53 protein-coding genes (1 of these 53 only partly in view) are annotated in these 55,710 nt (G+C 63.9%); 29 read left to right on the forward strand and 24 right to left on the reverse strand.

Features of this window, described 5'->3' with window-relative positions:
* Positions 1 to 341: 341 nt before the first annotated feature.
* On the reverse strand, positions 342 to 1,649 hold the full coding sequence (locus B6V73_RS20505; protein ID WP_240504153.1) for a PRC-barrel domain-containing protein: 1,308 nt from the start codon (positions 1,647 to 1,649) through the stop codon (positions 342 to 344).
* Between the two features lie 368 nt (positions 1,650 to 2,017).
* On the opposite strand from B6V73_RS20505, the gene B6V73_RS15240 reads away from it, so the two are divergent.
* The 4 genes from B6V73_RS15240 (at position 2,018) to B6V73_RS15255 (ending at position 6,686) form a co-directional block, all read left to right on the forward strand.
* A complete protein-coding gene (locus tag B6V73_RS15240) occupies positions 2,018 to 4,519 on the forward strand; it encodes an FAD-dependent oxidoreductase (RefSeq protein ID WP_088725662.1) in 2,502 nt (833 codons plus the stop codon).
* A 276-nt stretch (positions 4,520 to 4,795) separates the two neighbouring features.
* On the forward strand, positions 4,796 to 5,140 hold the full coding sequence (locus tag B6V73_RS15245) for a carboxymuconolactone decarboxylase family protein (RefSeq protein WP_075774118.1): 345 nt from the start codon (positions 4,796 to 4,798) through the stop codon (positions 5,138 to 5,140).
* Between the two features lie 93 nt (positions 5,141 to 5,233).
* Entirely contained in the window at positions 5,234 to 5,746 is a 513-nt protein-coding gene (locus B6V73_RS15250; RefSeq protein ID WP_088725663.1) for a calcium-binding protein, read from the forward strand.
* A 199-nt stretch (positions 5,747 to 5,945) separates the two neighbouring features.
* Positions 5,946 to 6,686 (forward strand): glycoside hydrolase family 25 protein, encoded by a 741-nt coding sequence (locus tag B6V73_RS15255; protein WP_240504157.1) that lies wholly within the window; start codon positions 5,946 to 5,948, stop codon positions 6,684 to 6,686.
* Positions 6,687 to 6,766: 80 nt separating this feature from the next.
* Here B6V73_RS15255 and B6V73_RS15260 read toward each other — a convergent pair whose 3' ends face one another.
* The 3 genes from B6V73_RS15260 to B6V73_RS15270 all read right to left on the reverse strand — a co-directional run bounded on the left by B6V73_RS15260 (position 6,767) and on the right by B6V73_RS15270 (position 12,385).
* A complete protein-coding gene (locus B6V73_RS15260; protein ID WP_088725665.1) occupies positions 6,767 to 7,495 on the reverse strand; it encodes a hypothetical protein in 729 nt (242 codons plus the stop codon).
* Positions 7,496 to 7,637: 142 nt separating this feature from the next.
* Positions 7,638 to 10,967 carry a carbamoyl-phosphate synthase large subunit gene (gene carB, locus B6V73_RS15265; RefSeq protein WP_088725666.1) on the reverse strand — a complete coding sequence of 1,110 codons (3,330 nt, stop codon included), beginning with the start codon at positions 10,965 to 10,967 and terminating at the stop codon, positions 7,638 to 7,640.
* A gap of 179 nt (positions 10,968 to 11,146) precedes the next feature.
* On the reverse strand, positions 11,147 to 12,385 hold the full coding sequence (locus B6V73_RS15270) for a cyclopropane-fatty-acyl-phospholipid synthase family protein (protein WP_075774122.1): 1,239 nt from the start codon (positions 12,383 to 12,385) through the stop codon (positions 11,147 to 11,149).
* A gap of 241 nt (positions 12,386 to 12,626) precedes the next feature.
* On the opposite strand from B6V73_RS15270, the gene aspS reads away from it, so the two are divergent.
* Positions 12,627 to 14,405 (forward strand): aspartate--tRNA ligase, encoded by a 1,779-nt coding sequence (gene aspS, locus B6V73_RS15275; protein ID WP_075774123.1) that lies wholly within the window; start codon positions 12,627 to 12,629, stop codon positions 14,403 to 14,405.
* Positions 14,406 to 14,543: 138 nt separating this feature from the next.
* Here aspS and B6V73_RS15280 read toward each other — a convergent pair whose 3' ends face one another.
* Together B6V73_RS15280 and B6V73_RS15285 are read right to left on the reverse strand one after the other, a co-directional pair.
* On the reverse strand, positions 14,544 to 15,020 hold the full coding sequence (locus tag B6V73_RS15280) for a hemerythrin domain-containing protein (RefSeq protein WP_088725667.1): 477 nt from the start codon (positions 15,018 to 15,020) through the stop codon (positions 14,544 to 14,546).
* Positions 15,021 to 15,088: 68 nt separating this feature from the next.
* A complete protein-coding gene (locus B6V73_RS15285) occupies positions 15,089 to 15,802 on the reverse strand; it encodes a response regulator (protein WP_088725668.1) in 714 nt (237 codons plus the stop codon).
* A gap of 168 nt (positions 15,803 to 15,970) precedes the next feature.
* Between B6V73_RS15285 and mce the strand changes: the two genes are divergently transcribed.
* Genes mce through B6V73_RS15300 form a run of 3 tightly spaced genes read left to right on the forward strand, consistent with a single transcriptional unit; the run spans position 15,971 to position 17,377 of the window.
* The gene (gene mce, locus B6V73_RS15290; protein ID WP_075774126.1) at positions 15,971 to 16,375 is read left to right on the forward strand and encodes a methylmalonyl-CoA epimerase; all 405 of its coding nucleotides are present in this window, start codon (positions 15,971 to 15,973) and stop codon (positions 16,373 to 16,375) included.
* The gene (locus B6V73_RS15295; protein ID WP_075774127.1) at positions 16,375 to 16,644 is read left to right on the forward strand and encodes a DUF1467 family protein; all 270 of its coding nucleotides are present in this window, start codon (positions 16,375 to 16,377) and stop codon (positions 16,642 to 16,644) included. The genes mce and B6V73_RS15295 overlap by 1 nt, the downstream gene beginning before the upstream one ends.
* A 55-nt stretch (positions 16,645 to 16,699) precedes the next feature.
* Positions 16,700 to 17,377 carry a DUF4396 domain-containing protein gene (locus B6V73_RS15300; RefSeq protein ID WP_075774128.1) on the forward strand — a complete coding sequence of 226 codons (678 nt, stop codon included), beginning with the start codon at positions 16,700 to 16,702 and terminating at the stop codon, positions 17,375 to 17,377.
* A gap of 21 nt (positions 17,378 to 17,398) precedes the next feature.
* Here B6V73_RS15300 and B6V73_RS15305 read toward each other — a convergent pair whose 3' ends face one another.
* Positions 17,399 to 18,094 carry an EI24 domain-containing protein gene (locus B6V73_RS15305; RefSeq protein WP_088719645.1) on the reverse strand — a complete coding sequence of 232 codons (696 nt, stop codon included), beginning with the start codon at positions 18,092 to 18,094 and terminating at the stop codon, positions 17,399 to 17,401.
* Positions 18,091 to 18,693 (reverse strand): nitroreductase, encoded by a 603-nt coding sequence (locus B6V73_RS15310; RefSeq protein WP_088725744.1) that lies wholly within the window; start codon positions 18,691 to 18,693, stop codon positions 18,091 to 18,093. Before B6V73_RS15310 ends, B6V73_RS15305 begins: the two co-directional genes overlap by 4 nt.
* Positions 18,694 to 18,801: 108 nt before the next feature.
* Here B6V73_RS15310 and B6V73_RS15315 point away from each other — a divergent pair, with 108 nt between their 5' ends.
* Entirely contained in the window at positions 18,802 to 19,050 is a 249-nt protein-coding gene (locus B6V73_RS15315) for a DUF167 domain-containing protein (protein WP_075774333.1), read from the forward strand.
* A 27-nt stretch (positions 19,051 to 19,077) separates the two neighbouring features.
* Here B6V73_RS15315 and B6V73_RS15320 read toward each other — a convergent pair whose 3' ends face one another.
* Positions 19,078 to 19,341, reverse strand: a complete 264-nt coding sequence (locus B6V73_RS15320; protein WP_088719646.1) for a hypothetical protein — start codon at positions 19,339 to 19,341, stop codon at positions 19,078 to 19,080.
* Positions 19,342 to 19,483: 142 nt separating this feature from the next.
* Between B6V73_RS15320 and B6V73_RS15325 the strand changes: the two genes are divergently transcribed.
* The 5 genes from B6V73_RS15325 to cysK all read left to right on the forward strand — a co-directional run bounded on the left by B6V73_RS15325 (position 19,484) and on the right by cysK (position 23,346).
* Positions 19,484 to 20,230 carry a M48 family metallopeptidase gene (locus B6V73_RS15325; protein ID WP_088719647.1) on the forward strand — a complete coding sequence of 249 codons (747 nt, stop codon included), beginning with the start codon at positions 19,484 to 19,486 and terminating at the stop codon, positions 20,228 to 20,230.
* Between the two features lie 96 nt (positions 20,231 to 20,326).
* Positions 20,327 to 21,655, forward strand: coding sequence for a DUF2254 domain-containing protein (locus B6V73_RS15330; protein ID WP_075774133.1), 1,329 nt, complete (start codon positions 20,327 to 20,329; stop codon positions 21,653 to 21,655).
* A gap of 77 nt (positions 21,656 to 21,732) precedes the next feature.
* Positions 21,733 to 22,026 carry a DUF6455 family protein gene (locus B6V73_RS15335; protein WP_088725669.1) on the forward strand — a complete coding sequence of 98 codons (294 nt, stop codon included), beginning with the start codon at positions 21,733 to 21,735 and terminating at the stop codon, positions 22,024 to 22,026.
* The gene (locus B6V73_RS15340; RefSeq protein WP_088719648.1) at positions 22,026 to 22,286 is read left to right on the forward strand and encodes a DUF6455 family protein; all 261 of its coding nucleotides are present in this window, start codon (positions 22,026 to 22,028) and stop codon (positions 22,284 to 22,286) included. Before B6V73_RS15335 ends, B6V73_RS15340 begins: the two co-directional genes overlap by 1 nt.
* A 94-nt stretch (positions 22,287 to 22,380) precedes the next feature.
* Positions 22,381 to 23,346, forward strand: a complete 966-nt coding sequence (gene cysK / locus B6V73_RS15345; RefSeq protein ID WP_088719649.1) for a cysteine synthase A — start codon at positions 22,381 to 22,383, stop codon at positions 23,344 to 23,346.
* Here the strand turns inward: cysK and B6V73_RS15350 are convergent.
* Positions 23,301 to 24,719, reverse strand: coding sequence for a serine hydrolase (locus tag B6V73_RS15350; RefSeq protein ID WP_088725670.1), 1,419 nt, complete (start codon positions 24,717 to 24,719; stop codon positions 23,301 to 23,303). The two genes, cysK and B6V73_RS15350, sit on opposite strands and share 46 nt — an antisense overlap.
* Before the next feature lie 145 nt (positions 24,720 to 24,864).
* A complete protein-coding gene (locus B6V73_RS15355) occupies positions 24,865 to 26,307 on the reverse strand; it encodes a PLP-dependent aminotransferase family protein (protein ID WP_088725671.1) in 1,443 nt (480 codons plus the stop codon).
* A 58-nt stretch (positions 26,308 to 26,365) separates the two neighbouring features.
* On the opposite strand from B6V73_RS15355, the gene B6V73_RS15360 reads away from it, so the two are divergent.
* The 5 genes from B6V73_RS15360 (at position 26,366) to ugpC (ending at position 31,680) form a co-directional block, all read left to right on the forward strand.
* The gene (locus B6V73_RS15360; protein WP_206185586.1) at positions 26,366 to 27,022 is read left to right on the forward strand and encodes a pyridoxamine 5'-phosphate oxidase family protein; all 657 of its coding nucleotides are present in this window, start codon (positions 26,366 to 26,368) and stop codon (positions 27,020 to 27,022) included.
* 462 nt (positions 27,023 to 27,484) lie between these two features.
* A complete protein-coding gene (gene ugpB, locus B6V73_RS15365) occupies positions 27,485 to 28,798 on the forward strand; it encodes a sn-glycerol-3-phosphate ABC transporter substrate-binding protein UgpB (protein WP_075774142.1) in 1,314 nt (437 codons plus the stop codon).
* 69 nt (positions 28,799 to 28,867) lie between these two features.
* On the forward strand, positions 28,868 to 29,749 hold the full coding sequence (gene ugpA, locus B6V73_RS15370) for a sn-glycerol-3-phosphate ABC transporter permease UgpA (RefSeq protein WP_088719653.1): 882 nt from the start codon (positions 28,868 to 28,870) through the stop codon (positions 29,747 to 29,749).
* 32 nt (positions 29,750 to 29,781) lie between these two features.
* The gene (ugpE, locus tag B6V73_RS15375) at positions 29,782 to 30,618 is read left to right on the forward strand and encodes a sn-glycerol-3-phosphate ABC transporter permease UgpE (protein WP_075774334.1); all 837 of its coding nucleotides are present in this window, start codon (positions 29,782 to 29,784) and stop codon (positions 30,616 to 30,618) included.
* 9 nt (positions 30,619 to 30,627) lie between these two features.
* Positions 30,628 to 31,680 carry a sn-glycerol-3-phosphate ABC transporter ATP-binding protein UgpC gene (gene ugpC, locus B6V73_RS15380; RefSeq protein ID WP_088725673.1) on the forward strand — a complete coding sequence of 351 codons (1,053 nt, stop codon included), beginning with the start codon at positions 30,628 to 30,630 and terminating at the stop codon, positions 31,678 to 31,680.
* 22 nt (positions 31,681 to 31,702) lie between these two features.
* Here the strand turns inward: ugpC and argE are convergent, their stop codons facing one another.
* The 4 genes from argE to cysD all read right to left on the reverse strand — a co-directional run bounded on the left by argE (position 31,703) and on the right by cysD (position 37,082).
* The gene (gene argE, locus B6V73_RS15385) at positions 31,703 to 32,857 is read right to left on the reverse strand and encodes an acetylornithine deacetylase (protein WP_088719655.1); all 1,155 of its coding nucleotides are present in this window, start codon (positions 32,855 to 32,857) and stop codon (positions 31,703 to 31,705) included.
* A 4-nt stretch (positions 32,858 to 32,861) separates the two neighbouring features.
* A complete protein-coding gene (locus B6V73_RS15390) occupies positions 32,862 to 34,046 on the reverse strand; it encodes a M24 family metallopeptidase (RefSeq protein WP_075774146.1) in 1,185 nt (394 codons plus the stop codon).
* 134 nt (positions 34,047 to 34,180) lie between these two features.
* Positions 34,181 to 36,088, reverse strand: coding sequence for a sulfate adenylyltransferase subunit CysN (gene cysN, locus B6V73_RS15395; protein WP_088725674.1), 1,908 nt, complete (start codon positions 36,086 to 36,088; stop codon positions 34,181 to 34,183).
* A gap of 58 nt (positions 36,089 to 36,146) precedes the next feature.
* Complete coding sequence (gene cysD / locus B6V73_RS15400; protein ID WP_276206801.1) at positions 36,147 to 37,082, reverse strand: sulfate adenylyltransferase subunit CysD; 936 nt, start codon at positions 37,080 to 37,082, stop codon at positions 36,147 to 36,149.
* 83 nt (positions 37,083 to 37,165) lie between these two features.
* Here cysD and B6V73_RS15405 point away from each other — a divergent pair, with 83 nt between their 5' ends.
* Positions 37,166 to 38,143: a helix-turn-helix transcriptional regulator gene (locus B6V73_RS15405; protein ID WP_143597915.1), complete on the forward strand. Its 978-nt coding sequence runs from the start codon at positions 37,166 to 37,168 to the stop codon at positions 38,141 to 38,143.
* Here B6V73_RS15405 and B6V73_RS15410 read toward each other — a convergent pair.
* From B6V73_RS15410 to hemN, 5 genes are all read right to left on the reverse strand, one after another.
* Entirely contained in the window at positions 38,140 to 38,889 is a 750-nt protein-coding gene (locus B6V73_RS15410; RefSeq protein ID WP_075774149.1) for a sulfite exporter TauE/SafE family protein, read from the reverse strand. The genes B6V73_RS15405 and B6V73_RS15410 overlap by 4 nt on opposite strands.
* 12 nt (positions 38,890 to 38,901) lie before the next feature.
* The gene (locus B6V73_RS15415; protein ID WP_088725677.1) at positions 38,902 to 39,894 is read right to left on the reverse strand and encodes an MDR family oxidoreductase; all 993 of its coding nucleotides are present in this window, start codon (positions 39,892 to 39,894) and stop codon (positions 38,902 to 38,904) included.
* Between the two features lie 11 nt (positions 39,895 to 39,905).
* Positions 39,906 to 40,535 (reverse strand): TetR/AcrR family transcriptional regulator, encoded by a 630-nt coding sequence (locus B6V73_RS15420; RefSeq protein ID WP_088725678.1) that lies wholly within the window; start codon positions 40,533 to 40,535, stop codon positions 39,906 to 39,908.
* Positions 40,536 to 40,566: 31 nt separating this feature from the next.
* On the reverse strand, positions 40,567 to 40,740 hold the full coding sequence (locus tag B6V73_RS15425; RefSeq protein ID WP_206185587.1) for a DUF2256 domain-containing protein: 174 nt from the start codon (positions 40,738 to 40,740) through the stop codon (positions 40,567 to 40,569).
* A gap of 98 nt (positions 40,741 to 40,838) precedes the next feature.
* On the reverse strand, positions 40,839 to 42,194 hold the full coding sequence (gene hemN, locus B6V73_RS15430; protein ID WP_088725679.1) for an oxygen-independent coproporphyrinogen III oxidase: 1,356 nt from the start codon (positions 42,192 to 42,194) through the stop codon (positions 40,839 to 40,841).
* Positions 42,195 to 42,254: 60 nt separating this feature from the next.
* Between hemN and B6V73_RS15435 the strand changes: the two genes are divergently transcribed.
* On the forward strand, positions 42,255 to 43,001 hold the full coding sequence (locus tag B6V73_RS15435; protein ID WP_075774153.1) for a Crp/Fnr family transcriptional regulator: 747 nt from the start codon (positions 42,255 to 42,257) through the stop codon (positions 42,999 to 43,001).
* Between the two features lie 12 nt (positions 43,002 to 43,013).
* On the opposite strand, the gene B6V73_RS15440 is transcribed toward B6V73_RS15435, so the two are convergent.
* Both B6V73_RS15440 and B6V73_RS15445 read right to left on the reverse strand, forming a co-directional pair.
* Positions 43,014 to 43,424, reverse strand: coding sequence for a hypothetical protein (locus B6V73_RS15440; RefSeq protein ID WP_088722399.1), 411 nt, complete (start codon positions 43,422 to 43,424; stop codon positions 43,014 to 43,016).
* Positions 43,425 to 43,804: 380 nt separating this feature from the next.
* Positions 43,805 to 44,644, reverse strand: coding sequence for a universal stress protein (locus B6V73_RS15445; RefSeq protein WP_075774155.1), 840 nt, complete (start codon positions 44,642 to 44,644; stop codon positions 43,805 to 43,807).
* A gap of 263 nt (positions 44,645 to 44,907) precedes the next feature.
* On the opposite strand from B6V73_RS15445, the gene ccoN reads away from it, so the two are divergent.
* The 8 genes from ccoN (at position 44,908) to ccoS (ending at position 53,276) form a co-directional block, all read left to right on the forward strand.
* The gene (gene ccoN, locus B6V73_RS15450) at positions 44,908 to 46,512 is read left to right on the forward strand and encodes a cytochrome-c oxidase, cbb3-type subunit I (RefSeq protein WP_075774156.1); all 1,605 of its coding nucleotides are present in this window, start codon (positions 44,908 to 44,910) and stop codon (positions 46,510 to 46,512) included.
* 11 nt (positions 46,513 to 46,523) lie between these two features.
* Positions 46,524 to 47,252 carry a cytochrome-c oxidase, cbb3-type subunit II gene (ccoO, locus tag B6V73_RS15455; RefSeq protein ID WP_088725680.1) on the forward strand — a complete coding sequence of 243 codons (729 nt, stop codon included), beginning with the start codon at positions 46,524 to 46,526 and terminating at the stop codon, positions 47,250 to 47,252.
* Between the two features lie 13 nt (positions 47,253 to 47,265).
* Positions 47,266 to 47,466 (forward strand): cbb3-type cytochrome c oxidase subunit 3, encoded by a 201-nt coding sequence (locus tag B6V73_RS15460; protein WP_075774158.1) that lies wholly within the window; start codon positions 47,266 to 47,268, stop codon positions 47,464 to 47,466.
* 31 nt (positions 47,467 to 47,497) lie between these two features.
* Positions 47,498 to 48,382, forward strand: a complete 885-nt coding sequence (gene ccoP / locus B6V73_RS15465; RefSeq protein ID WP_088722400.1) for a cytochrome-c oxidase, cbb3-type subunit III — start codon at positions 47,498 to 47,500, stop codon at positions 48,380 to 48,382.
* A 580-nt stretch (positions 48,383 to 48,962) separates the two neighbouring features.
* Positions 48,963 to 50,411, forward strand: a complete 1,449-nt coding sequence (ccoG, locus tag B6V73_RS15470) for a cytochrome c oxidase accessory protein CcoG (RefSeq protein WP_088725681.1) — start codon at positions 48,963 to 48,965, stop codon at positions 50,409 to 50,411.
* Complete coding sequence (locus B6V73_RS15475; protein ID WP_346426031.1) at positions 50,408 to 50,872, forward strand: FixH family protein; 465 nt, start codon at positions 50,408 to 50,410, stop codon at positions 50,870 to 50,872. Before ccoG ends, B6V73_RS15475 begins: the two co-directional genes overlap by 4 nt.
* Positions 50,873 to 50,876: 4 nt before the next feature.
* On the forward strand, positions 50,877 to 53,102 hold the full coding sequence (locus B6V73_RS15480) for a cation-translocating P-type ATPase (RefSeq protein WP_088725682.1): 2,226 nt from the start codon (positions 50,877 to 50,879) through the stop codon (positions 53,100 to 53,102).
* 12 nt (positions 53,103 to 53,114) lie between these two features.
* Positions 53,115 to 53,276, forward strand: a complete 162-nt coding sequence (ccoS, locus tag B6V73_RS15485) for a cbb3-type cytochrome oxidase assembly protein CcoS (RefSeq protein WP_075774163.1) — start codon at positions 53,115 to 53,117, stop codon at positions 53,274 to 53,276.
* Positions 53,277 to 53,467: 191 nt separating this feature from the next.
* Here ccoS and B6V73_RS15490 read toward each other — a convergent pair whose 3' ends face one another.
* Positions 53,468 to 55,273 (reverse strand): D-alanyl-D-alanine carboxypeptidase family protein, encoded by a 1,806-nt coding sequence (locus B6V73_RS15490; protein ID WP_088725747.1) that lies wholly within the window; start codon positions 55,271 to 55,273, stop codon positions 53,468 to 53,470.
* A gap of 270 nt (positions 55,274 to 55,543) precedes the next feature.
* Positions 55,544 to 55,710 carry the end of an HAD family hydrolase gene (locus B6V73_RS15495; protein WP_088725683.1) on the reverse strand. It continues 532 nt past the right edge of the window, so the window shows 167 of its 699 coding nt (coding positions 533–699); its start codon lies off the right edge, out of view — the gene reads right to left on this strand; its stop codon occupies positions 55,544 to 55,546.

Genomic DNA, 55,710 nt, shown 5'->3' on the forward strand with positions numbered 1-55,710 from the left:
GTCTTTTCCGCCGCTTCGGCTGAAGCCGCAGATGAAACTGGTCGTGAGCCGACCTGCCCAACACGCTTTCGAGACATCGCCATAGCAAGTAGGCGACGATGAAATCGCCGCGTACTTGCTATGGCCAACGAGCTCTACGCTCGGTTCCTCTTGTCGCCGATGAGATACCTCATCAAAACTCCCACCACGCGGAATGCGTCAGTGCGATCCGGGGCCTCTTCATTTGTGGCAGGCGACCCCGAGGTCGAAATGTGCCCGAAATGACGAAAGGCCCCGGGACAGTCCCGGGGCCTTCGCTGGGAGCAGGGGCTGCCCCCGCTCTCCGTCACATCATCCGAAGATTACTTCGCTTCGTATTTCGGAAGCTTCTTCAGTTGCTCTTCGGTCAGACCCGTATGCACAGTGATCGAAGTGTCGTTCTTCAGAACGGTCAGCTCGCTGGCCTTGATCTCGACCGGCTTGGCGCCGATGCCGAGGAAGCCTCCCACGTCGATCACGACGCCCGAGACTTTACCGTCCTTGCCCTGAACCAGTTCGGACACGTCGCCGACCTTGTCGTCGTTCGGGCCATAGACCCCTTCACCACGCAGCGTGTCGGGATCGACCGAAGCCACGTCGACCTTCTGGCCGCTCTCCTTGTCGGCTTGCCCCATGGTGCCCACGGCGGCAGCGGTGCTGTCGACGGCGTCGTCGATCGCGCTCCCGGTTTCGTTCGCGGCTTCCTTGGTCGCTTCGCCAGCGTTGTCAGCAGCGTTCTCGACGGCTTGGCCGGTCGCGTTCGCGGCTTCCTTGGTGTTCTGAGCGGCGTCTTTCGCCATCTCTTGGGTCTTGTCGGCGGCGTTGTTCATCGCCTGCTCGGTGTCCTGCGCGGCGTTCTGAGCAGCGTCGGCAGTGTTCTCGGCAGCGTTGTCCATCGCTTCGCCTGCGTTATCGGCAGCTTTGGCAGTCTTGTCGGCAGCTTCGTTCGCAGCGGCGCCAGCGGCAGCGGCGGTCGCGGTGGCAGCGGCTTCCGCGTTGTCGCCAGCCTTATCCATCTTCTGCGACGCGTCGGCGTTTTCCATCTTGTCGCCGTCCATGTCCGAATCCTGCGACTGCGACGCATCGGCGTTCTGCATGTCTTCGCCGTTGTCGTTGCCGTTCATCTCGCCCTTCGTGTCCGAGCTGAACGCGGTCTGCATTTCGGCGTCGTATTTCGGGGCTTGGTCCAGCTGGTCCTTGCTGCCCTGAGCGACGACGAAATAGGAATTTTCGGTGTCGCCATCGGGAACCAGGTTCAGCGAATCCATCGAGATCGCGACGGTCTTCTCGCCGATGCCGAGGAATCCGCCAACGTCGACGAGTACGGCATCGATCTTACCATCGGTGCCGAGCACGACGTCGCTGACTTCGCCGACGTCATCCCAGTTGTCCTGCGCCTCGTTGACCGCGGTCTTGGCGTCGACCTTGTCCTTCGAGATGTACACGCGCTTGCCCATGAGGCCCGAGGCGTTGAAGGAATCCGGAATCGACTTCGTGAACATGTCGCCCGACATGCTGGCCGAAGCGTTCGCGTTGGCTTCCGCCTTGGCGTTGGCATTCGCTTTGTCTTCGGCATGTGCGGGCAGGGCAAGCATCAGGCCGATTGCGGTAGTGGTGATGAGCTTCTTCATATCTCGTCTCCCTTTCGAATTAGGCGAGGCGGGTCGGCTTTGCTTTCCGTCACCGCCGCCTCTGATGCACTGAAAACTGGTGAACCCGCGCACAGTTCCTGTGCATGCAAGGGAAAAATTTTTACTTTTTGCGGGAACTAAACACGAATTCGCGACTCGCATCACGACCATGTCATCGCTCGGTTCGGGGCCGTCCAACGAGGCTTGGGCTTTCATGAACGGGCTATGGCGGGCTGGCGCCGCGCGCCCAAAGCGTGGCGTGTGCGGTTTTGTCGTTTTTGTCGCGCGAATGTCGCCCGGATCGGATTGCGTTCGCGAATATGAGGGTCAATCTGCCCCTACGTCCGTATCGGCAAGGAGGCCCCGCGATGAAAACCCATGTGAAAGCTCTGGTCGTCGGTGGCGGCGCGGTCGGGTGCGGTGTCGCCTATCATCTCGCCAAGGCGGGCTGGGACACGCTGCTGATCGAGCGCGACGAACTGACCTCGGGCTCGACCTGGCACGCCGCGGGTCTGCTGCCGCTGTTCAACATGAGCTACGCGACGACCCACATCCACAAATACTCGGTCGATTTCTACAAGACGCTCGAAGCCGAGACCGGGCTGAATGCGGGTTTTGCGATCGTGGGCAACCTGCGCATGGCGCAGACGCAGGAACGGATGGACGAGTACAAGCTCTATTCTTCCGTGGCCGAGACCGCGGACGTCTATCACGAGTTCCTCACGCCTGCGCAGATGAAGGAGCGCTGGCCGCTTCTGAACACCGAAGACCTCGTGGGTGCGCTATTCCACCCGCAGGACGGCTATATCAATCCCGCCGACGTGACGCAGGCGATGGCCAAGGGCGCGCGCCAGCACGGTGCCGAGATCGCGCGCAAGCTGCAGGTCAACGCTTATCGCTGGACCGGTTCGGAATGGGTCGTGACGCTCGAGAAGATGGTCGAGAAGGGCGGCAACCTTGTCGGCTCCGGCGAAGAGATCGAGATCCGCGCCGAGCATGTCGTGACCTGCACCGGCAACCACGCGCAGCGCACCGCCCGCCTGCTGGGCATCAAGATCCCCGCCATTCCCGTCGAGCACCAGTTCATCGTGACCGATGCCGATCCGGCGCTCGTCAAATGGCGCGCCGAGGGCAACCCCGAGCACCCAGTGCTGCGAGATGCGGATGCGAAATGGTATGTCCGCGAAGAGCGCGGCGGCTGGATCTTGGGCCCCTATGAGCGCAACGCGCCCGCGCGCTTCCTCTACGACGTGCCGGAGAGTTTCCGCGCCGATCTGTTCCAGCTCGATCTGGAGCGTATCGAAGAAGAATACATGTCGATGATCCATCGCTTGCCGAGTTCCGAGGAAGTCGGCCTGAAGGACGATTTCAACGGCCCGATCTGCTACACCCCCGATGGCAACCCGCTGGTCGGCCCGGCGCCGGGCCTGCGCAACATGTGGCTGGCGGAAGGCTTCTCCTTCGGTATCACCGCCGCGGGCGGCACCGGCTATTACCTCGCGCAAATGATGGTCGAAGGCGAGGCCGAGATCGACATGGCCTCGCTCGACCCCAAGCGCTACGGCAGCTGGATGACCACCGAATACGCGGCGCGCAAGAACGAAGAGGCCTATGAGCACGTCTTCATCCTGCACCACCCCGATGAAGAGCGCGAAGCCTGCCGCCCGCTGCGCACCGCCCCCGCCTATGATCGCCAGATCGCGGCGGGCGCGCAGATGGGCCAAACCAATGGCTGGGAGCGTCCGAACTACTACGGGCCCAAGGATGCGCCTTCGAGCTTCGACCATGACAGCCGATCGTTCCGGCGCGGCGAATGGTGGCAATATGCCAAGGCCGAGGCCGAGGCGCTGCGCGACACCGCCGGCCTTATCGATGCCTCCGCCTTCACTAAACACATGGTGCGCGGCCCCGGCGCGACCGCCTTCCTCGATGCGTTCACCTGCAACAAGTTGCCGAAAGTGGGTCGGATCAACCTGACCTACGCCCTGACCGAAGCGGGCACGACCCGCACCGAATACACGATCGTGCGGCTGGCCGAGGATGAATACTACCTGATCTCGGCGGGCGCCTGGACCGATTACGACGGCGACTTCCTGCGCAAATCGATCGAGGATTTCCGCGCGGCGGGCGGCGACTATGTCGATTGCCACGACGTGACCACCCAATGGGGCGTCTTCGCGCTCGCAGGCCCCAATGCCCGCAAGATCCTGCAGGAGGTCGTCAGGGACGCCTATCCGGAGACGGTTCTTTCGAACAAGCGCTTCCCGTGGCTTTCGATGCGCAATATCGAGCTGGGCATGTGTCCGGTCCGTGCCGTGCGCGTGGCCTATACCGGCGAGTTGGGGTGGGAACTGCATCACCCGGTCGAATTCGGCCGCTACCTCTGGGATCTGCTGGTCGAAGCGGGCGAGAAGCACGGGATGAAGCTCGTCGGCGCGCGCGCCCAGAACTGGCTGCGTCAGGAGAAGAGCTACCGCGCTTTCGGCAACGAGCTGGGCCGCGACGCGACCCCGCAGGAAGCCGGTCTCGACCGCTTCATCGACCTCGAGAAGGAGTTTACCGGTAAACAGGCGATGCTCGACACCGGCATCCGCTCGAAATGCGTGACGCTTCTGATCGACGGGCCGGACGATGCCGATCCATGGGGCAAGGAAGTCATCAAGCGGGACGGCGAGAAGGTCGGACGTCTGACCTCGGGCGGCTGGTCGGTGGCCTTCGGCAAGCAGATCGGCATGGGCTATGTGCGCCCCGATCTGGCCGAGCCGGGCACCAAGCTGAGCGTGCGCATCCTCGGTGCCGATTATCCGGCGGAAGTGACCGAGGATAGCCCGCACGATCCGACTAACGCACGCATCCGCGTCGACGGCTGAGCCTGTCTCTCGATGGAGATCGTAGAAGGGGGCGCTGCCCCCCTTTTCGCTGCGCGAATTTACCCCCGGGGATATTTGCGCCAAGGCGAAGAGGACGACGCTTTGCGCCTCTTCGGGCTTGAGAAATATCCCGGGGGAGGCGCGTGTCCCGCGCCGGGGGCGGAGCCCCCTCGCTATCAGCCGTTACCCGCTCACGCCAATGTATTGACGCAGGTCAAGGATTTCGCCCGCGCCCCGTGTCACGCCGCGAGGGACGAAATGCGAAGGAGACCTGCGATGAGCTACAAGGCGAAAATCGACGAGATGCGCAACGAGCTACGCGTGATGAACAAGACGATCCCCGACGCAGTCGGCGGCTTTGGTGTGCTGTCGAAAGCGGTGAAGGAGAACGGGCCGCTCGATGTGAAGACCAAGGAATTCATCGCCCTCGGCATGGCGGTCGTGCTGCGTTGCGAGCCCTGCATCATGTTCCATGTAGAGGCGTTGATGAAAGCGGGCGGCACGCGCGAGGAGCTGGGCGACGTGCTTGCCATGGCGATCCAGATGGGCGGTGGCCCGGGTGTGATGTATGCCGGTCACGCGCTGGCGTGCTGGGACGAGCTGGCCGCCGCGAAAGGCTGAGGCTTCTCCTCTGCGACATGTTGTCAGGCCCGCGCCGGAAAGGTGCGGGCCGTTTCGTTTCATTTTCGACATCACATTGTAAAGGACAGACAGATGAAACGGTTCGCCTCTCTTGCCGCGCCCCTCGCCGCGGCCCTCCTGCTCGGCGCCGCTCCGGGCTTCGCGCAGACTGCCCCGGTGCCGGGGCAAGATTTCCTCCTGCAATGGGATCTCGATGGCGATGGTGGCGTCACGCTGTCCGAAGCCCACGAGCGGCGCGGCGACATCTTCACGATGTTCGACGAGAACGAGGATGACGCCTATTCCGCAGCGGAGATCGCCATGATCGACGAACATAAGGCAGTGGAGCGCGCGGCCAGCAAGGGTCCGGGGCATCAGATGCCAGAAGGTATGGGGCAGGGGCCCGGCAAGCATCAGGGTCAGGGGCGCGCGATGCGCTCGGGGCACGATGTCCCGGCCGCCGAAGGGCTGCGGGCCTTTGATGCGAATGGTGACGGGGTAATCTCGCGCGTGGAGTTCGTGGGCGGTACTGATCGGTGGTTCGCGATGCGCGATCGCAACGGGGACGGCGTGCTGACCAGCGCCGATTTCGGCCCACGGACCTGACCCGGACCCTTTAGGCGAAGCCTCGCCGATGTCAAAAGACGCCCGCATCTCAGCGATGACAGGCGGGCGTTTGCATGAGAGGCTGGGAAAAAATCACGGGGGAGTGAGCATGGGGATTTCACGCAGGTTCTTCGTCTCGGGCGCGGCCTTGGCCTTGGCGGGCTGCGGCGGCGGGCCGGGCGGCAAACAGGCCACGCTGATGCGTCCGGCCGTGTTGTCCGCCTCGAACTACCGGGCGAGCGGCATCCCCGCGCGCTTCGGCGATACCGATCCGCATGACTGGGAAGGTCTGGCGCCGGCCCGGTTGCCGGTCCACGGGATCGACGCGGCGCGCTATCAGGGCGAGATCGACTGGCGCCGAGCGCGCGCAGCTGGCGTGTCCTTCGCGTGGCTCAAGGCGACCGAGGGCGGCGATCACTCCGATCCCGGTTTCCACATCAACGCGACCCGCGCGCGGGCAGCGGGCGTGCCGGTGGGGGCGTATCACTTCTATTATTTCTGCCGTTCCCCCGAAGAGCAGGCGGATTGGTATATCCGCAACGTGCCGCGCCGGCGGGGGGATCTGCCGCCTGTGCTGGATATCGAGTGGAACCATACCTCGCGCACCTGCCAGCGCCGCCCCGCGGCCCACGTCACCCGCTCCGAGATGCACCGCTTCCTCGCTGCTTTGACGCGTCATTACGGCACGAAACCGGTCATCTACACGACGATCGACTTCTGGCGCGACAACGACCTGTCGCGTTTCTCGGGCTACGAGATGTGGCTGCGCTCGGTCACCGCGCACCCGATGGAGCGCTACCCCGGCGCCGATTGGAGCTTCTGGCAATATAGCGGCACGGGCGTCGTGCCCGGCGTGCCCGGAACGGTGGACATGAACGCTTTCGCGGGGTCTCCGGGCGCGTGGCAAAGCTGGCTCGCCCGGCGGGCGCAGCGGGCGTGACGGGGGCTCCTCGCGGGCAGCGGGGATGAAAAAGGGCGACTTGGAGCCGCCCTTGTCATGAGTATAAGCCGTCCGACCGGTCAGGCAGCAGAGTTGCCTTGTCCAGGCAGATAGCGCAAAAGGTCGCGCTGCTCGAATGTCGCGCCTTTGTTCGGACCGAAGGTGAATTTCGCGCCGATGGAGATGAAGTCCGAAGCCCCGCCATAGCCCATGTCGAGGTGGCCGACAGTGCCGTTCAGCGTGAAGGCGTCGTTCACACGGTAATCCATCCCGAATGACACGCGGTTGGTGTTGAGGTACGAGACGTTGAAGTTGTCGAGGCTCGCGTTGAACTCGAGCCGGTCATTGAGCGTGTAGCGCCCGGAGACGCCGTAGAGATCGCCTTTCGCGCCCAGATCCTTGACGCGCGTGAAGTAGGCTTCGCCCCAGAAGGCCCCGATGCCGTGGCCCACTTCAATACCGTGGTAATTCGTATTCTCGCCGTCCAACGTGTCGCGCCCGAAGAAGACCCCGAGAGCGGTCGCTTCGTTCGGGTGATAGATCGTGTGCAGCGCGACATTGTTGGTATCCATGTCGAAACCGGCGCCGTTCCCGTAATTCGCATAGGCGAGATCACCCTGCACCGAGAAAGTCGGGCCGAAGCCGATCTCCGCGGAGCCTGTGACCGAACGCTTGGCGAACGTGTCATAGAAATCGTTGTTCACAAGATCGGAATAGCCCAGCTCGATCGAGCCGCCTTTCAGATCCGCCGAGTTCGAGACGGTCGGCGCGAGCGCGAGCAATGCTGCCGCGAGAAGAGAGACTTTCATGATGTGTCCTGGCTGATCAGAGCGATGGTTCGACACTCATAGTCAGGACGCGAATGTGAACAATATTCGGAATGTGAAAAATGAATGTCCTCCGAAGCTTGTGCTTCGGAGGACACATGTCTTTCGGAACTGGCGCGGTCGCTTACTGTAGCGAGCGGACGTGGACTTCGCCCTCTTTGCGGCTCTTGATCGCTGCGACGGCGGCGATCGAAGCGGCGGCGGTGGTGAAGTAGGGGATCTTGTCATAGAGCGCGACCGCGCGGATGTCGCGGCTGTCCGAGATCGCCTGACTGCCATCGGTGGTGTTGAAGACGAGGTCGATCTCGTCGTTCTTCAGCCGGTCGACGATGTTCGGGCGGCCCTCATAGACCTTCAGCACCTTCTCGCTTTCCACGCCATGCTCGGCGAGCCAAGCGGCGGTGCCGCCGGTCGCGACGATGGTGAAGCCCATCGAGATCAGCGTGGCGGCGGCGTCGGCCAGATCGTCGGTCTTGTTGGAATCCTTGATCGAGAAGAACACGCGACCGCTTTCAGGCAGCACGGTGCCCGCGCCGAGCTGGGCTTTCCAGAAGGCCGACGGGAAGTCGCGATCCCAGCCCATCACCTCGCCGGTGGAGCGCATTTCCGGGCCGAGAAGCGTGTCGACACCCGGGAAGCGGGCAAAGGGCAGCACGGCTTCCTTGACCGAGAACCACGGCGTTTGCGGATCGGCCAGCGTCAGCGGATCGGCGAAGGGCAGCGGCGTGTCGGGGCCGACGCCTTCGGGGTAGGGCGGGCGCGCCGGGAAGGCCGACAGCTTCTCGCCCGCCATCAGGCGCGCCGCGATCGAGGCGATGGCCGAGTCTGTGGCTTTCGCGACGAAGGGCACGGTGCGCGAGGCGCGCGGGTTCACTTCGAGCACATAGATCTCGCCGTCCTTGATCGCGAATTGCACGTTCATCAGGCCGACCACGTTGAGGCCCTTGGCCATCTTCTCGGTCTGCACCTTCAGCTCGGCCACGATCTCGGGGCTCAGCGAGTAGGGCGGCAGCGAGCAGGCGGAGTCGCCCGAGTGGACGCCGGCTTCCTCGATATGCTGCATGATGCCCGCAACATGGACGCTTTCGCCGTCGCAGAGCGCATCCACGTCCACCTCGATGGCGCCCGCCAGATAGCTGTCGAGCAGCACCGGGTTGTCGCCCGAGACCACCACCGCCTCTTTGATGTAGCGCTTGAGGTGGTCGAGGTCGCGCACGATTTCCATCGCGCGGCCGCCCAGCACATAGGAGGGACGGATCACCAGCGGATAGCCGACGCGGCCCGCAATCTCGAAGGCCTGCTCGTCGGAGCTGGCAATGCCGTTGACCGGTTGCTTCAGGCCCAGCCGGTTGAGCAGGTCCTGGAACCGCTCGCGGTCTTCGGCAAGGTCGATCGCGTCGGGCGTGGTGCCGAGGATCGGGATGCCTTCGGCCTCCAGCGCGTTTGCGAGTTTCAGGGGCGTCTGGCCGCCGAATTGCACGATCACGCCGTGCAGCGTGCCGTTGTCACGCTCCACCCGCAGGATTTCGAGGACGTGCTCCAGCGTGAGCGGCTCGAAATACAGGCGATCCGAGGTGTCGTAGTCGGTCGATACGGTCTCGGGGTTACAGTTGACCATGATGGTCTCGTAACCCGCGTCGGTCAGCGCGAAACAGGCGTGGCAGCAGCAATAGTCGAACTCGATCCCCTGGCCGATCCGGTTCGGACCGCCACCGAGGATGACCACTTTCTTGCGGTCGGAGGGACGCGCCTCGCATTCGACCTCGCCCATCGCGGGGGCCTCGTAAGTCGAGTACATGTAGGGCGTCTGCGCCTCGAATTCGGCGGCGCAGGTGTCGATGCGCTTGAAGACCGCGGTGACGCCAAGGTTGCGGCGGGCGCGGCGGACCTGCGCTTCGTCGCGGCCAGTCAGCTTGGCGAGACGCGCGTCCGTGAAGCCCATCATCTTGAGATTGCGAAGACCCTTTTCGTCGAGCGGCAGGCCCTTCTTGCGAATCTCGTTCTCGGCCTCGACGATTTCGCGGATGCGGGCGAGGAACCACGGATCGAACGCGGTCGCGTGCTGGATTTCCTCATTGCTCAACCCGTGGCGCATCGCCTGCGCGATCAGGCGCATCCGGTCGGGCGTCTGCTGCGAGATCGCCTTGATGACGGCGGCCTTCTCCGGCGCGCCGTCGATCTCGATCTCGTCGAAGCCGCTGAGGCCCGTCTCCATCGAGGCGAGCGCCTTCTGCACGGATTCGTGGAAGGTCCGGCCGATCGCCATCGCTTCACCCACCGATTTCATCGCCGTCGTCAGTTCCGGCTTGGAGCCTGCGAATTTCTCGAAGGCGAAGCGCGGGATCTTGGTGACGACATAGTCGATGGTCGGCTCGAAGCTGGCGGGCGTGACCTTGGTGATGTCGTTGTCGAGCTCGTCCAGCGTGTAGCCCACGGCGAGTTTCGCCGCGATCTTGGCGATCGGGAAGCCGGTGGCCTTGGAGGCTAGCGCCGAGGAACGCGATACGCGCGGGTTCATCTCGATCACGACCATGCGACCATCTTCGGGGTTGATCGCCCATTGCACGTTCGATCCGCCGGTCTCGACGCCGATCTCGCGCAGCACGGCGATCGAGCCGTTGCGCATGATCTGGTATTCCTTGTCGGTCAGCGTCAGCGCGGGCGCCACGGTGATCGAGTCACCGGTATGGACGCCCATCGGGTCGACGTTCTCGATGGCGCAGACGATGATGGCGTTGTCGGCGCGGTCGCGCACGACCTCCATCTCGAATTCCTTCCAGCCCAGCAGCGACTCGTCGACGAGGATCTGGGAGACGGGAGAGGCGTCGAGGCCCGAGCGGCAAATGCGCTCGTAGTCTTCGCGGTTATAGGCCACGCCGCCGCCGGTGCCGCCCAGCGTGAAGGCGGGGCGGATGATCGCGGGCAGGCCGATATGCTCCAGCTCGACCAGCGCCTGACGCACACCCTCGTTGACGTCATAGGTGCCGTTCTCACGCTTGGGCGAGGATACGATGGTCGCTTTCGGGTTCTCGAGGCCGATCCGGTCCATCGCCTCGCGGAAAAGCTTCCGGTCTTCGGCCATCTCGATCGCGTCACGGTTCGCACCGATCAGCTCGACGCCGAATTTCTCCAGCACGCCCATATCGGCCAGAGCAAGCGCCGTGTTGAGGCCGGTCTGTCCGCCCATCGTCGGCAGCACCGCGTCGGGGCGCTCAGCCTCGATGATCTTGGCCACGACTTCCGGCGTGATCGGTTCGATATAGGTGGCGTCGGCCAGACCCGGATCGGTCATGATCGTCGCGGGGTTGGAGTTGACGAGGATGACGCGGTAGCCTTCTTCGCGGAGGGCTTTGCAGGCCTGGGCACCCGAATAGTCGAACTCGCAGGCTTGCCCGATCACAATGGGCCCGGCGCCGATAATGAGGATTGACGTGATGTCTGTTCTCTTCGGCATGGGAATCCCCTCTGGTCGCTGCGCAAATTGAGGCGCTTTATACGCAAAGGGTCAGGCGTCGCAAGAGGGTCAGGACGCGATAGCCGGGTTGCGGGATGACGCGAAGGCGCGGGCCCAACCCCGCTAAGGCCGCGCGCGGGGAGGGCGCGACCCGATTTCGGCCCGGAGGGGATACCCGCCTATTCGGCAGCCAGCCTGTGTTCCTGTTCGTCGTCGTCCCGATAGAGGTAATCGCGGGTCAGCGGCACGTCGCCGACCTCATGGGCCAGCTGGTACTGGAACACCACCTGTCCGCCATGGCGGAAGGCCATCTCCGAGGCTACGAGGTAGAAGCGCCACATCCGGCAGAACCGCTCGTCATAGAGCGCGACCGCCTTGTCGATATTCGCCTCGAACCGATCGCACCAGTGGCGCAGCGTTTCCGCGTAATGCAGCCGCCACACTTCGAGATCGGTGGTGATGAGCCCTTCGTGTTCGACCGCGTTCGACGCTTCGGACATGGCGGGGCAATAGCCGCCGGGGAAGATGTATTTGGTGATGAAATCGGCCGTCGCGCCGCCGGGGCCTGAACGTCCGATGAAATGGATCAGCGAGATACCACCCGGTTTCAGCAACTCGCGGACCTTCGCGAAATATTCCCGGTAATGAGGCACGCCGACATGCTCGAACATGCCGACCGAGACGATGCGGTCGAACTTGTCGGTCACGTCGCGATAGTCTGTCAGACGGATGTCGATCTTGTCTTCGAGCCCGGCCTCCTTCACCCGCTTGCGGGCCAGCGCGTGCTGTTCGGTCGAGAGCGTCACGCCCACCACTTTCGCGCCGAAATCGCGCGCCAGCGTCATCGCCATGCCGCCCCAACCGCAGCCGATGTCAAGAATGGTCATCCCCGGTTCGATCAGCAGCTTCTTGGCGATATGGCGTTTTTTGGCCTCCTGCGCCTCCTCCAGCGTCATGTCGGGGCGCTCGAAATAGGCGCAGCTATATTGCCGATCCTCGTCGAGAAAGAGATCGTAAAGTTCGCCCGACAGGTCATAGTGATGCGCCACGTTGGTGCGGGCCTTGTTGACCGGATTGAACTGCGCGAAACGGCGACCGAAAAAGCGGCTCGCCTCGCGCGGCTTCTCGAACCATGGCATGCCCGAGCCGGTCTGGTTGCGGATTGCGAGCGCGAGAAATCCGCGCAGGTCGTCATCGGCAATCGTATAGTCGCCGTTCATGTAGCCTTCGCCGACACCGAGGTCGGGCCGCAGCACGATCTTCTTCGTCAGTTCCGGGTTGCTCATGGTAACGCGGACCGGATTCCCGGTGCCGTCGCCATAGCGTATGAGGGTTTCGTCAGGATAGACGAGTTCGAGTGTGCCCCTGCGGATCAGGTGGCGCAACATACGGTCGAGAAGCGAGTCCCAAGCTCTCATGCGGTCTCTCCGGATCGTGCCGGGGCTGGCAGGCTCCAGCGTGTGTCTTCACGACGGTAACCTTTGTGAAATTACCAAAGTTCCCGTTCTCACTGAAGTTAACCGAAAATTTACTCTTTTTCGAGCCACGCGCGCGTGATCGGCTCGAGACGTGCCTGTGTTCCTCCGCACAGCTTGACTTTTGCGCTCTCAACGGGTGTATCGGCGCGACTATACGCAATTCTCGATCCGGGAGCCTCCCATGCATGCCTTTCGCAGCCATACCTGCGCCGATCTGAGCGCCGCCAACGCCGGTGAGACCGTCCGCCTTGCGGGCTGGGTCCATCGCGTGCGCGATCACGGAGGCGTGCTCTTCATCGATTTGCGCGACCATTACGGGATGACGCAGGTTCTGTGCGACGGCGACAGCCCGGCGTTCAAGACGATGGAGAAAGTGCGCTCGGAATGGGTGATCCGCATCGACGGCACCGTGAAACTGCGCGACGAGAGCCTGATCAACCCGAAGATTCCGACCGGCGAGATCGAGGTCTATGTTCGCGACATCGAAATCCTGGGTGAGGCCGAGGAACTGCCGCTGCCGGTCTTCGGCGAGCTGGAATATCCCGAAGAGACCCGTCTGTCCTATCGCTTTCTCGACCTGCGCCGCGAGAGCCTGCATGACAAGATGATCCTGCGCTCGAATGTCGTGAAATCCATGCGCAAACGCATGTGGGACGCCGATTTCAACGAGTTCCAGACGCCGATCATCACCGCCTCCTCGCCCGAAGGCGCGCGCGACTTCCTCGTGCCCTCGCGTCTGCATCCGGGCAAGTTCTACGCGCTGCCGCAGGCGCCGCAGCAGTTCAAGCAGCTGATCATGGTCGGCGGCTTCGACAAGTATTTCCAGATCGCACCGTGCTTCCGTGACGAAGACCCGCGCGCCGACCGTTCGCCCACCGACTTCTACCAGCTGGACGTCGAGATGAGCTTCGTCGAGCAGGAAGACATCTTCAACGTGATGCAGCCGGTGATCCAGGGCGTGTTCGAGGAATTCGGCGACGACCGCACCGTCGATCCGAACTGGCCCCGCATCCCCTATGCCGAGGCGATGCTGAAATACGGCTCGGACAAGCCCGACCTGCGCAACCCGATCGAGATGCAGGTGGTCTCGGATCACTTCCGCGACTCGGGCTTCGCCATCTTCGCCAAGCTGCTGGAGCAGGACGGCACCGAGATCCGCGCGATCCCGGCCCCCACGGGCGGTTCGCGCAAATTCTGCGACCGGATGAACAAATTCGCGCAGGAGCAGGGCCTGCCGGGAATGGGCTACATCTTCTGGCGCAAGGGAGAGGATGGCTCGCTCGAAGGCGCAGGCCCGCTGGCGAAGAACATCGGCCCCGAGCGGACCGAGGCGATCCGCGCGCAGCTGGGTCTGGGCGAAGGCGATGCGGCCTTCTTCCTCGGCGGCGCGCCGTCGAGTTTCGAGGGCGTCGCCGGTCGTGCGCGCAACGTAATCGGCGAAGAGCTGGGCCTGACCGACAAGACCAAGTTCAAGTTCGCCTGGGTCGTCGACTTCCCGATGTACGAGGAAGATGACGAGGGCAAGATCGACTTCTCGCACAACCCGTTCTCGATGCCGCAGGGCGGCATGGAAGCGCTGGAAGGCGACCCGCTGCAGGTCAAAGGCTACCAGTATGACCTCGCCTGCAACGGTTACGAGATCCTTTCCGGCGCGATCCGGAACCACAAGCTCGAGACGATGTACAAGGCGTTCGAGATCGCGGGCTACCCGGCCTCCGAGGTCGAGAAGCGCTTCGGCGGTATGGTCAAGGCGTTCAAATACGGCGCCCCGCCGCACGGCGGTTGCGCCGCCGGCATCGACCGGATCGTGATGATCCTCGCCGATACCGCAAATATCCGCGAAGTCATCATGTTCCCGATGAACCAGCGCGCAGAAGACCTGATGATGGGCGCGCCGTCGGAGCCGATGAACGAACAGCTGCGCGAGCTGCGCCTGCGGGTTCTTCCTCAAGAAGACTGATCCCGGCGCTATCGTCCGAATCTAAAAGGCCCCGCTCGGAATCGAGCGGGGCCTTTTTCTATTCGCGTCGGAGGAAAGATGCAGCCGCAGCGGAATGTTTTGCGGCAGGTGCCGTGCCAGCCTCAGGTGGAAGCCCGATCAGCCTTCAGGGTCGTCGTTCCGCTTCTCGTCGACCAGCTTCATCTCCTTTTTCTTACGCGCGACGAATTTCTCGCCGTAATCCTCTATTTCGCTGTCGTCGATCACTTCCTTGGCGCGGCCGAAGATTTCGTCCTCTTCCTCGTCCATGTGGTGGTTGTAATCATGCTCCAGCTTGTGGAACTTGTTGAGCCAACCGGGGCTCGTCATGTCCATTTCGTTGAGCTCTTCGAGCAGATCGTCGAGCTCGGCATGTTCCTCGACCGAGTGGCGCGCGGAATCCTGGCCCCAGGTCTTGGTCATCAGCTTGGAATAGAAGGTTTCTTCCTCGGCGGCTGCGTGGGACTTGATGTCGTAATAGAACTCTTTCCACGCTTCGGTGCGCGCGGCGCTGTCGCCGGACGTATCGGCGATCTTCTTCATCAGGGCGCGGTGGTTTTCGTGATCTTGCTTGATGGCGTCGTAGATCGAGCTCATCTGGCGGTCCTCCGTTGCTTCAACTCGTTTTGGCAACGCGAAGTCTTGCGGGCGGTTCCTCGACCGCGTCAGAATGCCCCGGCCGCCGCGATCCGCTCGTCGAGCAATTCCGTGACCCGGGTCATGTCGTCGCGCGATGGGCCGCCGCGGCGGCCGAGCCTTTGCGCCGCGTCTCCAAGTGCCGCGTCATGCGCCGAGCGGGCGACGCTCGACAGGAAATGCGCCGCGTAGGGCAGGGCGGGGAGCGGCATGCCCGCCCCGACCGCGTGCAGGAGGTTCGATAGGCGTTGCAGGTCGTCACGCAGCGCGAGCGGGTCCGGTTCGACCACGAGATCGGCAAGCGGGCGCCACCCGAGCGGGCGCATCTCTTCGGGAAGGGCGGAGAGGATCGTGTCCTGAAATAGCGCAAGGCTCTCGATCGGTTTGTCGAGGAACCCGTTCGCCCCCGCGGCAAGAGCGGCCTCCTTCAGCGCGGTATCGCCCGAGGTGCCAAGGATCACCGGATGCGGGCCGCGCAACCCTCGGATTTCGGCGATGAGATCGCCGCCTGATCCGTCGGGCAGGCCCATATCCACGATCGCGATCGAAGGGCGGTAGGTCTTGAGGTGGCGGTCCGCCGAGGCGAGGCAATCGGCGCGACGGATTCGTGCGCCCGAGCGCAGACACAGGAGACGCACCGCTTCGGAGGCGAAGCGGCTGTCCTCCACCAACAGCACCGTCAGTCCGGTCAGCGGACGCTCCGGCGTCGGAGTGCGGGTCGGGTTCGGTATCGTGTCGCTCATGGCGGCCCCCAGTCGATATGGAAATCGTCGGATTCTCGAGATTCGGCAGGTCCTCTCCAGTAAGGGGCAAAGTGCCTAACTCCGTGTTAACGCGAACAGGGGCATCCAGGCTTGCGCGAACCGATGCGCCCCGCTACCCCTTGATCCATATCACCGGAGGAGACCCAGATGATCGGACGCCTGAACCATGTCGCCATTGCCGTGCCTGATCTCGAGGCGGCCTCGGCCAAGTATCGCGACACGCTGGGTGCCAATGTTGGCGCGCCGCAGGACGAGCCCGATCACGGCGTCACGGTCGTCTTCATCGAGCTGCCCAACACCAAGATCGAACTGCTCTACCCGCTGGGCGAGGACAGTCCGATCAACGGCTTTCTGGAAAAGAACCCCGCGGGCGGCATCCATCACATGTGTTTCGAGGTGGAGGACATCCTCGAGGCCCGCGACAAGCTCAAGGCGGACGGCGCGCGGGTTCTGGGCAGCGGTGAGCCGAAGATCGGTGCGCATGGCAAGCCCGTGCTGTTCCTGCACCCGAAAGATTTCAACGGCTGCCTGATCGAACTGGAGCAGGTCTGATGAGTCTCACGGGCGGCATCATTCTCTTCGCGGTGATCTGGTTCATGATCTTTTTCATGGTCCTGCCGGTTCGTCTGAAAACGCAAGGCGATGTGGACGAGGTCGTGCCGGGCACTCCCGCAGGCGCACCGCACGAGGCGCATCTGGGCGCGAAGGTGAAGATCACCACTGTTGTCACCATCGTGCTCTGGGCGGTCATCGCGGCAGTGCTGCTGTCGGGGATCATCACTTTGGAAGATATCGACTTCTTCGGGCAGTTGCGCCGCTGACCGCGCCGGGAACCGTATCTGATCAGCCGGGTTGGGGGGCTGAAAGGAGCCTCCCATGACACCAAACTGGTTTACCGTTCTGAGCTGGTTATCGCTTGCTGTAGGCGTGCTCTCGTTCATCTATCTTCTCGTGCAGGTGCGTCGAAACCCGCCTCACATGGCCATCATGGCGTGGGTCTGGCCGATTTGCGGGCTGTTTGGCGGACCACTAGTAATCTGGTTGCACAGTCGCTTTCCGGGCCATGGTAATGCGCCCTTCCCGGTCTCGGTCGCGAAGGGGACACTGCATTGCGGCGCGGGCTGCACCTTGGGTGACATTCTGGCCGAGAACCTCGCGCTCGCCGTTCCAGTGATTCTGGTCGCGTTCGGCTGGCCGGATTTCTGGGGGCACAAGATCTTTGCGGTCTGGGGGCTCGATTACGTCTTCGCCCTCGCGATCGGGATCGTGTTCCAGTATTTCTCGATCGCCCCGATGCGCGGGCTCGGGCTTGGCGAGGGACTCAAGGAGGCGGCGAAGGCCGATGTGGCTTCGCTCACCTCGTGGCAGATCGGCATGTACGGTATGATGGCGATCTTCCATTTCGCCGTGTTCAAAGGGCTCTGGGGCGCGGAGATCAACGCCGCCGACCCGGAATTCTGGTTCGCCATGCAGATCGCGATGATGGCCGGTTTCGTGACCGCCTACCCGGTGAACTGGCTGCTGATCCGCAAGGGCATCAAGGAAGAGATGTGAGCGGCGCCTCGGCGCCGCCCCTTATCCACGGCGACCGGTGATCGCGTGGAAGAGGTGGGTGAAGCCTGCGGCTCCCAGCACCGGCACGAACAGGTTCACCAGCGGGATCGACAGCGGCACCGCCATCAGCGCGCCCGCGGCCCAGATCGTGACCTTGTTGCGTTCGTAAAGTTCGAGCGCCGCCTCGCGTTCCATCCGCCGGAAAGCTGCCATCTGGAAGTATTCACGCCCCAGAAGGTAGCCGTTGAGCCCGAAGAACATCAGCGGCGCAAGCGGGATCACGAAGGGGTAGATCATCAGCGCGATGATGTTGGCCGCAAGGATCACGCCGAAGAAGCGCACGGTGTCGCGCATCCCTTCCGCGAAGGTGAGTTTGCGCACCGGCGGCAGCGTCGGGTAGTGGACGTCCTCCACCATCTCCGCCACGTCTTCGAGGAAGAAACCGGTGAAGGCGGAGGCCACGGGCACCATCAGGAAGACCGATGCAAAGAGGATCACCCCCGCCGAGACGATCGACAGCGCGGTGTCGATATGGCCGATCTCGCCGATGAAGGGCAGCGAAAAGCTGTCGGGGATCAGCCAGCCGATCAGCATCACCATCGCGACATAGATCGCGACCAGAAGGCCCAGCGATAGCGCCACGCCGAAGCCCACGACTTTCATCGCGCCAGGCCGCAGCAAGTCGGTCCAGGCTTTCAGATAGCTTGAAATGATCATTCCGAAATCCGCGTGGTGATCGCGTCGAGGTCGGGACGGGGGCGTTCGGGCGGCGTCACGCCTTCGGTACCCAAGTGGATGAAGCCCGCGACGCTTTCGCCGTCCTTGAGGCCCAGCATCTCGCGCCCGAAGGCCTCGTCATGCGCGGCCCAGCCGGTCAGCCAGTTCGCGCCCCAGCCCGCAGCGAGTGCCGCGTTCAGAAGCGAGAGGCAAACCGCGCCCGCCGAATAGAGTTGCTCGACCTGCGGAACCTTCTCGCTCTGCTTGGGCGAGGACACTACCGCGACGCAAAGTTGGCTGTCATGGAACTGCTTGCCGGCCTTCGCGATCTTCTCATCGGGAAGGCCCTCTGCTTTGGCGCGCGCCTCGGCTTCGGCACCCAGCCGCTGCGCGGCCTCGCGCGTGATGGTGATGAAGCGCCACGGCTCCAGCTTGCCGTGATCGGGAGTGCGCGCGGCGGCCGTCAGGATCTCGCGCAGCGCGGCCTCGTCGGGGGCAGGAGCCTTGAGGGTTTTCGCCGGGCGCGACCGGCGGGTCAGAAGGAAAGCCATCGCCGCGTCATTGCGCTCGGCCGGGTTCACTTCGGGCAGTTCAGTCATGAAAATCTCCGTCTGTTGCGCCAGATATCGGGCGCTCGGCATGTGATTGCAACCTCAGCATGGGCAACTGTCTTGTATGCGATCGTGCAGCGCCTATGCTGCGCGACGATGACGGATCTCAGCCACCTCGCAATTCCTGGCAACGAAATCGCCCTGCGCGTGACGCCAAAAGCGTCGCGCAACGAGATACGGGTCGGGGAAGAGGGGCTTCGGGCCTATGTCACGGTCGTTCCGGAGAACGGCAAGGCCAATGCGGCGGTCGTCAAATTGCTGGCAAAGGCGCTAGGTGTGGCGAAGTCGCGGCTGACGCTGATCCGGGGCGAGACCGCGCGCGACAAGGTGTTCCGTCTCGATTGAGCGGGCGCGCGGGGCCGGGCAGGCCCCTCAGCCGTCCTCGGCGGTGCTGTCGGTCTGCTTCAGGCGATAGACGCCTTCGGGCAGGTTGAGCGCCGCCGCCAGCTCCCGCAGCTGGGCATGGCTGAAGGTGATCGTCTGCACCTGCTCGGTCTGCTCGTCGAGCTGTTCGACCACCACGCAATCCTCGAAAGAGCTGATCGTGATGTCTTCCTGCAAATAATCGCGCGGATCCGCCCCTTCGTCGACAAGGGTGATCACGGTCGCGTCGAATTCGTGTTCGATGGTAAACATGACCTCATGCTAGCGCGGCTTGCCGATCCGAAAAAGCGAAATCACGCCGCCGCTTGCGGGAGAGTACGTGGAGGACACTAGGCGGCTCCGGGCCAAGTCGTTAAGCTGGGACAAATCCTGTCTCTGGGGTGTTTTCCCGTCGATGCCTTCCGCCCGTTTCCTTCTCGTGACCCTCTCGCTCGCCGCGACGCTGCTGTCGGGCTGCGTGCCGACCATGGCGCCGATGCAGCCCGTCCCGGAGAGCGAGCTCTCGCCCGAAGCCAAGAAACGTGCCGAGGTGGCGGTGACGCGGCTGGTCGATGTCGGCGAGCGCATGGAGCCGCAGATCGAGTCGGAATGTCGCAAGCGCACGCGGAACCTCAATTGCGACTACCTTTTCGTGGTCGATGACCGGCTCGATCTCGACGCGAACGCCTTCCAGACCATGGATCGTTCGGGTCGTCCGGTGATCGGGGTGACACTCGCGATGATCGCCGAGGTGCGCAATGCCGACGAGCTGGCCTTCGTGATCGGCCACGAGGCCGCGCATCACATCGCGGGCCATATCGCGGCGCGCGAACGCGATGCGGCGGTGGGGGCGGCTTATCTGGGGCGTGCGGTGCAGGCACAGGGTGCCGATCCGCTCACGATCCAGCGCGCGCGGCGCATCGGGGCCGAAATCGGCTCGCGGCTCTATTCCAAGGATTACGAGCTTGAGGCCGACCGGCTCGGTACGATCATCACGTGGGATGCGGGCTACGACCCGCTCAAGGGCGCGCAGTTCTTCCTGCGGTTGCCGGACCCGGGCGACAAGATGCTGGGTTCTCACCCGCCCAACCAGCTGCGCTTCGACGTGGTGCGAAATACCGTTGCCCAACTGCGCGCGGGCAAGATTCCGGCGGGCAGCTGAGGAACCCGCCCAAGGTCTGCGGGCTTGAGATTTGAGAGAGGCCGCCGGGAAAGGCGGGTCCGGGACGCGGGAACAGGGGACGGGGACGAAGAACCTATGACAATCTTTTCGCGACTGCGCTGGCGGCTGAGGGTTATCCTGCGCGAGATCTGGGTGCGGGTGACGGCCTTCGGCGTGCTGGGGATCGCGACCGCGCTGGGATCGGCGGGCTTCGGCTACCTCGTACCCGCGGATATCGGCTACAAGATGGGCGCGGGCTCGGTGGAGCCGATCCTGAAGATCATCGCCACCGCGATGCTGACCGTCACGACGTTTTCGCTGCAGATCATGATCACCGCGTTCAGCTCGGCCCAGACCGGAGCCACGCCGCGCGCGATCAAGCTGATGCAGACCGACCGCGTGACCCAGAACGTGCTGGCGAGCTTCATCGGCTCTTTCGTCTTTTCGCTGGTCGGGATCATCGCGCTCGAGACGGATGTCTATGACGACTCCGGGCGATTCATCCTGCTGGTCGTCACGCTCGGCGTGGTGGCGATGGTGGTGATATCGCTGTTGCGCTGGGTGCAGCATCTGAGCGAGTTCGGTCGGCTCGGCGATGTGATCAGCCGGGTCGAGGACGCTGCGAGCACGGCGCTGAAAGCGCGCTGCGAGCGGCCGTGGCTCGGCGGCAAGGAATGGGAAGACCCGCCCCCCGGGGTATTCGGGATCACGTCGACGCGGACCGGCCATGTGCAGCATGTCGACATGGGGGCGCTGCAAAAGGTGGCCGAGACGCATGACTGCCACATCTGGCTTTGCGGACGGACCGGCGAATTCGTCCACGGCGCATCCGATCTGGTGCGATGCGACGCGCTGCCGGGCGACGCCGAGACCCGCGAGGCGATCGAGGAGGCCGCGCGCGACGCCTTCACCATCGATCACGCGCGCGATTTCGACCAGGATCCGCAATTCGGCCTGATCGCGCTGGCCGAGATTGCCTCGCGCGCGCTTTCGCCGGCGATCAACGACCCCGGAACCGGTATCGATATTCTCGGGCGTCTGGTGCGGGTGCTGGCCGATTGGCATCCACCGAAGAGCCCCGATTGCGTCTTCGACCGCGTCTATGTGCGCGCGGTGACGCCCGAGCAGTATACCGAGGACGCGTTCGCCGCGATCGCACGCGACGGAGCCGGGCATCTGGAGGTCGCGCTGCGCCAGCAGGAGGTGCTGGAAGCTCTGGCCGAGATGCATCCCGCTCATTTCGGCCGTCCCGCCGCCCATCAGGCGCTGCGCGCAGCCGCCCATTCGCAATCCGCGATGACCTTGAGGCGCGACCGCGCGGTGATCGCGGAGGAAGCGCAGGCGCTGGCCGCGCGCTTTGCTCCCGATCTGGACTGTGACGTCGGCCATGACCTCGACAGCGACAGAGCGGAACGCGACGCTTGATCTGAATCATATCGAAATGACGGCCCCTGCGGCAGAGTCGGCCCATCACCGGGATGACTGTTTCAAGGGAGGCTGCCATGACCGCTGCCAAGCACCTCAATCGCCATGCGTCGATGATGAACCGCATGGCCCAGCAGATGGGCGGCGATCTCAGCATGGAGATGGCCGCCGGGCGGCTCAGCGGCGAAGCGTGGAAGGACGCGCTGATCCGCTGCACCAAGTGCCGCGAAGCCGGGGCCTGCCTGCTCTGGCTGGCCGAGCACGATCCGCAAATGAACCCCGCGAAAGCACCTCCCGCCTATTGCGAAAACCGCCTGATGATGACGCGGCTGCGCGCGACCATTGAGGCTGAACCCGAAGGAGTGGAATGATGGGAATGCAAAGCGATGTCGATCTGAACTTCTGGGTGACGCGCGGCATGGCGCGGCGTCTCGGAGTGAACATTTCCGAAGCGATGCGTGACGGCTTTCTCACACAAGCCGACTTTGCCGAGATGATCACAACCTGTGCGACCTGCGGGCGCACCGAATTCTGCCTCGCTGTTCTGGCCGAGAAAGGTGAGGGGCCGCAGGCCATCCCGACGGATTGCCCGAATTACGACGTCCTGACGTCTCTGCGCGCTCTCCAGTGAAAGGGCACGTCGTCCGCGCGCGTCGCTTTCGCCTTTCCCTCGCCTGCCTTTGGTTATCTGATGGGACGGCAGCAGGCTGAAAGGGAGCGCGCGCATGGCACGGATTTACGAGGATAACTCGCTCAGCATCGGAAACACGCCGCTGGTGCGGCTCAACCGCATGACGGAGGGCGCGGGCGCGACCGTTCTGGCCAAGATCGAAGGGCGCAACCCGGCGTGGTCGGTGAAGTGTCGCGTTGGGGCGAACATGATCTGGGACGCGGAGGAGCGCGGCGTGCTCGGCCCCGGCAAGGAGATCGTCGAGCCGACCTCGGGCAACACGGGGATTGCGCTGGCCTTCGTCGCCGCGTCGCGCGGTATCCCGATCACGCTGACCATGCCTGACACGATGAGCATCGAGCGGCGCAAGCTTCTGCTGGCCTATGGCGCGAAGCTGGTGCTCACCGAAGGCGCACAGGGCATGAAGGGGGCGATCGCCAAGGCCGAGGAGATCGCGGCCTCGGATCCCGACCGCTACGTGTTGCTGCAGCAGTTCAACAACCCCGCGAACCCCGAGATTCACGAGAAGACTACCGGCCCGGAGATCTTCGAGGATACCGATGGCGTGGTCGATATCTTCGTCGCGGGCGTCGGCACGGGCGGCACGATCACTGGTGTCTCGCGCTATCTGAAAAAGGAAAAGGGCCTGCCGCTGATCTCGGTCGCGGTCGAGCCCGAGGCGAGCCCGGTTCTTACGCAGGCCCGCGCGGGCGAAGCGCTGCACCCCGGTCCTCACAAGATTCAGGGCATCGGCGCAGGCTTCGTGCCAAAGGTGCTCGACATGGATCTCGTGGACCGGATCGAGCAGGTCAGCAATGATGAGGCTATCGAGACCGCCCGGCGGCTGGCGCGCGAAGAGGGCATCTTGGCAGGGATCTCCTGCGGCGCGGCGGCTGCGGCAGCCCTGCGCCTTGCGCGCGAACCGGAGAATGCGGGCAAGACCATCGTCGTCGTGCTGCCGGATTCGGGCGAGCGTTACCTGTCTTCGGCGCTGTTCGAAGGGATGTTCGACGAAGCCTGAGTGGTGGTCTTTGCCGCCTCCAGCAATGCTGCCACCAGCTTCTGCGGGCGGTAGTTCAGGTCCGACGGCGTCAGCCCCATCCGCACCACGACCATATCGGCCGAGGGGATCACGGTGACGGTCTGCCCGTCATGCCCCTCGAGCCAATAGGTGTCGGCGGGTAGGCCGAACCGCGCATCATCGCCCGCTTTCTGCTGATCGCTCGGCCCGGCGAGCCAGATCATGCCCTGCGCATAGACTCCGTCGGTCGGCGCGGGCGCATGCATCCGCTTTACGAACGCGGCGGACAGCAATTGCCGCCCCTCCCATTGGCCGTCCTGAAGCAGAAACTGTCCGAAACGCGCCCAGTCCCGCGCGGTCGCGTAGAGGTAGGAGCTGCCGACGAAGGTTCCGGAGGCGTCGGTCTCGAGCGTGGCCGAGTTCATCCCGAGCGGACCGAACAGCTTGCGGCGCGGCCAAGCGAGTGCGGTGGAGGTGTCGCCCACCGCGTTTTGCCAGATGCGCGACAGCAGGACTGCGGTGCCGCTGGAATAGCTGAAATGCGTACCGGGCGGATGATCGAGCGGCCGCGACGCTGCGAACTTCGCCATGTCCGGCTCGAGATAGAGCATCCGCGTCACGTCCGAGACGTCGCCGTAATCCTCGTTGAAATGCAGCCCGCTCGACATCGACATCAGCTGCGCGACAGTGATCTTCGCCCGGTCGTCGCCCTGCCATTCGGGCAGTAGATCGCTTTGATCCATCCGCAGCTTGCCCGCCTCGATCGCGGTGCCGACAAGGGCGGCGGTGACCGTCTTCGTCATCGACCAGCCCAGAAGCGGTGTCTTCGCATCGAAGCCATCGCCGTAGCGCTCGGCCACGAGCTGACCGTCCTTGATCACCACCACCGCGCGCATCCCCGGCCCGGTCAGCGCATCGTTTTGCAAGACATCGGCGAAGCGGCCTTGTCCCGTCAGTTCGGTCTTCGATCCCGCGGGCCAGAGGGCGACGCTCTTGCTCGGTCCCGGCGCGGGCGGGGCGGCCTGTTCGCGGGCGTCGGCCAGATCGCCGTCGGGGAAGGTCGCGCAACCGAGGCCCATGCGTTGCTCCGCTGTTGTGGGCGCGATGATCCCGGCGAAAGCCGCCCAGACGCGGCCCGCCCGACGATCGGGGCTGACCCAGAAGGCGCGCAGCAGCGGATTGCCTGGCGCCTGCACATCGGTTTCGAGAACCTCGTCGGGGTCGCGGTCCTGCAGGACCAGCGCCGAGCAGGTAATCTTCGCGCTATAGCCCGCGCCGACGCGTAGCAGTTCCGGAGGCACGATGATCGCGTAAATCAAAGCCGCCATGAAAAGCAGGCCAATCCCGCCGAGCACCGCTTTCCATCCGCGCATCCTGTCCTCCGCTCCCGTGCGCTTGGATCAAGTCAGGCGCCCGTTTTTTACTCGCGCGTTAGTTTTGGCAAACGGCGCGGGCTTGCCAAGAGGGCGAGTGCTTTCTCGACGTAAGGTCACCCTGTTGTGAGTTGCGAGGTCGCGGTCATGGAATCGACGTCAGAAGTGCCCGCAGCTTCTCTGCTGCGGCGCTTAGCGTCGGTTCGTCGAAACCCGCGTACCCGAGCAGGACGCCTTGCGGCGGGTCGGGCAGGCGGGCGTGCGACGACAGAGCGCGCAGGGTAAGACCGGCCGCCTTCGCGCGCTCGGATATCGCGCGGTCGCCGGCGGGCACGAGGGCCGGGCCGAGACCCGCGCAGAGATGCATTCCCGACGGATCGGGCTGGAGCCGGAGATACTCCTCGAGCCCTGTCAGCGCGTTCAGAAGGTGGCGCTGCCGTTTCGCGTAATGGCGCCGCATCCGCCGTAGATGGGTCGCGAATTCGCCGCTCGCCATGAAGCTCGCCAGCGCCGGTTGAGGTACCATCGAAACCCGCGGCCCCGTCGCGTCGATCGCCGCCCGCATCGGCCCGACAAGCCGCTCGGGCAGCACGATATAGCCAATCCGCAGCGCCGGGCTGAGCAGTTTCGAGAAGCTGCCCATGTAGATCACGCGCTGCAGCCCATCGAGCCCCGCCAGAGCGGGCAGGGGCTGGCCGCGATAACGGAATTCGCTGTCGTAATCATCCTCGACGATCAGCGCATCATGGTCACGCGCCCAGTCAAGAAGCGTCAGCCTGCGCGTGAGCGGCATCGCTGCCCCGGTCGGGAAATGGCGCGAGGGGGTGATGATGACGGCGCGGGTGCTGGGCGGCAGATGTACCGGGTCCAGCCCTTCGGCGTCGATCCGCACCGGGTGCTCGTTGAGGCCGCTGGAGGCCAGCACATGGCCCATTGTCGCCCAGCCGGGATCCTCGGTCGCGATCGACGCCCCGGGGGCGATCGCACTACGCGCGATCAGGTCGAACCCGTCCCATGCGCCGCCGGTAATCACCACTTGTTCCGGCGCGCAATCGAGGCCGCGCCACGCCGCGAGGTGGTCGCGGATCGCCAGCCGCAGCGGCGGCCAGCCGAACGGGTCGGGCCGGTCCAGAAGGGTGGGATCGGGGGTGCGCCACGCGCGCTCGAGGTGGCGCGCCCAAAGCCTGTGCGGGAACAGCGCCTGATCGGGCAGGCCGGGCTGGAAAGGCAGCCAAGCTGGCGGAGGCGCCCCTTGCGCGGCCCTTGATGCTTTTCGCGGGGTAGGAGGGGCGAGATGGGGCAGATCCTCGGCGACATAGGTGCCGCCGCCGGGGCGGGTGCTCAGGTAGCCCTCGGCGATCAGCTGATCATAGGCGGTGGTCACTGTCATGCGCGAGACCGACAGCTCCTCGGCCAATGCGCGGCTTGGCGGCAGGCGCTCTCCGGCTGCGGCGGGATCGGCGCGCAGCATCTCGCGCAGGACATGGGTCAGTTGCGCATGCAGCGGCAGACCGGAGTTTCGATCCAGCGAGAGACCAAACAGGGCGGTGTTTAAATTGGACTGCTGCATTTTTGCGAAACTGGACATGTTTTCCGATCCAGTAGGCCGCTATCGCTGAGGGCACAAGTCAGACATGAGGCAGACCATGACCGAGACCCTCCCTGTAACCGAGCGTTCCCGCCTTCGCCGCCTGCATGAGCGCGGCCATTTCGATCGCGACAGCATCAACACGATCCTCGACGCGCAGCCGATGTGCCATGTGGGCTATGTCCGGGACGGCAAGCCCTACGTGACGCCGACGATGCAATGGCGCGAAGGCGATCACGTCTATTGGCATGGCTCTTCCGCGAGCCGCGCGCTGCGCAGTCAAAAGGAGACAGAGGTCTGTCTGACGGTCTCGATCCTCGATGGTTTGGTTCTGGCGCGCTCTGGCATGCATCATTCGCTGAACACGCGCTCGGTCATGCTCTTTGGTGTTGCGTTCAAGGTGGAGGACCCGGCGGAGAAGCTGCAAAAGCTCGGAAATTTCGTGAACCATCTCTATCCGGGCCGCTACGAGACGCTGCGCCCAGACCACGAACAGGATCTGAAGGCGACGACCGTGCTGGGGATGGAGATCACCGAGGGCGCCGCGAAGATCCGCACCGGCGGGCCGAGTGACGACGAGGAGGATTACGCGCTGCCGATCTGGGCCGGGGTGATCCCGCTCCGTATGGAGGTGGGCGACCCGATCCCCGATCCGCGCAATCTCGACGGTGTCGAGATGCCCGCGCATGTGCGCGATTTCCGCTATGGCGGTTAATTCGAGGCGATCCGGTCCAGCTCCCTCAGGCGCATCTCGTAGAAGTAGGTGAGGCAGTCGATCAGGCTGAGAACCATGACCCGGACCGAGCCGAACCATTTCAATGATTTGGCAAATCTAAGGGATTCGGGAAAGCGCCGCGAGGAAAGCTGATCGTAATCGGGTGTTTCGCGCGACTGTCGGTTTTTGTTCGGTTTCGATCGAATCGCGCAAAAATGCGCTTCACAAAGTCGTGATCTAGCGTCGTGCAAAACTTCGAGGAATCTCGAAAAAGCTTAGCAGGAAAGGGCTGAGAAGCCGCCGTACCGCGCTGGATCGCGCGACCGAGAGGCAAAGCGAAACCGAAATCACTCTCTTGTTTTGTTCCTGTTACATCCGCACACTACGCCGCGTAGCGCGGAGGCTTCGCACGGGGCCTCAGATCCATCCAACAATGAATCCCGCTACATATGGGAGGAAGACATGAAGAATTTTGCACTCGGTGCGGCGCTTGCGTCGGCCTCGCTCATTGCGCCCTTCACGGCCAATGCAGCAACGGAAATCCAGTTCTGGCACGCCTTTACCGGCCGTCTCGGCGAGCTCGTCGATCAGCAGGTGAAGGACTTCAATGCCAGCCAGGACCAGTATGAGGTCGTGGCGACCAACAAGGGCAACTACTCGGAAACGCTGAACGCCGGGATCGCCGCGTTCCGCGCCGGGGAACAGCCCGACATCCTGATGGTGTTCGAGGTCGGCACGGCGACGATGATGGCCGCCAAGGGCGCGATCAAGCCGGTCTACCAGGTGATGGAAGATGCCGGCGTGGACTTCAATCCCGACGATTACATCGGCGCGGTGAAGGGCTACTACACCACCACCGACGGCAAGATGCTGTCGCTGCCCTTCAACTCCTCGACGCCGGTTCTCTGGGTCAACCGCGACATGCTCGACAAGGCAGGCGTCGCCAAGGATGCGCCGCTGACTACCTGGGAAGATGTCGGCAAGGTGCTCGACCAGCTGAAGGAAGCGGGCGTCGATTGCCCGATGACCACCGCCTGGCAGAGCTGGATCCAGCTCGAGAACCTCTCGGCCTATCACAACGTGCCCTTCGCGAGCCAGGAGAACGGCTTCGCCGGTCTCGACGCGAAGCTGGAGTTCAACGGCCCCGTTCAGGTCAAGCACATCCAGACGCTGGGTGACTGGGCCAAGAAGGGCGAGTTCGTCTACAAGGGCCGCCGGAACGAAGGCGGTGCCGATTTCCGTGCCGGCACCTGCGCGCTCTTCACCGAGAGCTCGGCCGGTTACGCGGGCATCAAGTCCGAAGCCAAGTTCAACTTCGAAGTGCACCCGCTGCCCTATTGGGGTGACGTCGACGGTGCGCCGCAGAACACAATCATCGGGGGCGCCTCGCTCTGGGTCATGGCTGGCAAGGATGACGACCACTACAAGGGCGTCGCTGAATTCCTGAACTACCTCTCGTCGCCGGAAGTACAGGCGAAGTGGCACCAGGATACCGGCTACCTGCCGATCACCAAGGCCGCGGCCGAGCTGACCCGTGAGCAGGGCTTCTACGAGAAGAACCCCGGCACTGACGTGGCCGTGAAGCAGATGACCGCGAATGCGCCGACCGAGAATTCGAAGGGCATCCGCCTGGGCAACTTCGACCAGATCCGCGGCATCATCGACGAGGAACTGGAGGCTGTCTGGGCCGGTGACAAGACCGCGCAAGACGCGCTCGACAACGCGGTGGAGCGTGGCAACCAGCTGCTGCGCCGCTTCGAGCAAGCCAACCGCTAACCCAAATCCAGCCGCGGGCGGGGAGAACCCTGCCCGCGGCTATTTCTATTCTAAGGCCCCGATCCCGATATGGAAAAACGCGTAACCTTCAAGGGCTGGCTCTTGCCGATGCTGCTGCTCGCGCCGCAGTTGATCATCTCGGCCGTGTTCTTCTTCTACCCGGCGGGCGAGGCGGTGTGGCAATCGCTGTTCATCCCCGATCCGTTCGGCCTGTCGATGCAATATGTGGGCCTCGGCAATTTCGAATACCTGTTCAACGACCCCTATTATCGCGCGTCTTTTGTGACGACGGCGGTGTTCTCGACCCTTGTGACGCTGGTCTCGATGATCCCGGCGCTGTTCCTCGCGGTGCTGGCGGATCGGCTGGTGAAAGGGGCGGGAACTTACCGCACGCTTCTGATCTGGCCCTACGCGGTCGCGCCCGCGGTGGCCGGTGTGCTATGGCTCTTCATGTTCAACACGCGGATCGGTGTGGTCGCCTTCTATCTCAACCAGATGGGTTATGACTGGAACCATGTGCTCAACGAGAACGAGGCGATGGGCCTCGTCGTCGTGGCGTCGGCCTGGGGCCGCATCAGCTACAACTTCCTGTTCTATTTCGCGGCGTTGCAAGCGGTGCCGAAATCGGTGATCGAGGCGGCGGCGATCGACGGGGCGCGGTTCTGGCGGCGCTTCTTCACGATCGTGCTGCCGCTCCTGTCGCCCACGACCTTCTTTCTGCTGGTCGTCAATATCGTCTACGCCTTCTTCGAGACCTTCGGCGTGATCCACACGATCACCTCCGGCGGGCCGCAACAGGCGACCACGATCCTGGTCTACAAGGTCTACGCCGATGGCTTCGTGGGTCAGGATCTCGGAAGCTCTGCCGCGCAATCCGTGGTGCTGCTGGTGGTCGTGGGCTTCCTGACGGTGCTGCAATTCAAATTCGTCGAGAAGCGGGTGCATTACTGATGGCTGACATGCACAACGAACCGCCCCCGGGCATGGTGGAAAAACGCGGCTCCGGCCTGTGGCTGACCCATGTGCTGATGATCGCGGGCGTACTGGTGATCTTCTTCCCGATCTGGCTGGCCTTCGTGGCCTCGACCCATACCCAGCAGGAGATCGCGCAGGCGCCGATGCCGGTGATGCCGGGCTCGCACCTGATCGAGAACTACTCGGATGCGCTGTTCTCCGGGGTGAATGTGCCGGTCGCGACGATGCTGGTGAACTCGCTGGTGATGGCGTTGGGGATCGCGCTCGGAAAGATCGCGATCTCGCTCCTGTCGGCCTTCGCGATCGTCTATTTCCGCTTTCCGGGACGGCGCTTCTTCTTCTGGATGATCTTCATCACACTGATGCTGCCGGTCGAGGTGCGAATCGTGCCCACCTACGAGGTGGTCGCGGGCTTCGGGATGCTCAACAGCTATTCCGGCCTGATCCTGCCTCTGATCGCATCGGCGACGGCGACCTTCCTGTTCCGGCAGTTCTTCCTGACGGTGCCGGACGAGCTGGCCGAGGCCGCCCGAGTCGACGGCGCGCGTCCGATGCGCTTCTTCTTCGATATCCTGCTGCCGATGAGCCGCACGAATATCGCGGCGCTCTTCGTGATCCTCTTCATTTACGGCTGGAACCAGTATCTCTGGCCGCTCCTCATCACCACCAATCCCGAGATGAACACGATCGTCATGGGGCTCAAGCAGATGTTCCCCTCGGGCGACGATATCGCCGATTGGCCGGTCATCATGGCGACCTCCATCCTCGCGATGATCCCGCCGGTGATCGTGGTGATCTCGATGCAGAAACTCTTCATTCGCGGTCTCGTGGACAGCGAGAAATAAGGGCAGACAATGGCGACCGTTGAACTCGAAAATATCAAGAAACGTTTCGGCAAGACCGAGGTGCTGCACGGGGTCTCGATCGACATCCAGGACGGCGAATTCATCGTCATCGTCGGTCCCTCCGGCTGCGGGAAATCGACGCTGTTGCGCATGGTCGCGGGGCTGGAGAGTATCTCAGAGGGTGAGATTCGCATCGGCGAGGCCCGCGTGAACGAGCGCGAGCCGATGGACCGCGATATCGCGATGGTGTTCCAGAACTACGCGCTCTACCCGCATATGTCGGTGCGCCAGAACATGGGCTACGGGCTGAAGATCGCGGGCATGTCGAAGTCCGAGATCAAGCGCCGCGTCGATGAGGCCGCGAAGCTGTTGCAGCTGTCGGACTATCTCGAGCGAAAGCCGCGCGAACTGTCCGGCGGGCAGCGTCAGCGGGTCGCGATGGGCCGCGCCATCGTGCGCGAGCCGTCGGTCTTCCTGTTCGACGAACCGCTGTCCAACCTCGATGCCAAGCTGCGGGTGCAGATGCGCGTCGAAATCCGCGAGCTGCAGCGCAAGCTCGGCGTGACCGCGCTTTACGTGACCCACGATCAGGTCGAGGCGATGACCATGGCCGACCGGATGATCGTGATGAACGGCGGCGTGGCCGAGCAGATCGGCACCCCGCTCGAAGTCTATGAGCGCCCCGTGACCATCTTCGCGGCGCAGTTCATCGGCAGCCCGTCGATGAACGTCATCGATGCCGAGGTGCGCGGCGGGCGGGTGATGCTGGGCCATGTGACGCTCGGGCCGACCGATCTGCCCGATCGCCCCGTCAGCCTCGGGATTCGGCCCGAACATCTTCATCCCGATGACAACGGCCCGCTGGCGCTGAATGTGACCCTGTCCGAACCGCTAGGGGCGAATACGCTTCTGCACGGAACGCTGGAAGGGCGCGGCGAGCCGATGACCGCGGCGCTGCCGGGCGTGCATATGGAGAAGCAGGCGGTGGGGCAGGTGCGGCTGTCGGTGAACGCCGAGGATCTGCATCTCTTCGATCCGAAAACCGGCAAGCGCCTGAACTGATCGGAGAGGCGGCCAGGCGCACTCAGTTCCGGGCGCTGGCGAGCTTGCCCAACATCGTCAGCGCCTGATCCATCTGCTCGAGCGAGACGAACTCGTCGGCCTTATGGGCCTGCTCGATCGAGCCGGGCCCGCATATCACCGCGTCCATTCCGAGCGACTGGAACAGCCCGGCCTCGGTGTTGAAAGCAACGCAGCCTGCGTGGTTCTGCCCGGTCAGCGCGAAGACCAGATCGCGCGCGGCGTTGTCGTCCATCGGCTCGAGCCCCACGACCTCGCCGATGGTCTCGGTGGAGATCGCGGCTTCCGGCGCGATGGCGCGCATCTCGGGCAGCAGCGTGTCTTCGACGTAGCTCGCGATCTCGGCTTTGACGAAATCCATGTCAGCGGCATTGATCGGGCGCATCTCCCAGGCCAGTTCGGCGCGCGGCGCGATCACGTTATGAGAAATGCCGCCTTTCAGCGCGCCTACGTTGAGCGTCGTCTGCGGCGGATCGAAGCGCGAGCCTTCGGGGCAGCGTTTGATCAGCTCAGCGCGCAGCTCGAATAGGCGGTTGATGTAGCGCACAGCGTATTCGACCGCGTTCACGCCCTTCTCAGGCGCGGAGCTATGGCCCGGCAGCCCCTCGAAGCGCACGGTATATTCGCAGCAGCCCTTGTTGCCGTCGAAGACCTGCATCGAAGTCGGCTCTCCGATGATGCACAGCGCCGGTCTGACCGGGCGTTTCGCCAGCAGCTTCACCAGTTCCTGCGCGCCCAGACAGCCGACTTCCTCGTCATGGGTGAAGGCGAAATGGATCGGGCGGGTTTTCGCGGCCTCGGCCAGCAGATCGAGCGAGCCGAGACAGGCGGCGATGAAGCCTTTCATGTCGCAGGCGCCGCGCCCGTAGAGCTTGCCGTCGCGCTCGGTCATGGTGAAAGGATCGCTGGTCCAGTCCTGATCGGTGACCGGTACCACGTCCGAATGGCCCGACAGCACCAGCCCGCCATCGCCTGCCTCGCCCAGCGTCGCGAAAAGGTTCGCCTTGTGACCGCTCTCGTCGACCATGACCTCTACCGCCGCGCCGACGGTTTCCAGCCGGTCCGCGATGTAGTGGATGATCGGCAGGTTGCTGTCGGTCGATATCGTCGGATAGGCGATCAGGTCCGAGAGGATCGCGCGGGTGGTGTCGATCCGCATCGGCTCAGTCCTTGACGAACAGTTTGCGCTCGATGTTGCACAGCGGCTCGGCGGGGCCGTCCTCGGTGATGAGGATGGTCTCGGTCGTCTCCATCCCCCAGTCATCCATCCAGAGGCCGGGCATGAAGTGGAAGGTCATGCCGGGCTCGAGGATCGTCTCGTCGGTGTCGCGGATCGAGACGGTATGCTCGCCCCAATCCGGCGGGTAGGAACAGCCCACCGCGTAACCCGCGCGGTTCGGGCGTTCGATGCCGACCTTGGCCAGCTCGACGTTCAGTGCGCGGGCGATGTCACAGGCGCGGTTCCCGGCACGCGCGACTTCGATCCCGGCGTTGAGGCCTTCGGTCAGCGCTTCGCTCGCATCGAGGACATGCTGCGGGGGCTTGCCCAGAAAGATCGTGCGCGAGAGCGGCGCGTGATAGCGACGGTAGCAGCCGGATTGCTCGACGAAGGTCGCTTCGCCAGCTTTCAGTGCCTCGCCGTTCCATGTCAGGTGCGGCGCGGAGGCATCCGGACCCGAGGGCAGCATCGGCACGATGGCCGGATAATCGCCCCAGCTGTCTTCCTCGCCCTGCACGGCGGTCTTGTACAATTCGCCGACCAGATCATGCTTGCGCAGCCCCGGCTCGGCCAGTTCCACCGCACGCTGGATCACCAGTTCGGAGATCCGTGCGGCACGGCGCATGAAACGCAGCTCCTCGTCGGATTTGATCAGGCGCTGCCAGTTCACCAGCACAGAGGCATCGAGCAGCGTCGCTTCGGGCAGCCCTTCGAAGAGGACTGCATGCGCTTTCGCGGTGTAGAAATAGGTCTCCATCTCGACGCCGATCCGGGCCTTGCCGTAGCCCATGATCCGCAGGTGAGAGGCGAGGTCTTCCATCGGGTGCATGATGTCGGATTGCACCATCGCGTCGTTGTAATGGAGGATGTTTTCCTCCTCCATCCAGACGGTGCGGCGCGCGCCGTTGGAATCCATGAAGCGGCCCCACCAATAGGGGGCGCCCTCCATCGGCAGGATCACGCCCTGATGGGTGTAGAAGGACCAGCCGTCATAGCCCGTCAGCCAGAACTGGTTAGACGGGTTGGTGATGAAGAGAATGTCGATCTCGCGCTGCGCCATTGCCGCGCGTACGAGCGCGATCCGGCGGGAAAATTCGAGTTCGCTGAAGTGCACGTTTTCGATCGGCATTCGGGCTTCTTTCTGCTGGCGGTATTGCGGGCAGGTTGGGGCGCGCCCCCGAGCAAGGTCAAGGCCAAAACGAAAACGTGCAACCCCCGGGAGGGCTGCACGTTCGCGTGAAATGGTGCAGTCGTTGTCGTCGCTTACGGAATGAGCCGAGCGAGGATCAATTCCGCCGCTTCCTCGGGGCTGATCGCGGTGGTGTCGATCCGCATCTCGGGGTTCTCGGGTGCCTCGTAGGGCGAGTCGATGCCGGTGAAGTTCTTCAGCTGGCCGGATCGCGCCTTGGCATAGAGCCCTTTCACGTCGCGCGCCTCGGCCACTTCGAGCGGCGTATCCACGAAGACTTCGAGGAATTCGCCCGGCTGCATCATTGCGCGCACCATGTCGCGCTCCGAGCGGAAGGGCGAGATGAAGGCCGTGACCACGATGAGGCCCGCGTCGGTCATCAGCTTCGCGACCTCGCCGACGCGGCGGATGTTTTCCACGCGGTCGGCCTCGGTGAAGCCCAGATCCTTGTTCAGGCCGTGGCGCACGTTGTCGCCATCGAGCAGGAAAGTGTGGCGGTTCATCCGCGCCAGCTTCTTCTCGACCATGTTGGCGATCGTGGATTTGCCCGAGCCCGACAGGCCCGTGAGCCAGACCACCGCCGGCTTCTGGTGCTTCATGTTGGCATGATGCTCGCGCCCGATATCGGTCGCCTGCCAGTGGATGTTCTGGGCCCGGCGCAGCGCGAAGTTGATCATGCCCGCAGCCGCAGTCTGGTTGGTCATCTTGTCGATCAGGATGAACCCGCCCAGATCGCGGTTCTCGGCATAGGGGGCGAAGGGGATCTCGCGGTCGGTGGTGATGTTGGCCACGCCGATCGCGTTCAGGTCCAGCGTCTTCGTCGCCAGATGCTCCTGCGTGTTGACGTTCACCTCGTATTTCGGCTCCTGCACGGTCGCCGAGACGGTCTGCGTGCCGATTTTAAGCCAATAGGCGCGGCCTGGCAGCAGTTCGTTCTCGTCCATCCAGACGATGGTGGTCTCGAACTGGTCGGCCACTTCCAGCGGTTCTTTCGCGGAGACGATGACCTGCCCGCGCGAGCAGTCGATCTCGTCGACCAGCGTGATCGTGATGGATTCACCCGCCACCGCCATGTCGCGGTCGCCCTCCAAGCTGACGATCCGCGCCACTTTCGAGGTTTTGCCCGAGGGCAGCACGCGCACCTCGTCGCCCGGACGCACGGTGCCCGACGCGATCAGCCCCGAGAAGCCGCGGAAGTCGAGGTTGGGGCGGTTCACCCATTGCACGGGCATCCGGAAGGGGCGCTCCTGATCGGAGGTCACGTCCACCTCGACCGCTTCGAGATAGGGTAGGAGCGACGGCCCCTTGTACCAGGGGGTATTCTCGCTCGGGCCGGTGATGTTATCGCCCTTGAAGCCCGAGATCGGGATCGCGGTGAAGCCTTCGATGCCGATGCTGTCGGCGAAGGTTTGGTAATCGGCCACGATCTCGTCGAAGGTCGCCTGATCGTAGTCCACCAGATCCATCTTGTTCACCGCCAGCACGACATGGCGGATGCCGAGCTGGTGGACGAGGTAGGAGTGGCGCCGCGTTTGGGTCAGTACGCCCTTGCGCGCATCGATCAGGATCACCGCCAGATCGGCGGTCGAGGCACCGGTGACCATGTTGCGGGTATACTGTTCGTGGCCGGGGGTGTCCGCGACGATGAACTTGCGCTTCTCGGTCGCGAAGAAGCGGTAGGCCACGTCGATCGTGATGCCCTGTTCGCGCTCGGCAGCGAGCCCGTCGACCAGCAGTGCGAAGTCGATCTCTTGGCCTTGGGTGCCGACGCGCTTGGAGTCGGCCTCCAGCGCGGCCAGCTGATCCTCGAAGATCATCTTGCTGTCATAGAGCAGCCGCCCGATCAGCGTCGATTTCCCGTCATCGACCGAGCCGCAGGTGATGAAGCGCAGCATGGTCTTGTGTTGATGCGCCTCGAGATAGGCATCGATATCCTGCGCAATCAGCGCGTCGGTCTTGTAGATCGGATCGTTGGTCGTCATGTCGGCTCACCTGATAGGGTGGAAATGAAGGCGCGCGTGCGGCTCGGGAGGGGAGGGCTCAGAAATAGCCTTCCTGCTTTTTCTTCTCCATCGAGGCGCTCTGATCGTGGTCGATCGCGCGGCCCTGACGCTCGGAGGTGGTGGTCAGCAGCATTTCCTGAATGACTTCCGGAAGGGTCTGCGCTTCGCTCTCGACGGCGCCGGTCAGCGGGTAGCAGCCCAGAGTGCGGAAGCGGACCGAGCGCATCACCGGCTCCTCGCCGTCGCGCAGCGGGAAGCGGTCGTCGTCCACCATCAGGATCAGCCCGTCGCGCTCGACTGTCGGGCGCAGGGCCGAGAAATAGAGCGGGACGATCTCGATCCCTTCGAGGTGGATATATTGCCAGATGTCCAGCTCGGTCCAGTTCGAGATCGGGAAGACGCGGACGCTCTCGCCCTTCGCTTTCTTGGCGTTGTAGAGACGCCAGAGCTCGGGGCGCTGGTTCTTCGGATCCCAGCGATGATTGGCCGAGCGGAACGAGAACACGCGTTCCTTCGCGCGGGATTTCTCCTCGTCGCGGCGCGCGCCGCCGAAGGCCACGTCGAAGCCGTGCTTGTCCAGAGCCTGTTTCAGACCTTCTGTCTTCCACATGTCGGTATGCAGCGAGCCGTGATCGAACGGGTTGATCCCCTTGGCCTTCGCCTCGGGGTTCTGGTGCACGATCAGCTCCATCCCCGCATCCTTCGCGGCCTTGTCGCGCAGGTTGTACATCGCCTGGAATTTCCACGTCGTGTCGACATGCATCAGCGGGAAGGGCGGCGGCGACGGATAGAAGGCCTTCTTCGCGAGATGCAGCATCACCGCGCTGTCCTTGCCGACGGAATAGAGCATGACCGGATTGTCGGCTTCGGCCACGACTTCGCGCAGGATGTGAATGCTTTCGGCTTCGAGCCGCTGCAGGTGAGTCAGGGTCTTGTTCATGCGGGAGGTCTCTGTCTGATCGCGGTTTTCCAAGATATAGGCGGCGGGTTTTGCTGGATAACCCCCCAAATGGGGGGTAAATACGGCTTATGTTGGGGCAGTCCGAGAACACACTGTTGATCAACGCGCTCTTCGCCGCGGCGAGCGAGGCGGGAAAGGCTGGCTGGGTGCGCTTTCTCGAGCGGCTCTGTTCGGTCGCCCATGCCGAGGGTGCGGCGGTGCAGATTCTCGCACCCGAGGGGGAGGGCGCGGGCTGGCAGGTCGGCAGGATCGCCTTGCCGGACGCCGCGCGACTCCACCCGATGCGACTGGATCGTGTCTATTCGCAGATCGACCTGCCGGGTGAAGTGGCGTGGCCCGAACCGCTACGGGCGCTGAAGGTCGCGGCAGGGGGGGCGGGGCGCGTGGTGCTGATGATCGCGCGCTCGAACCGGGATTTCCGCGCGGCGGAGGCGTTGGCCCTCTCGACGCTCGCGCCGCATCTGGGGCAGGCGGTGATGATACGCGAGGCGCTGGGCGGCGAGCGGGCGCGAGCCGCGCGCGATGCCGAGGCCACGGCGGCGCTCGGTGCGGGGTGGTTGGTCCTGACACCCGCGGGTGCGGTGCTGGAATTCGATCCGCGCGTAGCGGCGGAATTCGATGCGGGAGGTTGGCTGCGGCTGCGCATCGGCGCGCGCCCGGAATTCGCCGATCCCGACGCCGCGCTGCGCTTTCGGCAGAGCCTCGCGAAACTCGGGGAAGGCGGGGAGGTCGTCCGGCCGATCCCGCTTGGCCCCGAGGGGCAGGGCGTGCTCCGGCTCGCGTCGGGGCGATGGCGGGGCAGTCCTGCACTGATCGGACATCTGCGCGCCATGCCGCTGGCTGAGGCGCTGCCGGTCGCGCGTGTCGCGGGGGCGCTAGATCTCAACCGGTCCGAGGCGCGGCTCGCGGCGCTTCTATGCGATGGGGCGAGCCTGCGCGAGGCGGCCGAGCGGCTTGGCTGGACGCTGGAGACCGCGCGCTCGACCTCAAAGCAGATCTATGCCCGCGCCGGGGTCAGCGGTCAGACGGGACTGTTGCGCAAGATGTTCGGCTCGGCGCTCTGGCTGGGTTAGCCGCGTACGAAGAAGACCGCCGCCATCACCAGCCCGACCGCAATGATGAAGCCGCGCAGCAGCGCCATATTGGTGATCCGCTTCGACAGATGCGCGCCCAGGTAGCCGCCGACGGCGCTCGCGATGCCCAGCACCAGAACCGCCTGCCAGTCGATCAGCCCGGCCACCGCGTAGGTTACGACCGAGACCAGCGACAGCACGGCCGAGACGAGGTTCTTCAGGCCGTTCATCGCATGCAGATCGGTGAAGCCAATCAAGCCGAGCGCGGCGAGCAGCATGATCCCGAGCCCGCCATTGAAGTATCCGCCGTAGATCGTCACCGCGAGTAGCAGGGCGAAGGCGGACACGGCGCCCATCGTGCGGCCAGAGCGTTGCAGCGCCTTCAGCAGCATCGGCCCGAAGGCAAACGCCGCCGTCGCCAGCAGCAGAAGCCACGGCACCACGCCGGCGAACAGTTTTTCGGGCGTGATCAGCAGCAGGAGGGCGCCGAGGAACCCGCCCGCGACGGCGGCGATCAGGATCGTGCGCAGCGCCATCGGCCCCTTGTGGCGCAGCTCGTGGCGGAAGGCCCAGGCGCTCGACAGATAGCCGGGCAGGGCCGCCAGCGTCGCGGTGGCATTGGCGGTGATCGGCGGCACGCCGGTCCAGACAAGCGCGGGGAAGGACAAGAACGTCCCGCCGCCCGCGACCGCATTTAAAGCGCCCGCCGCGAGACCGGCGAGCGCGAGGATCAGGAAAGACAGCATTTCTTACCGTAGTCAGCCGAGGTCAGGTGCGACCGGAACGACGATCCGCCCGCGAACCTTTCCATCGAGGAATTTCGGCGCGGTTGCAATCACTTCGTCCAAGGCGACTTCCATCTCCATAGCGGCGAGCTTCTCCATGTCGAGATCGGCAGCCAGACGACGCCATGCTTCGACGCGATCCTCGATCGGGCACATCACGCTGTCGACGCCTGCGAGCGTCACGCCGCGCAGGATGAAGGGCGCGACCGAGGTCGGCAGGTTCATCGAACCCGCGAGACCACAGGCGGCGACGGTGCCGCGATAGGCCATCATCGACAGAACATTGGCCAACACCTCACCGCCGACCACGTCGACCGCACCGGCCCAGCGTTCCTTGTTCAGCGGGCGCGGCTTGCCAGAGACGTCCTCGCGCGGAACGATCGACGATGCGCCGAGGCGCTTGAGGTAGTCTTCCTCTTCCGGGCGCCCGGTAACGGCAGCCACTTTATAGCCGAGCTTGCCCAGAAGAGCGATCGCGACGCTACCCACGCCGCCGGTCGCTCCGGTCACGACGATCTCACCGCTCTCGGGCGTCACGCCATGCCCCTCGAGCGCCATCACGCAGAGCATCGCCGTGTAGCCCGCAGTGCCGATCGCCATTGCCTGACGCAACGAGATACCGTCGGGTAGTTTCACCAGCCACTCGCCTTTCAGTTGGGCGCGCTCTGCCAGCCCGCCCCAGTGTTTCTCGCCCACGCCCCAGCCGTTGAGCACGACCCGGTCGCCCTTGGCGAAATCGGGATGCTTGCTGGTCGCGACGATGCCGGAGCAGTCGATGCCCGGCACCATCGGGAAGCTGCGCACCACTGGGCCTGCGCCGGTGATCGCCAGTGCGTCCTTGTAGTTCATCGTCGAGTAGGCGACGTCGACCGCCACCTCGCCCTCTGCCAGATCGGGCAGGTCGATATCCTTGAGCGCGGCGCTCTGAGCCTCTTCGGGTTTCTCGATCAGGATGGCTTTGACCATGGGGTATCCTTTCAGCTTCGGGCGAGCCGCAGGAAGCCGTCGGTGAAACGGCGCAGCGGCTCGGGGTTGCGTTGAAGTTTCGTGCGCAGAACCGCGCCTTCCCAGCCGGTCCAGAACAGTTCTGCGAGTGCTTCGGGGTCGTGATCGGCGCCGATTTCGCCCACCATTTGCGCGTCACGCAGGCACGATACGGTAAGGTTTTGCCAGCGCTCGAACACCGCGATCAGGCGACTGCGGAACTCTTCGGGCAGGCTGCCCATTTCCTGACCGAGATTGCCGATCAGGCAGCCACGGCGGAAGTCGAACCGCGCCATGCCCGCCTCCGCGTCTTCGGTGAAGGCGGTGAGCCGGGCGAGTGGGGTGATGTCCGTGCGGTCGAAGGCGCGGCGCAGCTTGTCTTCGAAATAGGCGTCATAGGCGTCGATGAGCGCCGCGCCAAAAGCCGCTTTCGTCGGGAAGTAGTGGTAGAAGCTGCCCTTGGTGACACCGGCAGCGGCGGTGATCTCTTCGAGAGCGACGCTTGCGTAGCCGCGCTCGGTCAATTGGGCGAGCCCTGCCTGGATCAGCGCCTTGCGGGCGTCCTGATCCTCGGGCTTGCGGCGCGGGCGGCCGCGGCGCGCGGGGGCTGGAGTAACGCTCATATAGAATTAATATACCATACGGTATGTAAAATCAACCGCCGAGATTGTCCCCCCTCGCCAGTGCGGCCTTTGCCGAGCGGCGGCAGCGATCGGAACAGTAGCGCACGCTCTCCCAGTCACGGGCCCACTTTTTGCGCCACGCGAAGGCGCGGCCACAGCTGGCGCAGAGCTTTGTCGGCAGGTCGGATTTGCGGCGCATCTTCATGCAATTCGATACGCGGCGGACGCGTGGCCGGATGACCGCCGGCCAAAGGAAAAAGGGCCGCGCGCGGCGACCCCTCCCTCGTCCCTCTTCCCCGGCGATCAGATCGCCGAACTATGCCCGGCTTTCGACAGATCGTAAGCATCGAAATGGCGCGCGATCATGCGGGTGAGCGGGCGCGCCTTCGCCGGAATGCGCAGCCCGTCCGCGTTCACCTGAACCATGTCGCCGAAATGCTCCGCGCAGGCGGCGAACATTGCGGCGAGTTCCTTCGGATCGGCGCCGTAATCCCGCACCAGCTCTGCCGCTTTCACTTCGAAATCGCACATCAGCGCCTCGATCAGCCGCGCGCGCATCTTGTCATCCGCAGTGAAGCGGTGCCCGCGCGAGGTCGAGAAGCGATCCGCCCGGATCGCAGCCGTATGGGCTGAAGTAGCTGGCGCGTTCTGTGCATAGCCTTGCGGGAAGCGCGAGATCGAGGACGCTCCGAGCCCGACCAGCGCCTCGGCCTGATCGTCGGTATAGCCTTGGAAATTGCGCCGCAACTGACCTCCCTTCTGGGCGGTCGAGAGCCCGTCGGTCGGCAGCGCGAAATGGTCGATTCCGATCTCGTCATAACCATCGGCCACGAACAACTCGCGCGCCACCTCGAACAGCTTCAGACGCTCTTGCGGGGTGGGCAGATGGTCTGATGGGATCATCGTTTGGCGGCGCGCCATCCACGGCACATGCGCGTAGCCGTAGAGCGCCACGCGATCGGGGCCGAGCGACAGCAGCTTTTGCACCGAGGCCGCGATTTTCGTCGGTGTCTGGTAAGGCAGACCGTAGAGGATATCGGCGTTGAGGCTCGCGACATCGCGTTCGCGAATCATGTCGACCGCAGCTTTGGTTACCTCATAGCTCTGGTCGCGCCCGATCACGCCCTGAATCTGCGGGTCGAAATCCTGCACCCCGATCGAGGCGCGGTTCATACCCGACTCGGCGAGCGCGTCGAGGCGGGCGGCGTCGATTTCGTTGGGGTCGATCTCGACCGAGAATTCCGCGCCTTCGCCCATCGGTACGACGTCGAAGACCGCATCGGCGAGGCGGCGCATCATGTCCGGGGGCATCAGGGTCGGCGTGCCGCCGCCCCAATGCAGACGCGACAGCGTGACGCCGGGCGCCAGGCGCTCCTTGAAGAGGCGCAGCTCGGCCAGCAGCGTCTCGGCATAGGCGCGGACCGGTTCCTCGCTTTGCGTGCCTTGCGTGCGGCAGGCGCAGAACCAGCAGAGCCGACGACAAAACGGCACGTGCATGTAGAGCGAAATCGACGCGCCTTCGGGGATCGCCTCGATCCAATGCGCGAATTCCATGGGGCCGACATCGCCCGCGAAATGGGGGGCGGTGGGGTAGCTCGTATAGCGGGGCACCCGTGCGTCGAAGAGTCCGAGTCGGGTAAGTTGCGATTCCTGTTCCATGCGCGTATCTTTAGAGATAACACGCGCGACAGAATTTGACCCAGATCAAGCAATATCCATATGGCACATGATGACGTTCAGCCTGCTTCGCTCGCATGCGGAGACTGCCCGATCCAACATCGCGCGGTCTGTGCGCGATGTGACGCGGAGGAGCTCGAGCAGCTTGAGAAGATCAAATATTACCGAAGCTTCGAAGCGGGGCAGACGATCATCTGGGCGGGCGACCAGATGGATTTCGTGGCCTCGGTCGTCTCAGGGATCGCGACGCTGACGCAAACGCTAGAAGACGGACGTACGCAGATGGTGGGCCTGTTGCTGCCCTCGGATTTCGTGGGGCGCCCCGGGCGCACCCGTGCCGCGTATAACGTGACCGCGACGACCGACATCCTGATGTGCTGTTTCCGCCGCAAGCCCTTCGAGGAAATGATGGAGCGCACGCCCCATATCGCGCAGCGCCTGTTGCAGATGACGCTCGACGAACTGGACGCCGCGCGCGAATGGATGCTGCTGCTGGGCCGCAAGACCGCGCGCGAGAAGATCGCCTCGCTCCTGTCGATCGTGGCGCGGCGTGACGCCTCGATCAACATGAGCCCCAGCGCCCGGCAGATGGTGTTCGATCTGCCGCTAACGCGCGAAGCGATGGCCGATTACCTTGGCCTCACGCTAGAGACGGTAAGTCGTCAGATGTCCGCGCTGAAACGCGACGGGGTGATCGAGCTGCAGGGTAAGCGCCACGTCACCGTGCCGGACATGGATCGGCTGCTGCTTGAGGCGGGCGATGACAGCGACGGCGGTTTCCTTATCTGAGCATACGTCCGGTCAGGGGGATACGCACTGCCGATAGGTGAGTGGCTTCATTCCGCCCTGCGAGATATCCTGACGCGATAGGTAGATGCCGGTGCTCGACAGGGTGAGCACGATATCGCGCTGCCATTTCTGCCCTTCGCCGGTGAAATTCCACGTGGCCCGAACCACGCGATCGGTCGCGCTGTCGATCTCAGCGAGCTTGGCTTGCGACTCGTAGAATTTCAGGCTGTCCGGCTGGACCACCATCAGGCCTTTGTTGTCATCGCGTGAGGCGTCGCAATCGGCCTTTGTCAGCCCCCAGCGTCCGACCATCCCCTCCGGCAGTGTCTTCGGCATCGTCCCGTCCTGTTTCGGCGTCATCTCCTGACAGGCAGACAGCAGGGCGAGGCTGGCGAGAAGGGTGGGAAGAATATGGCGGGTCATTGGGGGCTCCGGTCTTTCGTCAGCCAGCCAACCCGCCAGCGCGGCCGGAGTTCCGTGCCGGACACAGATGTCGCGAGAAGGTCGTTATTTCGCACGCGTTCCGTCGCGGTTTGGACATTGTCGTAAGGTAAACAGAAGGAGGCTGCAGCGGGGAAGGGTTATGCGTATCCCGTTTACTTGTGTCTTTCTCGTTGTCGCCCCGGGCCCGAGTGTTGCCAACCGTATTGCAGAGAATGGCGCAATGCTCGGGTCTGTTTCACGACATCCGCGAAAGCATGTCCGACGCCGTGCGGGCAACGGGAAGGGCGTCGGGATCGGTCCCGAGTGACGAAAAACGGCGCCCCGAGAGGCGCCGTCGACAGTCTTGAAAGGCGGCGCGCTCAATGCGCCATGATCACCGGAACCTCGGCCATCTCGAGCATGTGGCGCGTCGCGCCGCCCAGGATCGCTTCGCGGAATCGCGAATGGCCGTAAGCCCCCATCACCACCGCATCGGCGTCGCTGTCGCTGATATGGCGGTTGAGCACGTCCGACACGCGCGGCATCGTCTTGGCGAGCACCGACACCTCGGCGTGGACGCCGTGACGCGAGAGCATCTGGCTGAGTTGGCCGCCCGGATCCGAGCGCTCGGGCCCATGCGCGGGCGGGTCGATCACGGTGATGTCGACCAGATCGGCGGATTTCAGGACGGGCAGGGCGGCCCGCACGGCGCGCATCGCTTCGTGCGACTGGTTCCACGCGATCACGACGCGCTTGGCAGGCATGTCGCCGTTATACCCGTCGGGTACGATCGCGACCGGAACCTGGCCCTCGAAGAGCGCGGCTTCGACTGCGGCCTCGATCTCCGGGCCGCGGCCCTCGCCATAGGGGCGGCCCATCACGACCAGATCGGCAAAGCGGGCGCGCTGCCCGACGACGGTAGCCATCGCCCCGATCTGCGAGACGACCGCATCGACGCCCCAGCGAATGTCTTCGGCTTCGAGGCGCGCGCGCACCGCGGCTTCCGCGTTGCGTGCGTCGTCTTGCGCGCGATCCATCGTTTCCTGTTGTACGAAGGCGGTCGCCCCCGCGTAGTAATATCCGGTCTGCGTGCGATCCACACCGAGGCAGAGCACGTCTAGGTGGGCGTCGCGCCGTCGGGCGACGGCCACGGCCGTGTCGATTTGTGTCGCGGCCGCCTTGGGATCCGTGACGATCGTGAGAAGTGTCTTGTAAGCCATGGGTCCTGTCCTTGCGCCATAAGCGATTAAGCATGTGAGCCCAAAGCCTAACCCGAAGAGATCGGCCGCACTTTGACTCGGATCAAGAGACGTGATTGTCAGATCACAGAACTGCGACCGAATGGCGCAGTTCGATCGCGAGCATTTGATGCAGATCAAGGCATCGTGCATACCCTCGGACCACAAGGACTCCAGTCAGGCCCAGGAGGATTCTCGGTTCAAGAGAGTGCCGCAGGGGCAGACCAGACGAAGGGACGCACAAAATGTGGGATTATATCAAGCTGATCGCGCTTGGTCTTGTGGCGGTTCTGGCCGCCATTGCGGCCGGCTACGCGCGCGATCTTGCCTATCAGGTGAATGCTGTCGAGGTCATGCTGGCCGCGGCAATCGCGTTCATCTGGGTGCTTCGCACCATGGGGAGCCGCCAGCCGGTGGCTCACAACGAGTATTTCGACGGCGTGGTTCGCGCCGGGGTGATCGCGACGACCTTCTGGGGTGTCGTGGGCTTCCTGGTCGCCGTCATCATCGCTTTCCAGCTGGCCTATCCGGCGCTCAACTTCGAATGGGCGCAGGGCTACCTGAACTTCGGCAAGCTGCGCCCGCTGCACACCTCGGCGGTGATCTTCGCCTTCGGTGGCAACGCGCTGATCGCATCGTCGTTCTACGTGGTGCAGCGCACCTCGGCAGCGCGGCTGTTCGGCGGCAACGCGCTCGGCTGGTTCGTGTTCTGGGGCTATAACCTGTTCATCGTGCTCGCCGCGTCCGGCTACATCCTCGGCGCAACGCAGTCGAAGGAATATGCCGAGCCGGAATGGTATGTCGATATCTGGCTGACGATCGTCTGGGTCGCCTATCTGGTTGTCTTCCTCGGCACGATCTTCAAGCGCAAGGAACCCCATATCTACGTCGCCAACTGGTTCTACCTGTCCTTCATCGTGACCATCGCGATGCTGCATATCGTGAACAACCTGTCGATCCCGGTCTCGCTCTTCGGATCGAAGTCGGTGCAGGTCTTCTCGGGCGTGCAGGACGCGATGACGCAGTGGTGGTACGGCCACAATGCGGTGGGCTTCTTCCTGACTGCGGGCTTCCTCGGCATGATGTATTACTTCGTCCCGAAGCAGGCTGAACGTCCGGTCTATTCCTACAAGCTGTCGATCGTGCACTTCTGGGCGCTGATCTTCCTGTACATCTGGGCCGGTCCGCACCACTTGCACTACACGGCGCTGCCCGACTGGGCCTCGACGCTGGGCATGACCTTCTCGGTGATCCTGTGGATGCCTTCCTGGGGTGGCATGATCAACGGTCTGATGACGCTCTCGGGCGCATGGGACAAGCTGCGCACCGATCCGATCATCCGAATGATGGTGGTGTCGGTCGGCTTCTACGGCATGTCGACCTTCGAAGGCCCGATGATGTCGATCAAGGCGGTGAACTCGCTGTCGCACTACACCGACTGGACGATCGGTCACGTGCACTCGGGCGCGCTCGGCTGGAACGGCATGATCACCTTCGGCACGCTCTACTTCCTCGTGCCGCGTCTGTGGGCGCGTGAAGGGCTCTACTCGCTGAAACTGGTCAGCTGGCACTTCTGGCTCTCCACCATCGGGATCGTGCTCTATGCTGCGTCGATGTGGGTCGCCGGGATCATGCAGGGCCTGATGTGGCGCGAAACGGACAGCCAGGGTTTCCTCGTGAACGCCTTCGCCGACACCGTGGCCGCCATGCATCCGATGTTCGTGGTCCGTGGTCTGGGTGGTGTGCTCTACCTCACGGGTGGCATCATCATGGCCTACAATCTGTGGATGACCGTCGCTCGTCAGCCGCGCGTGGAATCGCGTTCGGTTGCCGCCGTGCCGGCTGAATAAGGAGGAGATCAATGGGACTTCTCGACAAACACGGCGTCCTTGAAAAGAACGCCACGCTCCTGCTGATCTTTGCCTTCCTAGTCGTCACGATCGGCGGCATCGTGGAGATCGCGCCGCTCTTCTACCTCGAAAACACCATCGAGGACGTGGACGGCATGCGTCCATACACCCCGCTGGAGCTTACCGGGCGCGACATCTACATCCGTGAGGGCTGCTATGTCTGCCACTCGCAGATGATCCGCCCGATGCGCGACGAAGTGGAGCGTTACGGCCATTACTCGCTGGCAGCGGAGTCGCAATACGACCACCCGTTCCAGTGGGGCTCCAAGCGGACGGGGCCTGACCTCGCCCGCGTCGGCGGCCGCTACTCGGACGCCTGGCATGTGGATCACCTGACCAACCCGCAGTCGGTCGTGCCGGAATCGGTGATGCCGAAATACGGCTTCCTGCTCAATCGCATGGTCGATTCCAAGCATATCGACGAGCGGATCTCGACCGATGCGATGGTGGGTGTGCCCTACACGTCGGACATGATCGAGAACGCCAAGGCGGACTTCGCGGCCCAGGCCGATCCGAACAGCGACACCGACGGTCTGCTGGAGCGCTATCCCAACGCGGTGAACGTCCGCAACTTCGACGGTCGCCCGGGCATTTCCGAGATGGACGCGCTGGTGGCCTATCTGCAGGTGCTCGGCACCATGGTCGACTTCTCGACCTTCGAACCCGTGGCCAGCCGGTAAGGGGGGCTGATCAATGGACTATCATATCTTCAGGGAATTCGCGGACAGCTGGTTTCTGATCTTCATGTTCGTCTTCTTCCTGGCCGTCGTCGTCTGGGTCTTCCGGCCCGGCGCGCGCAAGACCTACGAAGATACGTCCGAGATTCCCTTCCGGTACGAAGACAAACCCGCCAATGCCTCGGAGGCCGGCGAGAGCCGGTCCTCCAAGGACTGACGGCGCCACGTTGTAAGGAGGCGTGGAAAACATGAGCAAGAGACCAAGCAAGCAAAAGCACGAGGTCGAGACCACGGGACACTCGTGGGACGGCATCGAGGAATACAACAACCCGCTGCCCAAATGGTGGCTGTGGACCTTCTATGCCTGCGTCATCTGGGGGATCGGTTACTCGATCGCGATGCCGGCATGGCCGATCTTCAAATCCGGCGCGACGCCGGGGATTCTGGGCTCCTCGACCCGCGCGAACGTGCAGGCCGAGATCGACAAGGTCGCCGCGGCGAACAAGCCGATCCAGGAGAAGCTCGTCTCGGTCGATCTCAATGAGATTTCGAACGATCCCGAGCTGAAGAACTACACCCAGAACGCGGGCGCCGCGGTGTTCCGCACCTGGTGCGCGCAATGTCACGGTGCGGGCGCGGGCGGCAACCCGAAGCACGGCTATCCGAACCTTCTCGACAGCGCATGGCTGTGGGGCGGCACGATGGAGGACATCCATTTCACCGTGACCCATGGCATCCGCAACGAGACGGACCCGGAAGGCGAGGCGCGGTTCTCGCAGATGCCGGCCTTCGGGAAAGATGGTCTTCTCGAGCCCGAGCAGATCGACCAGGTCGTGCAATATGTCCGCAAGATTTCGGACCAGGAGCATGACGAGGCGATGGCTGCGGAAGGCGAGACGATCTTCGCGGATAACTGCGCAGCCTGTCACGGCGAGAATGGCAAAGGCGACAACACCATGGGTGCGCCGAACCTCACCGATGCCGTCTGGCTCTATGGCGGTGACGTCGACACGCTGACCTACACGGTCACCAATGCCCGCTTCGGCGTGATGCCGAACTGGAACGAGCGTCTCTCGGAAGCGGATATCCGCGCCGTCGCGGCCTACGTTCACAGCTTGGGCGGCGGCCAGTAACGGTCGAAAACAAGAGAGATCCCGCGGGGCTTCGGTCTGGCGGGCCGCACCGGCACCCCGTCCTGTTCGCGCGTTTCCTGGGGGTGCCGGTGCCCAATTCCAGAGGGCCCCTTCGCGGGCCCTCTCGTTTGTCGAGGGTTACCTGCCGCCTAAGTTGGGGGGCGTTCCCGGGCAAAACAAGCGCCGTGCCAGCCGTTGCACGCCGTTGTGACCTCGCCGCGATGCCCCGGATCCTTCTGCGCGAAGCGCTGGGTGGCGGACCGGGGAGGCCGGCGGGGGTGCGACCGCGTTGGTCCGGGGCGAACGAAATGTCGCGGCCGGGCGGTGCGGCTTCCGTTTGAAGACAGCGCTCAAAAGCGCTATTACACGGGAGCGCGACCGGGCGTGAGGCGACCGGCGCAACGCCACCTGATGTCGTGGCTTTTCAAGCAGGCAGCACATGCCGATGACGAGTGAAAACACCAACCAGTGACGATTTCCTGTATGGGAGACCTGTCTTTTTGACGCAGGTCAAAGTCTTCACGACTGTGTCATACCAGAAGAACCGTTGACGCAGAATGATTTATGAACGGAGAGAGTCGTGAGCTCCACCGAACCAGTCGATCCCCCGCCGCTCTACGCCGCCCGCGAGCCGATTTTCCCGCGCCGTGTGCATGGCCAGTTCCGCAACTTGAAATGGGTGTTGATGGCGGTGATGCTCGGCATCTATTACATCACGCCGTGGATTCGCTGGGATCGTGGGCCGGAGCTGCCCGATCAAGCGGTGCTTCTGGACCTCGCGAACCGTCGCTTCTTCTTCTTCATGATCGAAATCTGGCCGCATGAATTCTACTTCGTCGCGGGTCTTCTGATCATGGCCGGTCTGGGGTTGTTCCTGTTCACCTCGGCGCTGGGGCGCGTCTGGTGCGGCTATGCCTGCCCGCAGACCGTCTGGACCGATCTGTTCATCCTCGTCGAGCGCTGGGTCGAGGGCGACCGCAACGCACGTATCCGCCTGCTGCGCCAGAAATGGAACGCCGAGAAGGTCCGCAAGCGGATCACCAAATGGGTGCTCTGGCTTCTGATCGGTGTCGCGACGGGCGGGGCCTGGGTGTTCTATTTCACCGATGCGCCGGCGCTGCTGCACGATCTGTTCACCGGCAGCGCCTCGCCGATCGCTTACACGACGATCGCGGTGGCAACGCTCACGACCTTCGCTTTCGGCGGCTTCGCGCGCGAACAGATCTGCATCTACGCCTGTCCTTGGCCGCGCATTCAGGCCGCGATGATGGACGAAGACACGATCACGATCGCCTATCGCGAATGGCGGGGCGAGCCGCGCGGCAAGCTCAAGAAGGGTCAGCACGACCCGACGCAGGGCGATTGCATCGACTGCATGGCTTGTTTCAACGTCTGCCCGATGGGCATCGATATCCGCGATGGCCAGCAGCTCGAATGCATCACCTGCGGGTTGTGCATCGACGCCTGCAACGAGGTCATGGACAAGATCGGCAAACCTCGCGGCCTGATCGGCTACATGGCCCTGAAGGACGAAGCCAACGAGCGTTCTGGCAACCCGGTCGTCAATGTCTGGAAGCACATCCTGCGCCCGCGCACCATCCTCTATTTCGCGATGTGGTCGCTGATCGGGGTCGGCCTCGTGGTCGCGCTGTTCATGCGCTCGCCCATCGATTTCAACGTGACCCCGAACCGCGATCCGCTCTTCGTGGTGGAACCGTCGGGCGCGATCCGGAACATCTACACGCTGCGGCTGCGCAACAAGGCGGGCGAGGCGACCGAGTTCAAGGTCTCCGTCAAGGCGCCCGATCCGGCCGACCAGAGCACGCTGAGCGTGTTGCTCGAAGGCCAGGACGGGACCACCGTGACGGTGCCCGCGGATGAAACCATGACCCAAAGGGTCTATATTGTCGCCGATCCCGGTTCGTCCATCGCCACCAGCGAGCGCACCGAACTGACGATGTGGATCGAGGACATGACCAATACTGACCGCGTGTCGGAAACGACCGTATTCAACGGAAGGGTACAATGACCGAGATGGCGAAACCGCTGACCGGAAGAAAAGTGCTGATGATCGCGGTGGGCTCCTTCGGGGTGATCATCGCGGTCAACTTTGTCATGGCGTGGCAGGCGATCAGCACGTTTCCCGGCCTCGAGGTCGACAATTCCTATGTCGCCTCGCAGTCCTTCAACGAAGAAAAACGCGCGCAGGATGCGCTTGGCTGGACTGTGTCGCCGGACTATTCCGACGGCAAGCTCAGCTTCGTCATCCGCGACGAGAATGGGTTGCCCGCGCGGGTGGCCGAGTTCAAGGCGCTGGTCGGGCGGACGACCCATGTCCGCGAGGACATGACCCCCGAATTCGACTATGTCGGTGGCATCTTCACCTCCAAGGTCGACCTTGCTCCGGGCGTCTGGCTGGTGCATCTCGACGCGAAAGCCGCAGACGGCACGGAGTTCCGTCAGCGGATCGACCTCTTCGTGAAAGGCTGAACCGATGTCGGTGTCGCCCGCTTCGCCCACACGCAACGAACCGTTCGAAGACGAGCGCGTCTCGGCCTCGGCCTGTCCGGCCTGCATCGCGGCCCCCTCTGCCGAGCAGATGGCGAAATCGGGTGACGTCAAGGGCGCGCGGATCATGCTCTCGCTTCCCACGGCGCATTGCGCGGTCTGCATCACCGATGTCGAGCGCGAGCTGATGAAACAGCCGGGCGTGAAGTCGGCCCGGGTCAACCTGACGCTGAAGCGCGCCTCCGTCGATGCGGCGGGCGATGTCGAACCGGCGGGGCTGATCGCGGCGCTCGACAAGATCGGCTATGAGGCGCACGAGCTTGATCCCGGCATGCTGTCTGCGACCGAGGCCGACAAGCGCGGGCGCGACCTGCTGATGCGGATCGGCGTGTCGGGTTTCGCGATGATGAACATCATGATGCTCTCGATCGCGGTCTGGTCGGGGGCCGAGGATTCGACGCGCGACCTCTTCCACTGGATTTCGGCGGCGATTGCGCTGCCCACCACGATCTTCGCGGGCCAGCCGTTCTTCGCCAATGCCTGGTCTTCCCTGCGCGGCGGGCGTCTGGGAATGGATGTGCCGATCTCGCTCGCGATCCTGCTCGCGCTCGGGATTTCGCTGTTCGAGACGATGCATTCCGGCGCGCATGCCTATTTCGAAGCGGCGACGATGCTCACCTTCTTCCTGCTCGTAGGGCGCTATCTCGATTACCGCACGCGGGCCGTGGCCCGTTCGGCGGCCGAGGAACTGGCCGCGCTGGAAGTACCGCGCGCGACCGTTCTGCGCGACGGCGAGGAAGTCATCGTGCCCGTGGGCGAACTGGCTGTGGGCGACCTGATCCGGGTGCGCCCCGGTGGCCGCATCCCTGCCGATGGCGAAGTGACCGACGGCCAATCCGAGAGCGACCGCTCGCTCCTGACGGGTGAAAGCCTTCCCGTTCAGGTGCTGCCCGGCATGGCGCTCTCCGCCGGCGAAGTGAACCTGACCGGGCCGCTGACCCTGCGCGTGACGGCAGCCGGGCGCGACAGTTCGCTGCACCGCATGGCCGATCTCGTCGCGATGGCCGAGAGTGCGAAGACCAAATACACCTCGCTCGCCGAACGGGCAGCGCGAGCCTATGCACCGATCGTGCATATCCTGTCCTTCACCGCCTTCTGCGCCTGGGCGTGGATCACCGGCGGTGACTTCCGTCTGGCGGTGAATATTGCCGCTGCGGTGCTGATCATCACCTGCCCCTGTGCGCTGGGGCTCGCCGTGCCTGCGGTGGTGACCGCCGCATCGGGCAAGCTGTTCCGCAAGGGGCTGCTGATCAAGGACGGCACCGCGCTGGAGCGTTTGGCCGAGATCGACACGGTCGTCTTCGACAAGACCGGTACGCTGACCATGGGCGCGCCGCGTCCGCAGAACCTCTCCGATCTGTCGCCCGACGCGCTCTCCGTCGCGATGGCGCTGGCCGAAGGGTCGAGCCACCCGCTCGCCCGCGCGCTGCACGAGGCCGCGGCAGGGCAGGGGGGCGTCCCCGCCACGCTCACCGATCTGCGCGAAGTTCCTGGCTACGGCGTTGAGGGCGTCTGGCAGGAGCAGCGCGTGCGGCTCGGCCGTGCGAACTGGATCGGTGCCGAGGACGGCACGACCACCGCGACCCATCTCAAGATAGGCGATGCGACCCCAATCTCGATCCGCTTCGCCGACACGCTGCGCACCGGCGCCGAAGAGGCCGTGGCCGGTCTGAAGGCGCAGGGCAAGCAAGTCTGGCTGGTCTCGGGCGATGTCGAAGGGGCGGTGAGCGATCTCGCCGCGCGCCTCGGGATCGAGGCCTACCGCGCCGGCGCCTTGCCTGCCGAGAAAGCGCAGCTGGTAAACGATCTCACCCAACAGGGCCACCGCGTGCTGATGGTGGGCGATGGGCTGAACGACACCGCCGCGCTGGCCGCGGCCCATGTCTCGGTCTCGCCTGCCTCCGCGCTCGACGCGGCGCGGACGGCTTCGGATATCGTGCTGCTGGGCAAGGACCTGGCTCCGGTTTCCGACGCCGCCTCGATCTCGGTGCGCGCGCGTCGCCGGATCAAGCAGAACTTCGGCATCTCCATCGTCTACAATATCTTCGCCGTGCCGCTCGCGCTGACCGGGCTTGCGACGCCGCTGATGGCGGCTCTCGCCATGTCGGCCAGTTCGATCACGGTGTCGCTCAACTCACTACGCCTGCGCTGAAAGGAGCCCCGCATGGAGGTTCTTCTCTATTCGATTCCGATTTCCCTACTGCTCGGCGGGATTGGCCTCGGGGCGTTTTTCTGGTCGCTCAAGACCAATCAGTATGACGACCCGAAAGGCGATGCCGAGCGCATCCTGTCCGACGAGTTCGACGACCGCCCGAAGCAGGATTGAGTGCCCGAAGGGCTCGGAGAAGGCCAGGGGCGATCCCGACAGACTTGCGCCCCCTTCGCCTTGGTTCAAATATCCCCGCCGGAGGCTCCCCCGTGGCGCTCCACGCGGCGGACCGCATGAGGCCCCGGATAAGAAAAAGCCGCGCTGACCAGGCGCGGCTTTCTCTCTTTGTCCCCGAGGGAGGAAGAATCTCAGGGACCGACCACTTTGCAGTCCATAGCGCGTGCTTCGAGCCTTGCACAGGCCAGTTGCGCCATGTCCTGGGTCATTCCCACGAAATTCGCCTCGTATCCGGTCTTGCGCGTCGCGACCTTGCGCAGTGCTTCGCCCAGTGTGTCGCTTTCCATCAGCGCGGTGGTCAGCATGTGACGCTCCGCCGCGAAGCGCGAACCAAACAGGCCGAGGCTGACGCCCCAGTTGCGCCCGCCCGAGCTGGACACGCGCGCTACCACGCGCGGCTTCTGCGCCGGGCCGGGGGCCGGAGGGGTGAGCGCGGCGAGGATGATCTCGCTCTTGCGCTTCTCGGGAGCTGCGGCCATCTGCGCGGTCTCGGGCTGCGGATCCGTCGACTGCACGAAGCTGGACGGGGCCTTGGCGCCGTTGGCCTTGCCGTTTCCGTCGAGGTCGAGCGTATGCGCCTCGGCCAGCTCGACCGTCTCGGGCTGCGGTTTGGTGGACTGAACGAATTTCGGACCGTCCGATGCGCCGGGATCGTAGGAGGCTAGCTGCACGTCGCTCGGCTTTTCGGTGCCGTCCTGGCCCGCCTTGTCTGCAGCGACAGCGGCGTCATGCGCCTGTGCCTGCGCCAGCGGCGTGGCCTTGGTCACTTCGGCGGGCAGCGACTTGGTCACGTCCGCGATCTGGATGTCGCGCGGGTTGCGCTGCGGGCGGGGGCTTGCGGTGATCTCCGCGCCGATCCCGAGCGTGCCGGCATCGGCGACGACCACGTCCTCCGCGCCTGCCGCGCCGCCCTGAGCGCCTTCGGCCACGTCCTCGGGGATATCGGTCACTTCGTCCACCTGATCGGCCTGCACCGCAGCGGCGAGCGCGGTCGAGATTGCATCGCTATCCGCATTGGGCACGGTCGGACGGATATCGGGACGCGGGCTCTTCTTCGGCGCGAGATTCACCATCAGCATCGGCGATTGCGCAGGCGCGATGTATTGCGGGATCGCAGGGCGGATCGTGCGCGCGTGGGTCGGCGCGCGCTTGAAGCCCAGATCCAGCAGATCGGCCATTTTCGCGTTGCGCTGCGCGGTCGAAGTGCCGCCGAAGACGGTCGCGATGATGCGCTTATCGCCACGCTTCGCGGAGGCGGTCAGGTTGAAGCCCGAGGCCGAGGTGTAGCCGGTCTTGATCCCGTCCGCGCCCTTGTAGGCAGCGAGGAACTTGCGGTTCGTCGAATAGACGGTGCGCACTTTCGCATCCGCCGAGCGGCGCGAGAAGATGTTGTAGTATTGCGGGAAGTCGAAGAACAGGTGGCGGCCCATGATCGTCATGTCATGTGCCGAGGACAGGTGGCCCTTGCGGGTCAGGCCGTTGGCGTTGACGAAATGGGTGTTCTTCATGCCCAGCTGCCGGGCGGTGCGGTTCATCCGCGCGGCGAAGCCTTCCTCCGAGCCGCCGATGTAATCGCCGAGAGCTGCGGCGGCGTCATTGGCCGATTTGATTGCGGCAGCGCGGATCAGGTAGCGCACGGCGATCTTCTGGCCGGGACGCAGGCCGAGTCGCGAGGGCGGCTGGCTGGCGGCGTGCTTGGTGACGGTAACGATCGAGTCGAGACTGAACTCGCCATGCTCGATAGCCTGGAAGGTGATGTAGAGCGTCATCATCTTCGTCAGAGAGGCCGGATGCAGTGGCGTATCGGCGTTTTTGGAGTAGAGAACTTCGCCCGATCGCATGTCCATGACCATCGCCGCGTAAGGGGCGGCCTGCGCAGCGATCGGCGCAATGAGTGTCAGAAGGATTACGAATAGCCCATCACGGACCCAGCGCATCAGCGTGGTCACGGCTTCACCTATTTCACTGCCTCAATTTGACCCCTTGTAGTGGTACCGATCTTCGGCCGGTTTCCGGGGTTTATATTAGCGAGAAGCGTAGCACGGCTCTATCAGGCTGAAAACTCCCTATTTTCAAGCACTTTCACTGCGACATTCATGCAATACCACAATATGTGGTGGGGTCTTCGCGGAAATTCGTCTATCTGTGGTGCTGGAGGCGCACGAAAGCGTGAGGTTAGCGGAGCGTGACGCCACGCAAAGCAGGGCTCAATTCGTGATTTTTGCGATCAGGTCCGGCAGCGCGCCGAGGTCCGGCAATTCCGCGAAGCGCGGATGCGCTGACGGAGCCTCCGCATGCTCGAAGGCCCATGTCAATTCATGGGGCACATGCACGCCCCAGCCGCCTGCCTCGATCATCGGGATCACGTCGGATT

The organism is Thioclava sp. JM3, assembly GCF_002213185.1.
Lineage (GTDB): Bacteria > Pseudomonadota > Alphaproteobacteria > Rhodobacterales > Rhodobacteraceae > Thioclava > Thioclava nitratireducens.

Bases quoted from the DNA above. Each gene is read 5' to 3' on its own strand.
- carB (WP_088725666.1), bottom strand. From the start codon at position 10,967: ATGCCGAAGAGAACAGACATCACGTCAATCCTCATTATCGGCGCCGGG.
- B6V73_RS15350 (WP_088725670.1), bottom strand. From the start codon at position 24,719: ATGCGCGGATGGAAAGCGGTGCTCGGCGGGATTGGCCTGCTTTTCATG.
- ugpE (WP_075774334.1), top strand. From the start codon at position 29,782: ATGGTGGAAAAACGCGGCTCCGGCCTGTGGCTGACCCATGTGCTGATG.
- ccoN (WP_075774156.1), top strand. From the start codon at position 44,908: ATGTGGGATTATATCAAGCTGATCGCGCTTGGTCTTGTGGCGGTTCTG.
- B6V73_RS15410 (WP_075774149.1), bottom strand. From the start codon at position 38,889: ATGCTGTCTTTCCTGATCCTCGCGCTCGCCGGTCTCGCGGCGGGCGCT.
- B6V73_RS15335 (WP_088725669.1), top strand. From the start codon at position 21,733: ATGACCGCTGCCAAGCACCTCAATCGCCATGCGTCGATGATGAACCGC.
- B6V73_RS15245 (WP_075774118.1), top strand. From the start codon at position 4,796: ATGAGCTACAAGGCGAAAATCGACGAGATGCGCAACGAGCTACGCGTG.
- aspS (WP_075774123.1), top strand. From the start codon at position 12,627: ATGCATGCCTTTCGCAGCCATACCTGCGCCGATCTGAGCGCCGCCAAC.
- B6V73_RS15330 (WP_075774133.1), top strand. From the start codon at position 20,327: ATGACAATCTTTTCGCGACTGCGCTGGCGGCTGAGGGTTATCCTGCGC.
- B6V73_RS15390 (WP_075774146.1), bottom strand. From the start codon at position 34,046: ATGCCGATCGAAAACGTGCACTTCAGCGAACTCGAATTTTCCCGCCGG.
- mce (WP_075774126.1), top strand. From the start codon at position 15,971: ATGATCGGACGCCTGAACCATGTCGCCATTGCCGTGCCTGATCTCGAG.
- B6V73_RS15445 (WP_075774155.1), bottom strand. From the start codon at position 44,644: ATGGCTTACAAGACACTTCTCACGATCGTCACGGATCCCAAGGCGGCC.
- B6V73_RS15250 (WP_088725663.1), top strand. From the start codon at position 5,234: ATGAAACGGTTCGCCTCTCTTGCCGCGCCCCTCGCCGCGGCCCTCCTG.
- B6V73_RS20505 (WP_240504153.1), bottom strand. From the start codon at position 1,649: ATGAAGAAGCTCATCACCACTACCGCAATCGGCCTGATGCTTGCCCTG.
- B6V73_RS15480 (WP_088725682.1), top strand. From the start codon at position 50,877: ATGTCGGTGTCGCCCGCTTCGCCCACACGCAACGAACCGTTCGAAGAC.
- cysN (WP_088725674.1), bottom strand. From the start codon at position 36,088: ATGACGACCAACGATCCGATCTACAAGACCGACGCGCTGATTGCGCAG.
- B6V73_RS15325 (WP_088719647.1), top strand. From the start codon at position 19,484: ATGCCTTCCGCCCGTTTCCTTCTCGTGACCCTCTCGCTCGCCGCGACG.
- B6V73_RS15240 (WP_088725662.1), top strand. From the start codon at position 2,018: ATGAAAACCCATGTGAAAGCTCTGGTCGTCGGTGGCGGCGCGGTCGGG.
- ccoP (WP_088722400.1), top strand. From the start codon at position 47,498: ATGAGCAAGAGACCAAGCAAGCAAAAGCACGAGGTCGAGACCACGGGA.
- argE (WP_088719655.1), bottom strand. From the start codon at position 32,857: ATGCGGATCGACACCACCCGCGCGATCCTCTCGGACCTGATCGCCTAT.
- B6V73_RS15280 (WP_088725667.1), bottom strand. From the start codon at position 15,020: ATGAGCTCGATCTACGACGCCATCAAGCAAGATCACGAAAACCACCGC.
- B6V73_RS15490 (WP_088725747.1), bottom strand. From the start codon at position 55,273: ATGCGCTGGGTCCGTGATGGGCTATTCGTAATCCTTCTGACACTCATT.
- B6V73_RS15475 (WP_346426031.1), top strand. From the start codon at position 50,408: ATGACCGAGATGGCGAAACCGCTGACCGGAAGAAAAGTGCTGATGATC.
- B6V73_RS15255 (WP_240504157.1), top strand. From the start codon at position 5,946: ATGCGTCCGGCCGTGTTGTCCGCCTCGAACTACCGGGCGAGCGGCATC.
- hemN (WP_088725679.1), bottom strand. From the start codon at position 42,194: ATGGAACAGGAATCGCAACTTACCCGACTCGGACTCTTCGACGCACGG.
- B6V73_RS15460 (WP_075774158.1), top strand. From the start codon at position 47,266: ATGGACTATCATATCTTCAGGGAATTCGCGGACAGCTGGTTTCTGATC.
- ugpC (WP_088725673.1), top strand. From the start codon at position 30,628: ATGGCGACCGTTGAACTCGAAAATATCAAGAAACGTTTCGGCAAGACC.
- B6V73_RS15425 (WP_206185587.1), bottom strand. From the start codon at position 40,740: ATGAAGATGCGCCGCAAATCCGACCTGCCGACAAAGCTCTGCGCCAGC.
- B6V73_RS15415 (WP_088725677.1), bottom strand. From the start codon at position 39,894: ATGGTCAAAGCCATCCTGATCGAGAAACCCGAAGAGGCTCAGAGCGCC.
- B6V73_RS15305 (WP_088719645.1), bottom strand. From the start codon at position 18,094: ATGATCATTTCAAGCTATCTGAAAGCCTGGACCGACTTGCTGCGGCCT.
- B6V73_RS15435 (WP_075774153.1), top strand. From the start codon at position 42,255: ATGGCACATGATGACGTTCAGCCTGCTTCGCTCGCATGCGGAGACTGC.
- B6V73_RS15285 (WP_088725668.1), bottom strand. From the start codon at position 15,802: ATGAGCGACACGATACCGAACCCGACCCGCACTCCGACGCCGGAGCGT.
- B6V73_RS15310 (WP_088725744.1), bottom strand. From the start codon at position 18,693: ATGACTGAACTGCCCGAAGTGAACCCGGCCGAGCGCAATGACGCGGCG.
- B6V73_RS15360 (WP_206185586.1), top strand. From the start codon at position 26,366: ATGACCGAGACCCTCCCTGTAACCGAGCGTTCCCGCCTTCGCCGCCTG.
- B6V73_RS15300 (WP_075774128.1), top strand. From the start codon at position 16,700: ATGACACCAAACTGGTTTACCGTTCTGAGCTGGTTATCGCTTGCTGTA.
- B6V73_RS15420 (WP_088725678.1), bottom strand. From the start codon at position 40,535: ATGAGCGTTACTCCAGCCCCCGCGCGCCGCGGCCGCCCGCGCCGCAAG.
- B6V73_RS15340 (WP_088719648.1), top strand. From the start codon at position 22,026: ATGGGAATGCAAAGCGATGTCGATCTGAACTTCTGGGTGACGCGCGGC.
- B6V73_RS15355 (WP_088725671.1), bottom strand. From the start codon at position 26,307: ATGTCCAGTTTCGCAAAAATGCAGCAGTCCAATTTAAACACCGCCCTG.
- ccoS (WP_075774163.1), top strand. From the start codon at position 53,115: ATGGAGGTTCTTCTCTATTCGATTCCGATTTCCCTACTGCTCGGCGGG.
- B6V73_RS15440 (WP_088722399.1), bottom strand. From the start codon at position 43,424: ATGACCCGCCATATTCTTCCCACCCTTCTCGCCAGCCTCGCCCTGCTG.
- B6V73_RS15295 (WP_075774127.1), top strand. From the start codon at position 16,375: ATGAGTCTCACGGGCGGCATCATTCTCTTCGCGGTGATCTGGTTCATG.
- B6V73_RS15320 (WP_088719646.1), bottom strand. From the start codon at position 19,341: ATGTTTACCATCGAACACGAATTCGACGCGACCGTGATCACCCTTGTC.
- B6V73_RS15260 (WP_088725665.1), bottom strand. From the start codon at position 7,495: ATGAAAGTCTCTCTTCTCGCGGCAGCATTGCTCGCGCTCGCGCCGACC.
- ccoO (WP_088725680.1), top strand. From the start codon at position 46,524: ATGGGACTTCTCGACAAACACGGCGTCCTTGAAAAGAACGCCACGCTC.
- ugpB (WP_075774142.1), top strand. From the start codon at position 27,485: ATGAAGAATTTTGCACTCGGTGCGGCGCTTGCGTCGGCCTCGCTCATT.
- B6V73_RS15270 (WP_075774122.1), bottom strand. From the start codon at position 12,385: ATGAGAGCTTGGGACTCGCTTCTCGACCGTATGTTGCGCCACCTGATC.
- cysK (WP_088719649.1), top strand. From the start codon at position 22,381: ATGGCACGGATTTACGAGGATAACTCGCTCAGCATCGGAAACACGCCG.
- ugpA (WP_088719653.1), top strand. From the start codon at position 28,868: ATGGAAAAACGCGTAACCTTCAAGGGCTGGCTCTTGCCGATGCTGCTG.
- B6V73_RS15315 (WP_075774333.1), top strand. From the start codon at position 18,802: ATGACGGATCTCAGCCACCTCGCAATTCCTGGCAACGAAATCGCCCTG.